Annotated in this window: 54 protein-coding genes and 5 tRNA genes (2 of these 59 cut by a window edge); 39 read left to right on the plus strand and 20 right to left on the minus strand. The window is 55.4% G+C overall.

Annotated features, from left to right (window positions below; translation table 11 throughout):
- The 3 genes from glnS to chiQ all read left to right on the plus strand — a co-directional run.
- Positions 1–725 carry the final stretch of a glutamine--tRNA ligase gene (gene glnS / locus ACJ69_RS02000; protein ID WP_029740147.1) on the plus strand. Its footprint begins 943 nt before the window's first position, so the window shows 725 of its 1,668 coding nt (coding positions 944–1,668); the start codon falls outside the window, past its left edge; its stop codon occupies positions 723–725.
- A gap of 446 nt (positions 726–1,171) precedes the next feature.
- Positions 1,172–2,569: a chitoporin ChiP gene (gene chiP / locus ACJ69_RS02005; protein ID WP_054829873.1), complete on the plus strand. Its 1,398-nt coding sequence runs from the start codon at positions 1,172–1,174 to the stop codon at positions 2,567–2,569.
- 47 nt (positions 2,570–2,616) lie between these two features.
- Positions 2,617–2,943: a ChiQ/YbfN family lipoprotein gene (chiQ, locus tag ACJ69_RS02010; RefSeq protein ID WP_032661388.1), complete on the plus strand. Its 327-nt coding sequence runs from the start codon at positions 2,617–2,619 to the stop codon at positions 2,941–2,943.
- 90 nt (positions 2,944–3,033) lie between these two features.
- Here the strand turns inward: chiQ and fur are convergent, their stop codons facing one another.
- The 4 genes from fur to ybfF form a co-directional block, all read right to left on the minus strand.
- Complete coding sequence (fur, locus tag ACJ69_RS02015) at positions 3,034–3,480, minus strand: ferric iron uptake transcriptional regulator (protein WP_023310771.1); 447 nt, start codon at positions 3,478–3,480, stop codon at positions 3,034–3,036.
- A gap of 291 nt (positions 3,481–3,771) precedes the next feature.
- Entirely contained in the window at positions 3,772–4,302 is a 531-nt protein-coding gene (gene fldA, locus ACJ69_RS02020; RefSeq protein ID WP_029741184.1) for a flavodoxin FldA, read from the minus strand.
- A 155-nt stretch (positions 4,303–4,457) separates the two neighbouring features.
- Positions 4,458–4,745, minus strand: coding sequence for a LexA regulated protein (gene ybfE / locus ACJ69_RS02025; protein ID WP_023334913.1), 288 nt, complete (start codon positions 4,743–4,745; stop codon positions 4,458–4,460).
- A gap of 128 nt (positions 4,746–4,873) precedes the next feature.
- The gene (gene ybfF / locus ACJ69_RS02030) at positions 4,874–5,647 is read right to left on the minus strand and encodes an esterase (RefSeq protein ID WP_059346349.1); all 774 of its coding nucleotides are present in this window, start codon (positions 5,645–5,647) and stop codon (positions 4,874–4,876) included.
- A 183-nt stretch (positions 5,648–5,830) separates the two neighbouring features.
- On the opposite strand from ybfF, the gene seqA reads away from it, so the two are divergent.
- Together seqA and pgm are read left to right on the plus strand one after the other, a co-directional pair.
- The gene (gene seqA, locus ACJ69_RS02035) at positions 5,831–6,379 is read left to right on the plus strand and encodes a replication initiation negative regulator SeqA (protein ID WP_029741182.1); all 549 of its coding nucleotides are present in this window, start codon (positions 5,831–5,833) and stop codon (positions 6,377–6,379) included.
- 24 nt (positions 6,380–6,403) lie between these two features.
- Positions 6,404–8,044 (plus strand): phosphoglucomutase (alpha-D-glucose-1,6-bisphosphate-dependent), encoded by a 1,641-nt coding sequence (pgm, locus tag ACJ69_RS02040; protein WP_059346350.1) that lies wholly within the window; start codon positions 6,404–6,406, stop codon positions 8,042–8,044.
- Positions 8,045–8,146: 102 nt separating this feature from the next.
- Here pgm and potE read toward each other — a convergent pair whose 3' ends face one another.
- From potE to kdpF, 9 genes are all read right to left on the minus strand, one after another.
- Positions 8,147–9,460 (minus strand): putrescine-ornithine antiporter, encoded by a 1,314-nt coding sequence (gene potE / locus ACJ69_RS02045; protein ID WP_014831099.1) that lies wholly within the window; start codon positions 9,458–9,460, stop codon positions 8,147–8,149.
- Positions 9,457–11,655, minus strand: a complete 2,199-nt coding sequence (speF, locus tag ACJ69_RS02050) for an ornithine decarboxylase SpeF (RefSeq protein WP_032661123.1) — start codon at positions 11,653–11,655, stop codon at positions 9,457–9,459. The genes potE and speF overlap by 4 nt, the downstream gene beginning before the upstream one ends.
- A 254-nt stretch (positions 11,656–11,909) precedes the next feature.
- On the minus strand, positions 11,910–12,014 hold the full coding sequence (speFL, locus tag ACJ69_RS25110; RefSeq protein ID WP_153251215.1) for a leader peptide SpeFL: 105 nt from the start codon (positions 12,012–12,014) through the stop codon (positions 11,910–11,912).
- A gap of 279 nt (positions 12,015–12,293) precedes the next feature.
- The gene (kdpE, locus tag ACJ69_RS02055) at positions 12,294–12,971 is read right to left on the minus strand and encodes a two-component system response regulator KdpE (protein ID WP_008501074.1); all 678 of its coding nucleotides are present in this window, start codon (positions 12,969–12,971) and stop codon (positions 12,294–12,296) included.
- Positions 12,968–15,655, minus strand: a complete 2,688-nt coding sequence (gene kdpD / locus ACJ69_RS02060) for a two-component system sensor histidine kinase KdpD (RefSeq protein ID WP_059346351.1) — start codon at positions 15,653–15,655, stop codon at positions 12,968–12,970. Before kdpD ends, kdpE begins: the two co-directional genes overlap by 4 nt.
- Positions 15,656–16,231, minus strand: coding sequence for a potassium-transporting ATPase subunit KdpC (kdpC, locus tag ACJ69_RS02065; protein ID WP_059346352.1), 576 nt, complete (start codon positions 16,229–16,231; stop codon positions 15,656–15,658). It lies immediately after the preceding gene.
- A gap of 12 nt (positions 16,232–16,243) precedes the next feature.
- Positions 16,244–18,292, minus strand: coding sequence for a potassium-transporting ATPase subunit KdpB (gene kdpB / locus ACJ69_RS02070; RefSeq protein WP_059346353.1), 2,049 nt, complete (start codon positions 18,290–18,292; stop codon positions 16,244–16,246).
- An 18-nt stretch (positions 18,293–18,310) separates the two neighbouring features.
- Positions 18,311–19,990 (minus strand): potassium-transporting ATPase subunit KdpA, encoded by a 1,680-nt coding sequence (gene kdpA, locus ACJ69_RS02075; RefSeq protein ID WP_059346354.1) that lies wholly within the window; start codon positions 19,988–19,990, stop codon positions 18,311–18,313.
- Entirely contained in the window at positions 19,990–20,079 is a 90-nt protein-coding gene (gene kdpF / locus ACJ69_RS23750) for a K(+)-transporting ATPase subunit F (protein WP_014069365.1), read from the minus strand. The genes kdpA and kdpF overlap by 1 nt, the downstream gene beginning before the upstream one ends.
- Positions 20,080–20,388: 309 nt before the next feature.
- Between kdpF and ACJ69_RS02085 the strand changes: the two genes are divergently transcribed.
- The 7 genes from ACJ69_RS02085 to nei all read left to right on the plus strand — a co-directional run bounded on the left by ACJ69_RS02085 (position 20,389) and on the right by nei (position 26,286).
- Positions 20,389–20,595 carry a YbfA family protein gene (locus ACJ69_RS02085; RefSeq protein WP_023310781.1) on the plus strand — a complete coding sequence of 69 codons (207 nt, stop codon included), beginning with the start codon at positions 20,389–20,391 and terminating at the stop codon, positions 20,593–20,595.
- A 389-nt stretch (positions 20,596–20,984) separates the two neighbouring features.
- Positions 20,985–22,397 (plus strand): deoxyribodipyrimidine photo-lyase, encoded by a 1,413-nt coding sequence (phrB, locus tag ACJ69_RS02090; protein WP_059346355.1) that lies wholly within the window; start codon positions 20,985–20,987, stop codon positions 22,395–22,397.
- 10 nt (positions 22,398–22,407) lie between these two features.
- Entirely contained in the window at positions 22,408–23,151 is a 744-nt protein-coding gene (locus ACJ69_RS02095) for a type 2 GTP cyclohydrolase I (RefSeq protein WP_023310783.1), read from the plus strand.
- A 14-nt stretch (positions 23,152–23,165) separates the two neighbouring features.
- Positions 23,166–23,822: a 5-oxoprolinase subunit PxpB gene (gene pxpB / locus ACJ69_RS02100; RefSeq protein ID WP_054829871.1), complete on the plus strand. Its 657-nt coding sequence runs from the start codon at positions 23,166–23,168 to the stop codon at positions 23,820–23,822.
- The gene (gene pxpC / locus ACJ69_RS02105; RefSeq protein WP_047648380.1) at positions 23,816–24,748 is read left to right on the plus strand and encodes a 5-oxoprolinase subunit PxpC; all 933 of its coding nucleotides are present in this window, start codon (positions 23,816–23,818) and stop codon (positions 24,746–24,748) included. The genes pxpB and pxpC overlap by 7 nt, the downstream gene beginning before the upstream one ends.
- A complete protein-coding gene (gene pxpA, locus ACJ69_RS02110) occupies positions 24,735–25,475 on the plus strand; it encodes a 5-oxoprolinase subunit PxpA (RefSeq protein ID WP_059346356.1) in 741 nt (246 codons plus the stop codon). The genes pxpC and pxpA overlap by 14 nt, the downstream gene beginning before the upstream one ends.
- 19 nt (positions 25,476–25,494) lie before the next feature.
- Positions 25,495–26,286: an endonuclease VIII gene (nei, locus tag ACJ69_RS02115; RefSeq protein ID WP_054829870.1), complete on the plus strand. Its 792-nt coding sequence runs from the start codon at positions 25,495–25,497 to the stop codon at positions 26,284–26,286.
- Between the two features lie 99 nt (positions 26,287–26,385).
- Here nei and ACJ69_RS02120 read toward each other — a convergent pair whose 3' ends face one another.
- Entirely contained in the window at positions 26,386–27,669 is a 1,284-nt protein-coding gene (locus tag ACJ69_RS02120) for a citrate synthase (RefSeq protein WP_023334930.1), read from the minus strand.
- A 639-nt stretch (positions 27,670–28,308) separates the two neighbouring features.
- Here ACJ69_RS02120 and sdhC point away from each other — a divergent pair.
- The 26 genes from sdhC (at position 28,309) to pnuC (ending at position 50,334) form a co-directional block, all read left to right on the plus strand.
- Positions 28,309–28,713 (plus strand): succinate dehydrogenase cytochrome b556 subunit, encoded by a 405-nt coding sequence (gene sdhC / locus ACJ69_RS02125; RefSeq protein ID WP_020684965.1) that lies wholly within the window; start codon positions 28,309–28,311, stop codon positions 28,711–28,713.
- Positions 28,707–29,054 (plus strand): succinate dehydrogenase membrane anchor subunit, encoded by a 348-nt coding sequence (gene sdhD, locus ACJ69_RS02130; RefSeq protein ID WP_054829869.1) that lies wholly within the window; start codon positions 28,707–28,709, stop codon positions 29,052–29,054. Before sdhC ends, sdhD begins: the two co-directional genes overlap by 7 nt.
- The gene (gene sdhA / locus ACJ69_RS02135; RefSeq protein WP_014883036.1) at positions 29,054–30,820 is read left to right on the plus strand and encodes a succinate dehydrogenase flavoprotein subunit; all 1,767 of its coding nucleotides are present in this window, start codon (positions 29,054–29,056) and stop codon (positions 30,818–30,820) included. Before sdhD ends, sdhA begins: the two co-directional genes overlap by 1 nt.
- A 15-nt stretch (positions 30,821–30,835) precedes the next feature.
- A complete protein-coding gene (sdhB, locus tag ACJ69_RS02140) occupies positions 30,836–31,552 on the plus strand; it encodes a succinate dehydrogenase iron-sulfur subunit SdhB (protein WP_008501090.1) in 717 nt (238 codons plus the stop codon).
- Positions 31,553–31,771: 219 nt separating this feature from the next.
- The gene (gene sucA, locus ACJ69_RS02145) at positions 31,772–34,579 is read left to right on the plus strand and encodes a 2-oxoglutarate dehydrogenase E1 component (protein ID WP_029741595.1); all 2,808 of its coding nucleotides are present in this window, start codon (positions 31,772–31,774) and stop codon (positions 34,577–34,579) included.
- A 14-nt stretch (positions 34,580–34,593) separates the two neighbouring features.
- On the plus strand, positions 34,594–35,814 hold the full coding sequence (gene odhB, locus ACJ69_RS02150; RefSeq protein ID WP_008501093.1) for a 2-oxoglutarate dehydrogenase complex dihydrolipoyllysine-residue succinyltransferase: 1,221 nt from the start codon (positions 34,594–34,596) through the stop codon (positions 35,812–35,814).
- 83 nt (positions 35,815–35,897) lie between these two features.
- Positions 35,898–37,064: an ADP-forming succinate--CoA ligase subunit beta gene (gene sucC / locus ACJ69_RS02155; RefSeq protein ID WP_023310791.1), complete on the plus strand. Its 1,167-nt coding sequence runs from the start codon at positions 35,898–35,900 to the stop codon at positions 37,062–37,064.
- Positions 37,064–37,933: a succinate--CoA ligase subunit alpha gene (sucD, locus tag ACJ69_RS02160; protein ID WP_048962393.1), complete on the plus strand. Its 870-nt coding sequence runs from the start codon at positions 37,064–37,066 to the stop codon at positions 37,931–37,933. Before sucC ends, sucD begins: the two co-directional genes overlap by 1 nt.
- Before the next feature lie 732 nt (positions 37,934–38,665).
- Positions 38,666–40,234, plus strand: a complete 1,569-nt coding sequence (gene cydA, locus ACJ69_RS02165; protein ID WP_029741599.1) for a cytochrome ubiquinol oxidase subunit I — start codon at positions 38,666–38,668, stop codon at positions 40,232–40,234.
- A 15-nt stretch (positions 40,235–40,249) separates the two neighbouring features.
- Positions 40,250–41,389 (plus strand): cytochrome d ubiquinol oxidase subunit II, encoded by a 1,140-nt coding sequence (gene cydB, locus ACJ69_RS02170; protein ID WP_023334940.1) that lies wholly within the window; start codon positions 40,250–40,252, stop codon positions 41,387–41,389.
- A gap of 14 nt (positions 41,390–41,403) precedes the next feature.
- On the plus strand, positions 41,404–41,517 hold the full coding sequence (gene cydX / locus ACJ69_RS02175; protein ID WP_003858598.1) for a cytochrome bd-I oxidase subunit CydX: 114 nt from the start codon (positions 41,404–41,406) through the stop codon (positions 41,515–41,517).
- A complete protein-coding gene (gene ybgE / locus ACJ69_RS02180) occupies positions 41,517–41,807 on the plus strand; it encodes a cyd operon protein YbgE (RefSeq protein ID WP_010428735.1) in 291 nt (96 codons plus the stop codon). Before cydX ends, ybgE begins: the two co-directional genes overlap by 1 nt.
- Before the next feature lie 148 nt (positions 41,808–41,955).
- Positions 41,956–42,360, plus strand: coding sequence for a tol-pal system-associated acyl-CoA thioesterase (ybgC, locus tag ACJ69_RS02185; RefSeq protein ID WP_003858593.1), 405 nt, complete (start codon positions 41,956–41,958; stop codon positions 42,358–42,360).
- Positions 42,357–43,049 (plus strand): Tol-Pal system protein TolQ, encoded by a 693-nt coding sequence (tolQ, locus tag ACJ69_RS02190; protein WP_008501101.1) that lies wholly within the window; start codon positions 42,357–42,359, stop codon positions 43,047–43,049. Before ybgC ends, tolQ begins: the two co-directional genes overlap by 4 nt.
- Before the next feature lie 3 nt (positions 43,050–43,052).
- Positions 43,053–43,481, plus strand: a complete 429-nt coding sequence (tolR, locus tag ACJ69_RS02195) for a colicin uptake protein TolR (protein ID WP_003858589.1) — start codon at positions 43,053–43,055, stop codon at positions 43,479–43,481.
- A 28-nt stretch (positions 43,482–43,509) separates the two neighbouring features.
- Positions 43,510–44,796: a cell envelope integrity protein TolA gene (gene tolA, locus ACJ69_RS02200; protein ID WP_029740419.1), complete on the plus strand. Its 1,287-nt coding sequence runs from the start codon at positions 43,510–43,512 to the stop codon at positions 44,794–44,796.
- Positions 44,797–44,930: 134 nt separating this feature from the next.
- Complete coding sequence (tolB, locus tag ACJ69_RS02205) at positions 44,931–46,223, plus strand: Tol-Pal system beta propeller repeat protein TolB (RefSeq protein WP_008501103.1); 1,293 nt, start codon at positions 44,931–44,933, stop codon at positions 46,221–46,223.
- Between the two features lie 35 nt (positions 46,224–46,258).
- A complete protein-coding gene (gene pal, locus ACJ69_RS02210; RefSeq protein ID WP_003858578.1) occupies positions 46,259–46,780 on the plus strand; it encodes a peptidoglycan-associated lipoprotein Pal in 522 nt (173 codons plus the stop codon).
- A gap of 9 nt (positions 46,781–46,789) precedes the next feature.
- A complete protein-coding gene (cpoB, locus tag ACJ69_RS02215) occupies positions 46,790–47,584 on the plus strand; it encodes a cell division protein CpoB (protein WP_048976319.1) in 795 nt (264 codons plus the stop codon).
- Between the two features lie 161 nt (positions 47,585–47,745).
- Positions 47,746–47,821 (plus strand) — tRNA-Lys (locus tag ACJ69_RS02220).
- Between the two features lie 126 nt (positions 47,822–47,947).
- A tRNA-Val gene (locus ACJ69_RS02230) sits at positions 47,948–48,023 on the plus strand.
- Positions 48,024–48,026: 3 nt separating this feature from the next.
- Positions 48,027–48,102, plus strand: a tRNA-Lys gene (locus ACJ69_RS02235).
- Positions 48,103–48,143: 41 nt separating this feature from the next.
- Positions 48,144–48,219: transfer RNA gene (locus ACJ69_RS02240), tRNA-Lys, on the plus strand.
- A gap of 31 nt (positions 48,220–48,250) precedes the next feature.
- Positions 48,251–48,326 (plus strand) — tRNA-Lys (locus ACJ69_RS02245).
- Positions 48,327–48,548: 222 nt separating this feature from the next.
- Positions 48,549–49,592 (plus strand): quinolinate synthase NadA, encoded by a 1,044-nt coding sequence (gene nadA / locus ACJ69_RS02250; protein ID WP_059346357.1) that lies wholly within the window; start codon positions 48,549–48,551, stop codon positions 49,590–49,592.
- A 22-nt stretch (positions 49,593–49,614) separates the two neighbouring features.
- Entirely contained in the window at positions 49,615–50,334 is a 720-nt protein-coding gene (gene pnuC / locus ACJ69_RS02255) for a nicotinamide riboside transporter PnuC (protein WP_059346358.1), read from the plus strand.
- Here pnuC and zitB read toward each other — a convergent pair.
- Positions 50,331–51,269, minus strand: coding sequence for a CDF family zinc transporter ZitB (gene zitB, locus ACJ69_RS02260; RefSeq protein ID WP_029739548.1), 939 nt, complete (start codon positions 51,267–51,269; stop codon positions 50,331–50,333). The two genes, pnuC and zitB, sit on opposite strands and share 4 nt — an antisense overlap.
- 105 nt (positions 51,270–51,374) lie before the next feature.
- A complete protein-coding gene (locus ACJ69_RS02265; RefSeq protein ID WP_024908789.1) occupies positions 51,375–51,755 on the minus strand; it encodes a protein YbgS in 381 nt (126 codons plus the stop codon).
- 304 nt (positions 51,756–52,059) lie between these two features.
- Between ACJ69_RS02265 and aroG the strand changes: the two genes are divergently transcribed.
- Entirely contained in the window at positions 52,060–53,112 is a 1,053-nt protein-coding gene (aroG, locus tag ACJ69_RS02270) for a 3-deoxy-7-phosphoheptulonate synthase AroG (protein WP_024908788.1), read from the plus strand.
- A 61-nt stretch (positions 53,113–53,173) separates the two neighbouring features.
- On the opposite strand, the gene gpmA is transcribed toward aroG, so the two are convergent.
- From gpmA to galT, 4 genes are all read right to left on the minus strand, one after another.
- Positions 53,174–53,926: a 2,3-diphosphoglycerate-dependent phosphoglycerate mutase gene (gene gpmA / locus ACJ69_RS02275; RefSeq protein WP_023310804.1), complete on the minus strand. Its 753-nt coding sequence runs from the start codon at positions 53,924–53,926 to the stop codon at positions 53,174–53,176.
- A 206-nt stretch (positions 53,927–54,132) separates the two neighbouring features.
- Positions 54,133–55,173: a galactose-1-epimerase gene (galM, locus tag ACJ69_RS02280; RefSeq protein ID WP_054830224.1), complete on the minus strand. Its 1,041-nt coding sequence runs from the start codon at positions 55,171–55,173 to the stop codon at positions 54,133–54,135.
- Positions 55,167–56,315 carry a galactokinase gene (gene galK, locus ACJ69_RS02285; protein WP_029739550.1) on the minus strand — a complete coding sequence of 383 codons (1,149 nt, stop codon included), beginning with the start codon at positions 56,313–56,315 and terminating at the stop codon, positions 55,167–55,169. The genes galM and galK overlap by 7 nt, the downstream gene beginning before the upstream one ends.
- Positions 56,316–56,320: 5 nt before the next feature.
- Positions 56,321–57,105: the 3' portion of a galactose-1-phosphate uridylyltransferase gene (gene galT / locus ACJ69_RS02290; protein ID WP_059346359.1), read on the minus strand. 262 nt of this gene lie beyond the right edge of the window; the window shows 785 of its 1,047 coding nt (coding positions 263–1,047); the start codon falls outside the window, past its right edge; the stop codon is at positions 56,321–56,323.

Here is a 57,105-nt window from a genome sequence, read left to right on the forward strand (position 1 = left end):
GCGTGACCAAGCAGGACAACACCATCGAGATGGCCTCCCTTGAATCCTGCATTCGTGAAGATCTCAACGAAAACGCCCCGCGCGCGATGGCCGTTATCGACCCGGTGAAGCTGGTTATCGAAAACTATCCGCAGGGTGAAAGCGAGCTGGTCTCCATGCCTAACCATCCGAACAAACCGGAAATGGGTAGCCGTGACGTGCCGTTCAGCGGTGACATCTGGATTGACCGCGCTGACTTCCGCGAAGAAGCCAACAAGCAGTACAAGCGTCTGGTGCTGGGTAAAGAAGTGCGTCTGCGTAATGCCTACGTCATCAAAGCCGAACGCGTAGAGAAAGATGCGGAAGGGAATATCACCACCATTTTCTGTTCTTACGATGCAGAGACTCTGAGCAAAGATCCTGCTGACGGCCGTAAAGTGAAAGGCGTGATTCACTGGGTGAGCGCTTCCCACGCGCTGCCGGTAGAAATCCGTCTGTACGACCGTCTGTTCAGCGTGCCTAACCCAGGTGCTGCGGAAGATTTCCTGGCGACCATCAACCCGGAATCTCTGGTAATCAAGCAGGGTTATGCGGAGCCTTCTCTGAAAGCCGCTGAAGCGGGCAAAGCGTTCCAGTTTGAACGTGAAGGCTACTTCTGCCTGGACAGCCGTTACAGCACGGCGGAAAAACCGGTATTTAACCGTACCGTAGGCCTGCGTGATACCTGGACGAAGATCGGCGAATAATATTGCTGGTCTGGTCAATGAGAGACAAACGCCGCATTATGCGGCGTTTTTTTATTTAACGATCAGGGCATTAAGCCAGGGCTTAAAGAGGCGCCATGAAAATATCAGGTCAATGAGGTGCTACTTATTTTTTAAAAAAAAGTTTGTGTCATTACGAAAATCAAAAAGGTGATAAAAAAAGAAAGAGAACCCACGTCTAGCCACTGAAATACCTGATTATTCCCCGTCATTGCTCGCCTCTCTGCAAATGTTACAAATCACTACCAATTATGTGCACTTCGTCATAATCCTGACTTTTGTCCGCTAAAAAGCATTGATAATTCGTGTCGCGAAAAATAACCTAAAGACGGTAGTTAATTCGAGGGTATTTAAAACTACCCCTGACCATTTGGTCTTTTTTATTTACGCCGTTTCAGGCGTTTTAATTCGTCAAAGAGGAATAATCTATGCGTACGTTCAGTGGCAAACGTAGTGCGCTGGCGCTGGCTATTGCCGGTGTAACAGCAATGTCGGGCCTGGTGGTGACACCAGAGGCGAAAGCGGCAGGCTTCATCGACGATTCTACCCTCACGGGCGGTATTTATTACTGGCAGCGTGAACGTGACCGTAAAGACGTCACCGAAGACAAATACAAAACCAACCTTTCTCACTCCACCTGGAACGCCAACCTGGACTTCCAGTCAGGCTATGCCGCGGATATGTTCGGTCTGGATATTGCTGCGTTTACCGCGATTGAAATGGCGGAAAACGGCGACAGCGCGCACCCGAACGAAATTGCCTTCTCCTCCAGCAATAAAGCCTATAAAGAAGACTGGTCCGGGGATAAGAGCGGTATCAGCCTTTACAAAGCCGCTGCAAAATTTAAATACGGTCCGGTTTGGGCGCGCGGCGGTTATATTCAGCCAACTGGCCAGACTCTGTTAGCACCGCACTGGAGCTTTATGCCGGGTACCTATCAGGGTGCAGAAGCCGGGGCGAACTTTGACTACGGTGATGCGGGCGCGTTGAGCTTCTCCTATATGTGGACCAACGAGTACAAAGCGCCGTGGCACATCGAAATGGACAAGTTCTACCAGAACGATAAAAAAACCAAAGTCGATTACCTGCACTCGCTGGGCGCGAAGTACGACTTCAAAAACGATCTGGTGCTTGAAGCGGCATTCGGTCAGGCACAGGGCTATATCGATCAGTATTTTGCCAAGGCCAGCTATAAATTCGATGTCGTGGGTAGCCCGCTGAGCACCAGCTACCAGTTCTACGGTACGCGCGACAAGGTCAGCAACGGTGGCGTCAACGACATTTATGACGGCACCGCGTGGCTGCAGGCGTTAACCTTCGGCTACAAGGTTGGTCAGGTTGATTTGCGTCTGGAAGGCACATGGGTGAAGGCGGAAGGGCAGCAGGGCTACTTCCTGCAGCGTATGACCCCGACCTACGCCTCCTCCAACGGTCGTCTTGATATCTGGTGGGATAACCGTTCTGACTTCAACGCCGACGGCGAGAAAGCGGTCTTCTTCGGCGCAATGTATGATCTGAAAAACTGGAACCTGCCTGGCTGGGCAGTGGGCGCTTCTTACGCTTACGCCTGGGACGCAAAACCTGCCGATATGGCCACGCCGGATGCATACTACGATCCCAACTATCGCCTGAAAGAGTCTTCCTACAGCCTCGATGCTATCTATACCCTGCAGGATGGCCGCGCGAAAGGCACGATGTTCAAACTGCACTTCACCCAGTATGACAACCACTCTGATATCCCGAGCTATGCGGGCGGTTACGGCAACATCTTCCAGGATGAACGTGACGTGAAATTCATGGTTATCGCCCCATTCACCATCTTCTGATGAACGCACCGGCGGGCTGAGTCCCGCCGGTATGGAGACTGCACATGATGAAAAAAATCGTAATCGTCGCGCTGCTGGCATCAGGGCTGGTGGCGTGCGCTCAGACGCAGGCGCCGAAAGAGGACACCCGTCTGAAGGAGGCGTATAGCGCCTGCATTAACACTGCGGAAGGATCGCCGGAGAAGATTGAAGCCTGTCAGAGCGTGCTGAACGTGCTGAAGAAAGAGAAAGCGCACGAGCAGTTCGCGACCCAGGAGAACGTCCGCGTCATGGATTACCAGGCCTGTATCCAGGCGCGTAAAACCGGTAACGATCAGGAAGTGGCGAAGCGTTGCGATAAGATCTGGAACGAGATACGCAATAACAATAAATAAGTGCTTTACGCCCGGTAAGCGCTGCGCTTACCGGGCTTTTTTAGGCAAAAAAAAGCCAACCTTGCGGCTGGCTCAGAGTATGAATACTGATTATTTCGCGTCGTGCGCGTGGTCGTCTTCGCGGCAGTCGCCTTCAGCGCAGTGACCGTAAAGGTACAGGCTGTGGTTGGTCAGGCGGATGCCATGACGCGCCGCGATTTCACGCTGGCGTGATTCAATGGAATCATCGCTGAATTCAATGACCTTGCCGCAATCGAGGCAGATCAGGTGATCGTGGTGCTGCTGCTGGGTCAGTTCGAAAACAGATTTACCGCCTTCGAAATTATGACGGGTAACAATGCCCGCGTCATCAAACTGGTTCAGCACGCGATAGACGGTAGCCAGCCCAATCTCTTCACCCATGTCAATAAGACGTTTATAAAGGTCTTCCGCACTGACATGGTGATTGTCTGGACCCTGAAGCACTTCAAGGATTTTTAACCGAGGAAGCGTTACTTTCAGGCCAGCCTTCTTTAATGCGGTATTGTTGTCAGTCATGCGGAATCTGTCCTGTTGCTAAACGATTCACTTCTGTAGGAAGTGACAGAAAATGCACCCGGGATAATGCGTCTCATTATAGAACTGCCATGGCTAAATGAAAACTGCAAGTCTCAGGCAAAATATGCTTATAAAAATGGGGTATCACCAACAAACTTGCTCAATGGAAAACCACATTTTATCAGGGAGACATTGTACAGGTCTGGGCGAAAAAGTTAAAAGATTGTAGCGATTAATTTAATCGGTTTGACCTGGAGCACGGGCGCAGCCGCCGCTGCGCCGTGATAAAAATCAGGCGTTCAGAATATCGTCCAGGTGCAGTTCCTCACGGATCTGCTTAACCCATTTCTCTACGCGCTCTGCAGTCAGCTCTGGCTGACGGTCTTCGTCGATGGCCAGACCCACGAAATGATTGTCATCGGCCAGGCCTTTAGACGCTTCAAAGTGGTAACCGGCGGTCGGCCAGTGGCCTACGATAACCGCGCCATTCGGCTCAATGATATCGCGGATGGTGCCCAGCGCGTCACAGAAGTATTCAGCGTAGTCTTCCTGATCGCCACAGCCAAACAGGGCGACCAGCTTACCGTTGAAGTCCACTTCTTCCAGCGTCGGGAAGAAATCATCCCAGTCGCACTGGGCTTCACCGTAGTACCAGGTTGGGATACCCAGCAGCAGAATGTCATAGCCTTCCAGATCTTCTTTGCTGCTCTTGGCGATGTCATGCACATCAGCAACGTCTTTACCGAGCTGTTTTTGAATGTTTTTTGCGATATTTTCGGTATTGCCGGTATCACTGCCAAAGAAAATGCCGATGATTGCCATGAGTAAAATAACCTCTTGAAACTTAATAGTATGGTGGCGCAATTCGGCCACGGATAAGGGCAATAATAGCAGAACTGGCAACCCTGCGGAAACAGCTATCGCGCAGGACTGCACTCTGTGCTACATGAAAAGGGCGATAAAGGGGATTTTCAGACTTATGCCTGGCTGCGTAACGTCTCAAGCTGGGCGATCAACATCTCTTCAATGAGCTCGCTGCGGCTGATATTTCGCGCGTCAGCCAGCTCGTTCAGCGCATCGACGGCGTCGGCGTTAAGCTTCAGTTCGACACGCTTAAGCCCACGATTTTTATCGCGTTTAAGCTGGTTGCGTTTATTGATACGCAGCTGTTCATCACGCGAAAGCGGATTCGTCTTGGGTCGTCCCGGGCGACGCTCATTCGCGAACAGATCTAGTGTCGTACGGTCCGTTTGTTCTTTGGCCATGATTCTGAGACTTCGGGGGAAACACGCCGCCCTGCTAATGCCCGGGCGATAAGCGCGCCATCATACATCACCAAAAACGGCACGCCAACGACTGGAAGCCCGCAGCCTTCCAGTCGCTTTCTTTTTAATCAATTTGCAGTATCAGCGAGATAGCGGCGAATGGCGCGCAGCACAGCGTCCGGTTTTTCCGCATGCACCCAGTGCCCGGCACCGGCAATCACGTGGGCGCGAGCCTGCGGGAATTGGGTCAGCAGCGTGTCGCGGTACGCGTCGGTAACGTAAGGCGAGTTGCCGCCGCGAATAAAGAGGGTAGGGTGTGGCCAGGCCGGGACGGTTTCCCAGCCGACGATGTTGTTGTACTGCTCCCAGAGCACCGGCACGTTAAAACGCCATTGCCCGTCAACAAACGACTTCAGCAGGAACTGGACGACGCCTTCTTCATTAAGATGCTCACGCATGACGGCAGCCGCCTGTTGGCGCGTCGCGACACCCGCTTCTGTGACCGCATTAATGGCGGCAAAAATCTCGTCGTGACGACGGACGTCGTAATCCACGGGCGCGACGTCAATCACCACCAGGCCGCTAATACGCTCCGGGGCCAGTGCCGTCAGGGCCATCACCGCTTTTCCACCCATTGAATGCCCGATGAGGGTCACCTTTTGCAGATCGTGGGCATCCAGCGTATCCAGCAGATCCTGCGCCATCGCCGCGTAGGTCATCTCGTCGGAACGCCCGGAAAGACCGTGATTGCGCATATCGACCTGCAAAATATCGTGGTCGGTAACCAGATCGCGCGCCAGCACGCCCAGGTTATCCAGGCTGCCAAAAAGCCCGTGAACCAGTACGATGGGAGAATTATTGTTCGGCGATTGTGCAGTTTGCGCTCGGGTATTCAATTTCATGGCAAAGTTCTTTTTTTACGTATGTCAGGTTAGGGTATCATGTTGACCATTCTGCCGCCCGGCTGCAAGGTTCCAGTTTAATCTGACTTTTGCTGCCAACCTGGTTTGACGCTATCCGCTGTTGGGATTTGACCTTATAATCCCAATGACTTGTATTCAGATAAGATATCGCACTGGATTAAGATGAAAACAATCGAAGTTGATGACGAACTCTATCAGTATATTGCCAGCCAGACGCGGCATATCGGGGAGAGCGCGTCCGACATTTTACGGCGCATGCTTAAAATTTCCGCCGCTTCACAGCCTGCTACCCCAGCCACCAAAGATGTCGTGTCTCAGCCGAGCGTTGTTGCACAAGCAAAACCTGCCGTGACGCCGGCAAAAGATAAAGTGCGCGCGATGCGCGAGCTGCTGCTCTCCGATGAATACGCGGAGCAGAAAAAGGCGGTAAACCGCTTTATGCTGGTGCTGTCTACACTTTACTCACTGGATAACAAAGCGTTTGCTGAAGCGACCGAGTCGCTTCACGGCCGTACTCGCGTCTATTTCGCGGGAGACGAGCAGACGCTGCTGCAAAATGGCAATCAAACCAAACCCAAACATGTTCCTGGCACCCCGTACTGGGTGATCACCAATACCAATACGGGCCGCAAGTGCAGCATGATTGAACACATCATGCAGTCCATGCAGTTCCCGGCGGAATTGATTGAAAAGGTTTGCGGTACAATTTAACCCTTGCATCAGAAGGACCCGGTAATGGCAAATCACAGCCGTGCAGGCCAACCTGCACAACAAAGCGATTTGATTAACGTCGCTCAGCTGACCGCGCAGTATTATGTGCTGAAACCGGTCGTGGGCAACGCAGAACACGCAGTGAAGTTTGGTACATCCGGTCACCGCGGCAGCGCGGCGCGCCACAGCTTTAACGAACCGCACATTCTGGCTATTGCTCAGGCCATCGCGGAAGAGCGCGCTAAAAACGGCGTTACCGGTCCGTGCTACGTGGGGAAAGATACCCATGCCCTGTCTGAACCGGCGTTCATCTCTGTGGTGGAAGTGCTGGCGGCAAACGGCGTCGACGTGATTGTTCAGGAGAACAACGGCTTCACCCCAACGCCTGCGGTCTCTAACGCCATCCTGGTGCACAACAAAAAAGGTGGCGCGCTGGCTGACGGTATCGTTATCACGCCATCCCACAACCCGCCGGAAGACGGTGGTATCAAATACAACCCGCCTAACGGTGGCCCGGCCGACACCAACGTCACCAAAGTAGTGGAAGATCGTGCGAACGCGCTGCTGGCTGATGGTCTGAAAGGCGTGAAGCGCATTTCTCTGGATGCTGCCATGGCGTCCGATCACGTGAAAGAGCAGGATCTGGTTCAGCCGTTCGTGGAAGGGCTGGCGGATATCGTCAATATGGTGGCCATCCAGAAAGCCGGCCTGAAGCTGGGCGTGGATCCGCTGGGCGGCTCCGGTATCGAATACTGGAAACGTATCGCCGAGCATTACAAGCTGGATCTGACCATCGTGAACGATCACGTCGATCAGACCTTCCGCTTTATGCACCTGGACAAAGACGGTGCGATCCGTATGGACTGCTCCTCCGAGTGCGCGATGGCGGGCCTGCTGGCGCTGCGTGATAAATTCGATCTGGCGTTTGCTAACGACCCGGATTATGACCGTCACGGTATCGTCACCCCTGCCGGGCTGATGAACCCGAACCACTATCTGGCCGTCGCGATTAACTACCTGTTCCAGCACCGCCCGCAGTGGGGCAAAGAGGTGGCCGTCGGTAAAACGCTGGTTTCCTCCGCGATGATCGATCGCGTGGTCGAGGCGCTGGGCCGCAAGCTGGTGGAAGTGCCGGTGGGCTTCAAATGGTTCGTTGACGGTCTGCACGACGGCAGCTTCGGCTTCGGCGGTGAAGAGAGCGCGGGGGCATCTTTCCTGCGTTTCGACGGCACGCCATGGTCAACCGATAAAGACGGCATCATCATGTGCCTGCTGGCGGCGGAGATCACCGCGGTCACCGGTAAGAACCCGCAGGAACACTACAACGACCTGGCGGCACGCTTTGGTGCGCCAAGCTATAACCGTATTCAGGCTAGCGCGACGTCAGCCCAGAAAGCGGCCCTGTCCAAGCTCTCTCCGGAGATGGTCAGCGCAAGCACCCTGGCGGGCGATCCGATCACTGCTCGTCTGACGGCTGCACCGGGCAACGGCGCATCCATTGGTGGTCTGAAAGTGATGACCGAGAACGGCTGGTTCGCCGCGCGTCCGTCCGGTACGGAAGATGCGTACAAAATCTATTGCGAAAGCTTCCTCGGCGCTGAGCACCGTCAGCAGATTGAGAAAGAAGCGGTAGAGATTGTCAGCGAAGTGCTGAAAAACGCGTAAGTGCGGTTTGGTGCGGGCTGGTGCCCTCACCCCGCCCCTCTCCCACAGGAGAGGGGGAAAACACTAAAAACGGCAACCCATGGGTTGCCGTTTTGCTTTTACTTAACTGTGCTTGTTCTTCAATTCAAACCGCGGTGACACCAGACCGTACAGCGTCCAGCCCATAAAGGTCACCATCGCGCCATACAGCATCGCTTCCTGGCCGGATGAGTAGAGCGCATAGAAGCTGTAGATTGCCCCGATCAGCGCCACGATATTGGCCGCACGCGCTTTGCGTGGATCCACCTTCGCCACCTTCTGGATGATCACCAGCGCTGCCATCGACAGAATATACGGAATGATGTTCGTCACCACCGCCAGGTTGACCAGCACGTTGAACTGGCTGTTCAGCGACGGGCTAATGGTCATCAGCGACAATCCGCTCTGGAAGATGACAATTGCCAGCATCCCCTGCACCGGCGCATCCGCTTTGGTCACGCGGGAGAAGATTTTTGGGAAGTAACCTTCATCAGCCGAGGATTTAAACACCTGTGCGATGGTGAACTGCCAGCCGAGGAGTGAACCGCAGCAGGACATGACCATCAGACCCATGATCACTTTCCCGACCTCAGGCGTGAACATCTGCGCGAAGGCCAGCCCGAACGGCGCCGTGGAGTTAGCCAGATCCATATTCGGTACGATGCCCGCAATCACGTTAGTCGAGACGATATAGATCACCGCCGCGCCCAGTGTGCCGCCGAGAACCGCAATCGGCACGTTCTTTTCCGGATTCTCTACCACTTCCGCGTTCGCGCAGGCGGATTCCAGACCCAGGAAGGCCCACAGCGTCATGGCGATGGATGACCCAACAGCGGTAAAGAACGGCACATGGTGCGGGTTCCAGGAGTTGGCGTAGAGCGTCGGGCTAAACCAGAACCAGCCGATGATGCACAGGCCGACAACCGGTATAATCACGCCCCAGACGGTGATGCTGGAGAGCTGTCCGGTGATACGCGCGCCGCCAAAGTTAGCGACGGTGCAGATCCACAGCACCCCGATGGTCGCCAGCCCAATTTGTACCGGGCTGAGCGTCGCGCCAAACAGCTCCGTTCCGTAACCCACTGCGGAGATGGCAATCGCCACGTTGGCGATCAGCAGCGACACGCCGTAGGTATAGTTGGCCATAAAGTTGCCCGACTTGCCAAAGGCGTATTCGGCATAGCCCCCCATGCCCCCTGACTTACGGCTGAACATCCCGCACTTGGCGAACGCCCACGCCAGCGCCATTGAACCGACTGCCGTCACCAGCCAGGAGATGATAGAGATGGTACCCACCTCTGCCAGTTTGGTGGGCAGCATGATAATCCCGGATCCCATCATGTTCACCATGGTGAGGATGGTCAGCTGCACCACGCCCATCTTATTGGACTTACTCATAATTTCTCTCCTTTCAGCAGCGCGGGCTGAGCGGCGGGTTGTTTGATGACGTTACAGCGAACCTGTTTGCGACCCTCACACTCCTCGACGTACACACCCTGCAGCTCCGGCGCGAAGCCCGGCAGCAGGTTGATGCCTTCTTCCAGCGCGGCAAAGTAGCGCAGCACCGAACCGCCCCAGACTTCCCCAGGAACCACGCACAGCACTCCCGGTGGATAAGGGAGCGCGCCTTCGGCGGCGATACGGCCTTCCGCGTCGCGCAGTGAGACCAGTTCAACCTCACCGCGCAGATAGGCGTAGTTGGCGTCCTGCGGGTTCATCATCACGCGCGGGAAGTGAGACTTGCGGAACATCTCTTTCTGCAGCTGCTTCACGTTGTGGCGGGCGTACAGGTCGTGCATTTCCTGGCAGATCTGGCGCAGGGTGTAATCCGCGTAACGCTCCGGATGCTGTTTATAGAGAGAAGGCAGGACGTCTTTCAGCGGAACATCGCTCTCGAGCAGTTTTTCGAAGCGCACCAGCTGCGCCACCAGCTGCTGCAGTTTGCCCATATCTTCCGCAGGCGTGAGCAGGAACAGGATCGAGTTGAGATCGCATTTCTCCGGCACGATGCCGTTTTCACGCAGGAAGTTGGCAAGGATAGTGGCGGGCACGCCGAAGTCGTCATACTCCCCGGTGCGGGCGTTGATGCCCGGCGTGGTCAGCAGGAGCTTGCACGGGTCGATAAAATACTGATGCTCAGCGTAGCCTTCAAAAGCGTGCCAGTTTTCACCCGGTACGAAGTGGAAGAAGCGCAGATCGGTCGCAATTTCCGCGGTGTCCCAGCTTTCCCACGGGCGGCCATCTACCGTTTCCGGCACGAAGGGGCGCAGATACCGGCAGTTCTCCAGGATCAGCTTGCGTGCTTCGATACCGTTCACCACGCAGTCCATCCACATGTTGCGGCCGCTCTGGCCCTCATGCATACGGGCGTTAATGTCCAGCGCAGCGAACAGCGGATAAAACGGGCTGGTGGAGGCGTGCATCATAAAGGCATTATTCAGCCGCTTATGCGGGACATAGCGCTGTTGCCCTTTGATATGGCTGTCTTTCTTATGGATTTGCGAGGTCTGCGAGAAGCCGGCCTGCTGTTTATGCACGGACTGGGTGACCAGGATCCCCGGATCGTTTTCGTTCAGCTCCAGCAGCAGCGGAGAGCAGTCGGCCATCATCGGAATAAACTGCTCATAACCCACCCAGGCCGAGTCAAACAGGATGTAATCACACAGGTGTCCAATCTTATCAACCACCTGACGGGCGTTATAGATGGTGCCATCGTAGGTGCCCAGCTGGATCACCGCCAGACGGAACGGACGCGCATCGCGTGCACGGCCCGGCGCCACCTCTGCCACCAGCTCGCGCAGATAACTTTCTTCAAAGCAGTGGGCGTCAATGCCGCCAATAAAGCCGTACGGGTTGCGCGCGGTTTCCAGATAGACCGGCGTTGCACCGGCCTGGAGGAGGGCACCGTGATGGTTAGATTTGTGGTTGTTACGGTCGAACAGCACCAGGTCGCCCGGGGTGAGCAGGGCGTTAAGCACCACTTTGTTGGATGATGAGGTGCCATTCAGCACGAAGTAGGTCTTATCGGCGTTAAAGACCTTTGCCGCATGCTGCTGGGCGATGCATGGCGCGCCTTCGTGGATCAGCAGATCGCCCATCGCCACGTCGGCGTTACACAGGTCGGAGCGGAAAAGCGTCTCACCAAAGAAATCGACAAACTGATTACCGGCAGGATGACGGCGGAAGAACTGGCCACCCTGATGCCCCGGGCAGTCAAACGCGCTGTTGCCCTGCTTCACATAGTCGACCAGCGCGCGGAAAAACGGCGGGCGCAGCTGGGTTTCATACTTCTGGGCTGCCGCTTCCAGCTGGCGTCCATAAAAGTCGTTGCTGGTGTCTGAATACTCAAATACGCCATGAATGCGCGATAAATAGTCTGCCGGGATGAACTCTTCTTTGTGCGTCGCGACAAAAACAGGAATGCCAAAACCGGTGGCTTCTATTTCGTCCAGGATACCGCTGGCAATATCCGTGACCGCCAGAACAATGGCGGCAACATCAATATAATCAGAGGCTCGGACATCCACCAGTTCACGCTGGGTAGTAAAGCAATCCGGACATGCACGGCTGGCTGCGATTTTTAAACTTTTCATCTTTCTCTCTTTATTTTAGGTAATAAGCGTCCCTCGATTTCCTGCAAGAAAGAAATCGATAATTTACCGGAAAAAAAGCAAAGGGTGGCCGCTGATTAAAATCAGTGAATTGCTTTTTTGATGATTGAAATTCAGTCCGCCCGGTGCGGATGAGTCTGAATTAAAATGAATGAGCGCACGAGTTCACAGGCAGTAGCCTGTAAAATAAGGTGTTTCAGGATAACCTGTAAGCGGGTGCGCCAGAAGTCGAAGGACTACCGGGCATTAAAGAGATGAAAGTCAAAGCAGTGTCGGTGGGCAAACATCATGATATGTGTTGTCCGCCTTATATGGGGCATTAAGCGATTGTTGTTTTCCATGTTTCATTTTCCTTTCAGTAATTGAAAGCATGGTCATTTTATCCAGGAAAAGGCGATTAACCGTGAGATAGATCACCGTTAACCGATCAAATCAGAAATAAATATTCGTTTTGGATGAATACCGCAGATCAAAATTCTGATTTGTTGGTGTTGCGTTAACAGATTGTGTTATCAATGTTTTAAATGAGCAAAAATAGCCCGTAAAAATAATGTATGGGTTATTTATGAAATATTGTCTGAGGTATTTAGATTTTATTTAAAAATAAAATGAATAGTTATTCAAAGCATAAACCGATAACCGATACCGGTTTCAGTTAATAAATGGCGAGGGCGAGCGGGGTCAACTTCGAGTTTCTGACGAAGATGTCCCATATATATGCGTAAATAATGACTATGTTCTACAGCGTTGGGTCCCCACACCTGACTTAACAGCTGGCGTTGGGTGAGTACCTTGCCGTGGTTGTTGAGCAGCACGGCGAGCAGGCGAAATTCTATTGGCGTCAGATGGATTTCTTCTTCACCGCGCACAATGCGTCGCGCGGCCAGGTCAACCCGGATATCTCCAAACGTGTAGGTTGGGTCAGCGGGCGTGGTTGCGCTGTGGCGGCGCAGCGCCACGCGAAGGCGAGCCTGTAGCTCGCCGATACCAAAAGGTTTAATCAGATAGTCATCCGCACCGGCATCCAGCGCCGCGATTTTATCCGTCTCTTCAGTACGCGCGGAGAGCACGAGGATCGGCATCTGGCTCCACTGACGAACTTCCCGGATAAAATCGATACCGTCGCCGTCCGGCAGGCCAAGATCGAGGATCACCAGGTCCGGCTTGCGGGTGGCGGCTTCAATTAAACCCCGCTGAAGCGTACCCGCATCATGAACGCGCAGACCGTCCCCTTCCAGCGCAGCGCGCAGAAAACGGCTAATGGCGATCTCATCTTCAACAATCAGAACGTTGATCACAAATCCTCTGGTAATTCATTAAGTTCTGGCGGGGTTTCCAGAGGAAGTGTAACACAAAACCGCGCGCCGCCTTCGGGACGATTCTCTGCGGAAATAGACCCACCGTGGACGTCAATGATCGCCTGGCAAATGGCCAGCCCCAGCCCGACGCCCGGAATGGCCGACTCCTTATTGCCGCGCGCGAATTTTTCGAAAATAGCCAACTCCTGCCCGCTTGGAATGCCGGGTCCTGTATCCCAGACGTCAAGGTGAAGCGTGCCATCGTCCACCGTCGCATCCACGCCAATTTGCGCGCTGGCGCCCGCATATTTGCCGGCATTTTCCAGCAGGTTGATCAGCACCCGTTCAAACAGCGGGCCATCAACGTGAATTAAGGTCAGGGGCTCGGGCATGTTCAGCGCGATATGTCGCCCGCCCAGGCCGGGTTCGAGCATTTTCAGGGCGCTGCCCACCACCTCTTCAAGCGTGAGCCACTCTTTTTTGAGGTTAAAACCGCCTGACTGGATACGCGCCATATCGAGCAGGTTATTCACCAGGCGCGTGGTATTCAGCACATGCTGGCGGATCTCGCTGGCCTGTAGAGCGTGTTTAGAGCCTTCCGCCGCCAGGTCCAGCGTCAGAATTTCTGACTGACCAAACAGGACGGTGAGCGGGGTTCGCAGATCGTGAGAGAGCGCCGCCAGCAGCGAGTTACGAATGCTTTCCCGCTCGCTCGCCAGCCGGGCCTGCTCTTCGCTGGCGGTGAGGGCCAGCCGCTCCAGCGCGCTGGCAACCAGCAGCGTAAAGGTCTCCAGCAGCCGCTGCTGTTCGGGGATCATCAGCTGGCGCAGGTTTGAGGGCTCAACAATCACCAGACCCTGATTTTTATCGGCGCTGCGCAGCGGCAGAATTTGATAGGGCACGCCGGGCAGGGTGTCGGTCCCTGCACCCGCAGGTAGTCCTTTATCAAAGCTCCAGCGCGCGATGGCTTCGTCCCAGGGCGTCATGCCTGAGGCCGACGTCAGCGGTCGCAGCTTGCCGTGTTCGTCCGGGAGCAAAATCAGGTTGCTGGCATGAAAGGTCGAGCGAATAAACTGCTCGCTGGTCTGCACAATATCCAGCGGCGTGCGTCCCACCGCCAGCGATTTCGACATCTCATAGAGATGGCGCGTGCGCTGCTCGCGATAGCGGGCAATACGCGCCTGATAGCGCACGCCCGCCGTCAGATTCCCGATTACCAGCCCGACGGTGAGCATCACCGCAAAGGTGAGGATGTACTGCACATCCGACACGGCGAGCGTCCCGCGGGGGGCAATAAAGAACAGATCGAAGCTGATGACGTTGATGACCGTCGCCAGTACCGACGGCCAGCGACCGTAAAAGAGCGCCACCACCACTACGCCAAGCAGGTAGATCATCACCAGGTTGGCGGCATCAAACGCGATCAGCCACTGGCTGGCAATCACGGTAATCAGGGCGCAGAGCACGACGGCGACAAGACAGCCGCGCAGCTGAATGCGCCATTTATCGCTGAAGGCACGGCTGTCCGGCGCGCGGCTGGGTAACGGCGTGGGCTTATCATCCAGCGCCACGATCACCAGATCCAGATCCGGTGCGCGGTGGGCCAGCTTGTCGGCAAACGATTCGCGGCTAAACCAGCGGCGATGCTGGCGACGGCCAATCACGATTTTCCCCAGATTGTGCTCACGGGCGTAACGCAAAATGGCTTTATCTTCCTGTGGGTCGGAAAGGGTGGCGGTTTCGGCACCCAGCTCCTGCGCCAGGCGAAGCGAACTCAATATCGCGCGACGCTGGTTTTCGGGCAGAGCGTGCAGCTGCGGCGTTTCGACATACACCGCATGCCAGACGCTGCCAAATTTAGCCGCCAGGCGCGCGGCGGTGCGGACAAGCTTTTCATTGCCGCTGCCGTGGCCTACGCACAGCAGGATGGCATCTCGCGTATGCCAGACACGCTCCTGGCCCTGCAGGTCACGCCAGGCGCGCATCTGATCGTCGACGCGATCGGCAGTACGACGCAGGGCCAGCTCGCGCAGGGCAATCAGGTTACCTTTACGGAAGAAATGTTCGATGGCGCGCTCGGCCTGTCCGGCAATATAGACTTTGCCTTCATGCAGGCGCTGGCGCAAATCATCGGGGGGCAGGTCAACCAGCACCACTTCATCGGCGGAATCAAAGAACGGATCGGGCACCGTCTCGCGCACCTGAATGCCGGTGACGCCGCTCACCACGTCGTTCAGGCTTTCAAGATGCTGAACGTTAACCGTCGTGAAAACATCGATGCCGGCTTCGAGTAGTTCTTCTACATCCTGCCAGCGTTTTGGATGGCGTGAGCCTGGCGCATTGCTGTGCGCCAGTTCGTCCATCAGGATAAGGGCGGGACGGCGGGCGAGGGCGGCATCGAGATCGAATTCGGTGACTAACCGACCGCGGTGGCTGATGCGGCGGGGCGGCTGGGTGGCCAGCCCCTTCAGCAGCGATGCGGTCTCTTTGCGTCCGTGGGTTTCTACCACGCCAATCAAAATATCAAGCCCCTGCGCCCGAAGCCGCTGGGCTTCCGTCAGCATGGCGAAGGTTTTCCCGACGCCTGCGCAGGCGCCAAAGAAAATTTTCAGTTTGCCGCGATGGGCTTCGGCCGTCTGTTCAAGCAGCCTGTCCGGATCCGGGCGCATGGGCTCGTCGGTCATTTAGTTTTTCCTTAGCGCGTCCAGCGCCAGATTCAGCTCAACAATATTCACCACGGGCATGCCGATAAAGCTGACCAGCGGCTTTTGCGTGTGCTCTGCAACCAGCTGGCTAACCTGTTCGATGGTCAGCTGACGGGCCGCGGCGACGCGCGGGATTTGCCATGCCGCTGCTGCCGGCGTCAGGCTGTAGTCCAGCCCGCTGGCCGAGGCGGTCACCAGCTCTACGGGCACCTCACGGCTGGCCTGCGGATTAGCGGCGCGCAGGGCTGCCACGCGCTCAGCAACGGCTTTGTCCAGCTCGGGGTTGCTGCCCGCCAGGTTACTGCCGCCGGATGCCATCGGATTATACGGGCTTTCGGCAGTGGCGGAAGGGCGTCCCTGGAAGTAACGGGCATCCGTAAAGTTCTGACCAATCAGGCGTGAACCGCGGTTTTCACCGTTTTGCATAATCAGCGAGCCGTTGGCCCGATCCTTAAACCACCACTGGCCCAGCGCGGTGGTCACCAGCGGGTACAGCCCGCCGGTAATAAGAGACAGCAGAATAAACAGAAGTATAGCGGGGCGTAACATCGTCATTTGAATCACCTTTTAAACCAGGCCGAACAGCGTCAACAGCAGGTCGATAACCTTGATACCGATGAAGGGCACCACCAGCCCGCCCAGGCCGTAAATCCACAGGTTGCGGCGCAGCATGGCGGCGGCCGTGAGCGGCTTATAGCTCACGCCTTTCAGCGCCAGCGGGATCAAGAAGACAATAATCAGGGCGTTAAAGATTACTGCGCTCAGAATGGCCGATGCCGGAGAGTGCAGGTGCATCACGTTCAACGCGTTTAATTGCGGGTAGGTCGCAGCAAACGCCGCCGGAATGATGGCAAAATATTTCGCCACGTCGTTGGCGATACTGAACGTGGTCAGCGACCCGCGCGTCATCAGCATCTGCTTACCAATGTGCACCACTTCAATCAGCTTGGTCGGGTTAGAGTCGAGGTCGACCATGTTGCCCGCCTCTTTTGCCGCCTGGGTACCGGAGTTCATTGCCACCGCCACGTCGGCCTGCGCCAGGGCAGGGGCATCGTTGGTACCGTCACCCGTCATCGCCACCAGGCGGCCTTCCGCCTGATACTGACGAATCAGCGCCAGTTTCGCTTCCGGTGTGGCTTCAGAAAGAAAATCATCCACGCCCGCTTCGGCGGCAATCGCCGCGGCGGTAAGACGGTTATCCCCGGTGATCATCACCGTTTTGATCCCCATTTTCCGCAGCTGGGCAAAGCGCTCCTTGATGCCGCCTTTGACGATATCCTTCAGGGCAATCACCCCCAGCACGTGTGCGCCTTCGGCCACCACCAGCGGCGTCGCCCCCTGACGGGCCACGCTTTCGACCAGGCTGTCCACTTCCGGTGGGAAGTGGCCGTTGTTGGCCTCAATGTGGCGACGGATGGCGTCAACAGAGCCTTTACGGATCATGCGATCCTGAATGTTAATGCCGCTCATGCGGGTTTGCGCCGTGAAGGGCACGAAAGTGGCGTGCAGGCTCTGAACGTCGCGCTGGCGCAGGTTAAAGCGCTGCTTGGCGAGGATCACGATACTGCGTCCTTCCGGGGTTTCATCGGCAAGCGAAGAGAGCTGTGCGGCATCTGCAAGCGCTTTTTCATCCACGCCCGGGGCGGGTAGAAAATCTGACGCCTGGCGGTTACCGAGGGTAATAGTCCCGGTTTTATCCAGCAGTAAGACATCCACGTCACCGGCGGCTTCCACCGCGCGCCCGCTGGTGGCGATGACGTTGGCACCGAGCATACGGCTCATGCCGGCCACGCCGATGGCTGACAGCAGGCCACCAATGGTGGTTGGGATCAGGCAGACCAGCAGCGCCACCAGCACCGTGATGGTGACCGCGGTGCCGCCATAGGCGGAGAACGGCCACAGCGTCGCGGTTGCCAGCAGGAAGACGATGGTCAGAGCCACCAGCAGGATGGTCAGGGCAATCTCGTTCGGCGTTTTACGACGCTGGGCGCCTTCCACCATGGCGATCATCCGGTCGAGGAAGGTTTCCCCCGGGTTAACGCTACACTGGATCACCAGCCAGTCGGAGAGAATGCGCGTCCCGCCCGTCACGGAGGCGAAATCGCCGCCGGATTCACGGATAACCGGTGCGGATTCTCCGGTAATGGCGCTTTCATCCACCGAGGCGCCCCCTTCGATAACTTCACCGTCGCAAGGGATAATGTCCCCGGCCTCTACCAGCACCACATCGCCTTTACGCAGTTCATCCGCCGGAACGTGGTCCATCTGCGCGCCGTATTTCGGCTCACGTAGCTTGCGCGCGAAGGCGGTTTTTTTCACCCCTTTCAGGCTGTTGGCCTGGGCTTTACTCCGGCCTTCCGCCAGCGCTTCCGCAAAGTTGGCGAACAGCACGGTAAACCACAGCCACAGGCTGATGGCGCCGGTAAACATCGCATTCCCCGGCATGTGGCCCGTTCCCATGGCAATTGCCAGGGCGGTGGTCAGCACGCTTCCCGCCCAGACGATAAACATCACCGGGTTGTGCCACTGCACGCGCGGGCTCAGCTTTTTCACCGCATCCATGAGCGCCTGGCGAACTAATGACGGTTCGAACAGGGCCAGTTGTTTACGACTCATGACAATTTCTCCGCAAAATCAGCGTAAAGAGAGGTATTCCGCGACCGGGCCTAACGCGAGGGCGGGGATAAAGGTCAGGGCGCCGACCAGTAACACGGTGCCCGTCAGCAGGCCGATAAACAGCGCGCCGTGGGTCGGTAATGTCCCGGTGGTGGTCGGTTGGATTTTTTTATTCACCAGCGATCCGGCAATCGCTAACACCGGCACAATGATCCCAAAGCGACCCACAAACATGCAGAACGCCAGCAGGCAGTTCCAGAACGGTGAGTTGGCGCTTAGGCCCGCAAAGGCGCTGCCGTTGTTGTTGGCGGCAGAAGAGACGGCATACAGCACTTCGCTAAAACCGTGAATGCCGGGGTTAAAGATGCCGCTGCGTCCGGCCTCGGTCATCAGCGCCAGCGCAGTGCCGAGCAGCACAAGCGCAGGGGTGACCAGAATTGCCAGCGCGGTTAATTTCATCTCGCGAACGTCGATTTTTTTACCAAGGTATTCCGGGGTGCGGCCAATCATCAAACCGGCAATAAACACCGCCAGCAGCACGAACAGCAGCATGCCGTAAAGACCCGAGCCCACGCCGCCAAAGACGACTTCGCCAATCTGCATCAGCCACATCGGGATCATGCCACCCAGCGCCGTAAAGGAATCGTGCATGGCGTTGACCGCCCCGCACGAGGCCGCCGTGGTGACCACCGCATACAGGCTGCTGGCGAGAATGCCAAAGCGGCTCTCTTTACCTTCCATGTTAATATTGCTGTTGGCCCCCAGCTGCATGAAATGGCTGTTGCCGTTCCATTCAGCCCACATCACCAGCGCCACGCAGACCACAAAGATAAGCGACATCGTCCAGAGCAGGGTGCGGCCCTGACGGCGATCGTTGACCACGTCACCAAAGGCAAAGCAGAGCGCGGCGGGGATCAGGAAAATCGCCAGCATCTGCACAAAATTGGTCAATGCGGTAGGGTTTTCAAACGGATGCGACGAGTTGGCGTTGAAGAAGCCACCCCCGTTCGTCCCGAGCATTTTGATGGCTTCCTGTGACGCCACTGGCCCCATCGGCAGGAGCTGTTTTGTGCCTTCCAGCGAGGTATAAGGCGCGTAAGGCATCAGGTTTTGCAGGGTGCCCTGCTGAATAAAGAACAGCGCGATCAGCAGCGCAATCGGCAGCAGGATCCACAGCGTAATGCGCGTCAGATCCACCCACGCGTTACCCAGGGTATTGATTTTCTGACGCGCAAACGCACGCGTCAGCGCGAAGATCACCGCGATACCGCTGGCGGCCGAGAGGAAGTTTTGCACGGTTAACCCGACCATCTGGCTGAAATAGCTCAGCGTGGTTTCACCGGCGTAGGACTGCCAGTTGGTGTTAGTGACAAAGCTCACCGCCGTGTTCAGCGCAAGATGCCAGGACAGGCCCGGTAACTGTTGCGGATTCAGCGGCAGGATGCCCTGCAACATCAGCATCGCAAAAAGCGCAATGAGCCCAACGATATTCAGCAGCAAAATGGCGATCAGATACTGACGCCAGCTCATCTCCCGATCGTCTATTCCCAGTACGCGCCAGATCCCTTTTTCAACGCTTCCCGTGCCGGGCAGGGGGACGTTGTTGATTAATCGTGCCAGTCCCGATCCCAGTGGCCTTGCCAGAATGAACAGTACCACTAAGAAGCTGGCAATAAGCAGAAACGCCTGAGCAGCCATCAGAAGGCCTCCGCATTTATCAGGGCATAGACCAGATAACCCAATAACAGGAACACCAGCACGATGCCGGCAATAAGACCTGCACTCACAATCCACCTCCGGGTGACTTTCGTTGTTGTACTAACGGTAGGATTTCCGGCGCAAAGATTTCGCAAAAATGGGGAGGGCGGGTGTAAAAAAAGTATAAAAATGGCAAAGCCCACAATTTAACTATTGATAAGTAAATCGTTAACTTTTTTGTAACTTAATTACGGAGTGAATGTAAATATTCACGAAATGGGCAAAAATAAGTGGTCGGATGAGTAGTAAAATTACAAACAAAGCGATATTATTTTAGCCAGGTCACAGATTTTGAATTTTCCGGATGACGTTTCCGGCCAACTATAGGGGAGAAAAATATGGATCTTTATAAAGAGTATCCGGCTCATATCGTGTTCTTGCGCCGCGCTTTCGCCGTAGTGGCTGGCGTGCTGGCTCTGCCGGTGATGCTGTTCTGGAAAGATCGTGCACGTTTTTACAGCTATCTGCACCGCGTCTGGGCGAAAACCAGCGAGAAGCCGGTGTGGATGGATCAGGCCGAGAAAGCGACCTGCGATTTCTACTGATACGAAGACTACACATAGCAATAAAAAAACCGCCACATTACGTTGGCGGTTTTTTTTTCCCTCGGTATTCGCGCTCCGTTGGGTGGCTTCAGGCCTTCGTCAGAGGTTACAGGCATATATTTAGCCCTCTTTCTTGCCGGGTGACGCTGCGCTTACCCGGCCTACACAGTGCAAAGATATCAAGTTTTGCATGTTTCATTGTAGGCCCGTGCAAGCGTAGCGCCGCCGGGCGAAACGCACATCAAGCACTTTGTTAGCACTCTGTAAGGCCGCCCTGGCGGCCTTTTTTATTTCATCCCGTCTACACTTCATGGCAAAGTAGTTCAATGCATGCTTTTTCCTTTTACGGCATGCCCTTATGGACATAATGGACAATAGCCTGGAGTTTTATGCCCACCCATCTGGTTTGGTTTCGCGCGGACCTGCGCGTACATGACAACATCGCACTCGCGGCGGCCTGTCGCGACAAAGACGCTAACGTACTGGCTCTGTTTATGGCCACGCCCGAGCAGTGGCGGCAGCACGATATGGCTCCCCGCCAGGCGGCCTTGCTGCGTGCGTATCTGACCGACCTGCAGCACTCGCTCGCCGGAAAAGGCATACCGCTTCTCTATAAAGAGGTGGGTGATTTTGCCGCACAGCTGCAGACGGTGCAGGAGATCTGTAAGCAGCACAAGGTCACGCATCTTTTTTACAACTATCAGTACGAATTCAACGAGCAGCAGCGCGACCGTCAGCTGGAGAAGATGCTGGAAGGGGTGGTCTGCGAAGGGTTTGATGACAGCGTGATGCTGGCACCGGGCAGCGTGATGACCGGCAACCACGAAATGTATAAAGTTTTTACGCCGTTCAAAAATGCCTTTATCAAACGTCTGAAAGAGGCGCTGCCGGAGTGCGTTGCCGCGCCTGCCGTGCGAGGCGAAACCATAAAAGAGCTGCCTGAGCTGACGTTTGATTACCCTCAGCAGCCGTTTGATGAAACGCTGTTCCCCGCCGACGAGAAAGCGGCTATCGCCCAACTGCGCCAGTTCTGCAAGCAGGACGCAGCCAGTTACGACGCGCGTCGGGATTTTCCCGCCATCGAGGGCACCAGCCGCCTGTCGGCCTGTCTGGCGCTGGGCGCGATATCACCGCGCCAGTGTTTACATCGTCTGCTGGCGGAGCAGCCGCAGGCGCTGGAGGGCGGCGCAGGGTCCGTCTGGCTGAATGAACTTATCTGGCGCGAGTTCTACCGCCATCTGATGACCTTTCATCCTGGTTTGTGTAAGCATCGGCCCTTCATTGGCTGGACCGATAATGTAAAGTGGCAATCGAATGATAAGCAGCTGAAAGCCTGGCAAAGCGGGCAGACGGGCTATCCGATAGTCGATGCCGCCATGCGGCAGCTTAATGAGACGGGGTGGATGCACAACCGCCTGCGGATGATTACCGCCAGCTTTCTAGTGAAGGATCTGCTTATCGACTGGCGTATCGGAGAGCGCTATTTTATCTCTCAGCTGATCGATGGCGATCTCGCGGCGAATAACGGCGGCTGGCAGTGGGCGGCCTCTACCGGCACCGATGCCGCGCCTTATTTCCGGATTTTCAATCCGACCACGCAGGGACAAAAATTTGATGCGGACGGCGAGTTTATCCGCCGCTGGGTTCCTGAACTTAACGCTATACCTGCTAAAGCGATCCACGAACCGTGGGCATGGGCGGATAAACAGCGTGTAAAGCTGGATTACCCTCGTCCGATTGTCGACCATAAACAGGCGCGCGTCGCCACGCTGGCGGCGTACGAAGCTGCCCGCAAAGCATAAGAGAGTGATGATGAAAAACAGCGAACTGGAAAGCCTGATTAACGAAAAACTGAACAGTACCTCCTTCAGCGATTACGGCCCTAACGGGCTCCAGGTCGAAGGTCGTGAGACGGTGCAAAAAATTATCACCGGCGTGACGGCAAGCCAGGCGCTGCTGGACGAGGCTGTTCGTCAGAATGCCGACGCGGTGATTGTCCATCACGGTTACTTCTGGAAAAACGAATCGCCGATTATTCGCGGGATGAAGCGCAATCGCCTGAAAACGCTGCTGGCAAATGACATCAACCTGTACGGCTACCATCTGCCGCTGGATGCGCACCCGGAGCTCGGCAACAACGTCCAGCTGGCGCAGCTACTGGGCATTACCGTGATGGGCGAAATTGAGCCTCTGGTGCCGTGGGGCGAGCTGGCGATGCCGGTACCAGGACTGGAGCTGGCATCGTGGATTGAAGCGCGCCTGGGCCGTCGTCCGCTGTGGAGCGGTGATACCGGTCCGGATACGGTGAAGCGTGTCGCATGGTGTACCGGTGGCGGTCAGGGCTTTATCGACAGCGCCGCGCGTTTCGGCGTCGATGCTTTTATCACCGGCGAGGTTTCCGAGCAAACCATTCATTCGGCGCGTGAACAGGGGCTGCATTTTTACGCGGCTGGCCATCACGCCACCGAGCGCGGCGGCATTCGCGCCCTCAGCGAGTGGCTGACGGAAAATACCGATCTGGATGTGACCTTTATTGATATTCCTAACCCAGCCTGACGAGAGGTAGTTAAGTGCAGCGAGCGCGTTGTTATCTTCTGGGTGAAACCGCAGTGGTTCTGGAGCTTGAACCACCGGTGACGCTTGCCACGCAAAAGCGTATCTGGCGGCTGACCCAGCGTCTGGCCGACATGCCTGAAGTGGTTGAGACCATTCCGGGTATGAATAACATAACCGTCGTGCTGCGTAGCCCGCATACCCTTGCGCTGGATGCCATTGAACGTTTGCAGCGCTGGTGGGAAGAGAGCGAGGCGCTGGAACCGGAGTCGCGCGCCATTCAGATCCCGGTTGTTTATGGCGGTACGGGTGGGCCGGATCTTGGCGTGGTGGCAGATCACTGCGGATTAACAGAAAAGCAGGTTGTTGAGCTGCACAGCTCGATTGACTACGTGGTCTGGTTCCTGGGGTTTCAGCCCGGATTCCCGTATCTGGGCGGACTATCTCCCCGGCTGCATACGCCACGCCGTGCCGAGCCGCGCGTGAGCGTGCCGGCGGGTACGGTGGCTATCGGCGGCGAGCAGACCGGCGTTTATCCGCTGACATCGCCTGGCGGCTGGCAGCTTATTGGGCATACCGCTATACCGTTATTTGAACCCGGGCTGGAGACGCCAATACTCCTGCGTCCCGGGGATACCCTTCGCTTTATCCCGCAGAAGGAGGGGGTATGTTAACGCTTATTCGCGCCGGGCTTTACACCTCCGTACAGGATGCCGGCCGCTTTGGTCTGCGCCAGTCGGGCGTGAGCTACTGCGGTGCGCTTGACCGTCCTTCGCTGGAGATTGCCAACCTGCTTGTGGGCAACCCAGGCAGCACGGCGGCGCTAGAAATTACGCTGGGTCAGTGTGTGATTGAGTTTGGTCAGGAAACCTGGTTTGCCTTAACCGGCGCAGGGTGTGAGGCGACGCTGGATGGCAAAGCGGTGTGGACCGGCTGGCGGCTGCGGGCGAAAGCCGGGCAGCGCCTGACGCTCAAACGTCCGCTGCACGGCGTGCGTAGCTATCTCGCGGTGGCGGGCGGCATTGACGTGCCGGAGGTGCTGGGCTCATCCAGTACCGATCAGAAGGCCGGGATCGGCGGTCACGAAGGACGTTTGTTGCGCGACGGCGATCGGCTGGCAATCAAACCCTCCGCGCGCCATTTCTCGACCACGCAGGGCGTAAAACAGCTGCTGTGGGGAAACCAGATCCGCGCCTTACCGGGGCCGGAATATCATGAGTTTGACGAGGCGTCTAAAGAGTCCTTCTGGCGTGCGCCGTGGAAGATCAGCCCGCAGAGTAACCGCATGGGCTACCGCCTTCAGGGGCAGCCGCTGACCCGCACGACGGACCGGGAACTGCTCTCCCACGGTTTATTGCCGGGGGTTATTCAGGTGCCGGGAAACGGTCAGCCCATCGTATTAATGAACGATGCGCAAACTACCGGCGGCTATCCGCGCATTGCCTGCATCATTGAAGCGGATCGCTACCATCTGGCGCAAATTCCCCTCGGCCAGCCGATTCACTTCGTGCAGTGTTCGCTGGAGGAGGCGCTTAAGGCGCGGCAGGATCAGCAGCGTTATCTGGAGCAGCTGGCGTGGAGGCTTGATGGTAAAGATTGATTTGAACGCCGATCTGGGGGAGGGCAGCCGCGCTGATGCGGAACTGATGACCCTGGTCACCTCGGTCAACATCGCCTGCGGCTTTCACGCGGGCGATGCGCAAACCATGCTGGAGAGCGTACGTAATGCCATTAAAAACGGAGTCGCGATAGGCGCTCATCCGAGCTTCCCCGACCGGGAAAACTTTGGCCGCACGGCGATGGATCTGCCGCCTGAGACGGTCTACGCGCAGGTGCTCTACCAGATCGGCGCGCTGGAGGCGATGGTGCGCGCCCAGAACGGCGTGATGCGCCACGTGAAGCCGCACGGCATGCTCTACAACCAGGCGGCGAAAGATACGGATCTGGCGGACGCCATTGCCCGCGCGGTGCGGGACTGTAATCCGCAGCTGATTCTGGTAGGCCTTGCTGGCAGCGAGCTTATTCGTGCCGGAGAACGGCTGGGCCTGACCACCCGTCAGGAAGTGTTTGCCGATCGGGGATACCTGCCGGACGGCAGCTTGGTTCCACGTACGCAGGCCGGGGCGCTGATTACCGATGAAGCTAAAGCGCTGGCGCAGACGCTGGAGATGGTGCGCACCGGGCGGGTGACCGCCGTGGACGGAACATTGGCGAACGTGCAGGCCGATACGGTGTGTTTACACGGCGACGGCGAGCATGCGCTCCAGTTCGCGCGCCGCTTGCGGGCAGCGTTTTCTGAAGAGGGTATCCTCGTCAGCGCCGAATAATGACGATAAGGACACAAAAATGCCTGAAGGTCCGGAGATCCGCCGCGCGGCGGATAGCCTGGAGGCGGCGATAAAGGGCAAACCCCTGACGGATGTCTGGTTTGCTTTTCCTCAGCTAAAACCGTTTGAATCACAGCTGGTGAGCCAGACGGTGACCCATATAGAAACGCGCGGCAAGGCCTTGCTCACGCACTTTTCCCATAACCTGACGTTATATAGCCATAACCAGCTTTACGGCGTCTGGCGGGTGGTGGAGGCGGACGAGCAGCCGCAAACCACCCGCGTGCTGCGCGTCAGGCTGCAAACGGCGGATAAGGCGATCCTGCTCTACAGCGCGTCGGATATCGAAATGTTAACGCCGGAGCAGCTGCTGACGCACCCGTTTCTACAGCGGGTCGGGCCGGACGTGCTGGACATGCGCCTGACGGCGAGCGACGTTAAGGCCCGGTTGCTATCCCCAAAATTTCGTAACCGACAGTTTTCCGGTCTGTTCCTCGACCAGGCCTTTCTGGCCGGGCTGGGTAACTACCTGCGGGTAGAAATCCTCTGGGAAGTCGGGCTGGCGGCGCAGCATAAAGCGTCTCAGCTGAATGATGAACATCTGGAGGCGCTATCCCACGCGCTGCTGGATATTCCGCGACTGTCGTACAACACGCGCGGCGTGGTGGATGAGAACACGCATCACGGGGCGCTGTTCCGCTTTAAGGTGTTTCATCGGGCGGGGAAAAAGTGCGAGCGGTGCGGCGGGATTATCGACAGGATTATGCTCTCTTCCAGACCTTTTTACTGGTGTCCACACTGCCAGCAATAAAAGTAAAACGGTAACCCATGGGTTACCGTTTTTAAGGTTTTCCCCCTCTCTCTGTGGGAGAGGGCCGGGGTGAGGGCATCAGGCCGCACCCAACTCCTGTTAGCGCTTAATATCAGACTTAAAATCACGCTGCTCGTAGCCGGTATACAGCTGACGAGGACGGGCGATTTTCATGCCTTCGCTGTGCATTTCGTTCCAGTGCGCAATCCAGCCTACGGTACGGGCCATAGCGAAGATCACGGTGAACATGGAAGACGGAATGCCCATCGCTTTCAGAATAATGCCAGAGTAGAAATCGACGTTCGGGTAGAGTTTCTTCTCGATGAAGTACGGGTCGTTCAGCGCGATGTGTTCCAGCTCCATCGCCACTTCCAGCAGATCATCTTTGGTACCCAGCTCTTTCAGCACTTCGTGGCAGGTCTCACGCATGACGGTAGCGCGCGGGTCGTAGTTTTTGTAAACACGGTGACCGAAGCCCATCAGGCGGAAGGAGTCATTCTTGTCTTTCGCGCGACGCACGAACTCAGGAATGTGCTCAACGGTGCTGATCTCTTCCAGCATCTTCAGTGCCGCTTCGTTCGCGCCGCCGTGCGCCGGTCCCCACAGGGAGGCGATGCCCGCAGCGATACAGGCGAACGGGTTCGCGCCTGAAGAGCCCGCGGTACGGACGGTAGAGGTAGAGGCGTTCTGTTCGTGGTCAGCGTGCAGGATCAGAATACGGTCCATTGCGCGTTCCAGCACCGGGTTCACTTCGTACTCTTCGCACGGCGTGGAGAACATCATGCGCAGGAAGTTACCCGCGTAGGAGAGGTCGTTGCGCGGATACACAAACGGCTGGCCGATAGAGTATTTGTAGCACATCGCCGCCATGGTAGGCATTTTGGACAGCAGGCGGAACGCCGCGATATCACGGTGACGCGGATTATTCACGTCAAGGGAGTCGTGGTAGAACGCCGCCAGCGCACCGGTAATCCCGCACATCACCGCCATTGGGTGAGAGTCACGGCGGAACGCATGGAACAGACGGGTAATCTGCTCATGGATCATGGTGTGACGGGTCACGGTGGTTTTGAATTCATCGTACTGTGCCTGCGTCGGTTTTTCGCCGTTCAGCAGGATGTAGCACACTTCCAGATAGTTGGATTCGGTGGCTAACTGATCGATGGGGAAGCCGCGATGGAGCAGGATACCTTCGTCACCGTCAATGTAGGTGATTTTGGATTCGCAAGATGCGGTAGAGGTAAATCCAGGGTCAAAGGTGAATACACCTTTAGAACCCAGCGTACGGATATCAATAACATCCTGACCGAGCGTGCCTTTTAGCACATCCAGTTCAATAGCAGTGTCACCATTTAGGGTGAGCGTTGCCTTTGTATCAGCCATTTACGGTCTCCTTAGCGCCTTATGCTTAAGACTGCGCTTTACCGGATTTGCTTTCAGCTGTTAATCACCGTTACCAGATTGTTATTTGGCTTACCGCTCAGCTCACGAGGACAAACCAGGGTACAGAGCTATGGCGCCTTGCAGGTAAACGAATGAAATATCAGTGAAACAACAGCAAATCAGCGTTTTTGCAGTCCGAATTATTCAAACCTGTATATCACTAATAACTGTCCTGATAACTTCGGTCAATACCATCACACTGTTACATAACTATTTGTCAGGTGAAAGAGAGACCTCATAACTTTTGCGCATTATATGCCTTTTCTGATGACGTTTGTAACAATATTGTTTAACATTTGTCAAATCAGATGATTAAAAATTAAAAAGATGTTGTTATCGTGACCCTGATCACTGTTCCAGAGAAAACCCGACAAACTGTATGTAGGTTAATTGTAATGATTTTGTGAACGGCCTATACTGCCGCCAGGTCTCCGGAACACCCTGCAATCCCGAGCCACCCAGCGTTGTAACGTGTCGTTTAAGCATCTGGAAGCAGTGTTTTGCATGACGCGCAGTTATAGAAAAGGAACGCTGCTTGACCCGCATCGCAGTCCGGAGGAAGGAAACAATAAGAACAGCATGTGGGCGTTATTCATGATAAGAAATGTGAAAAAACAAAGACCTGTCAATCTGGATCTCAAAACGATCCGGTTCCCTGTAACAGCAATAGCGTCCATTCTGCACCGTGTTTCTGGTGTGATTACGTTTGTGGCGGTCGGTATTTTACTGTGGTTACTGGGCACCAGCCTCTCTTCCCCTGAAGGATTCCTCCAGGCCTCTGCCATCATGAACAGCTTCTTCGTGAAATTCATCATGTGGGGCATTCTGACCGCGCTGGCGTACCACGTCGTTGTGGGTGTTCGCCATATGCTGATGGACTTTGGCTACCTGGAAGAGACTTTCGAAGCCGGGAAACGCTCCGCTAACATTTCATTTGTGATTACAGTCGTGCTCTCACTTCTCGCAGGAGTTCTCGTATGGTAAGCAACGCCTCCGCATTAGGACGCAACGGCGTACATGACTTCATTCTGGTCCGTGCTACCGCCATCGTTCTCACTCTTTACATCATCTATATGATCGGTTTCTTCGCGACCAGCGGCACGCCGACGTGGGAAATCTGGAGTGGGTTCTTCGGATCCGCCTTCACCAAAGTGTTCACACTGCTGGCTCTGTTCTCCATCCTTATTCATGCGTGGATTGGCATGTGGCAGGTGTTGACCGATTACGTTAAACCGCTGGCGATTCGCCTCCCACTGCAGCTGGCCATTGTTGTTGCACTGGTGGTTTACGTTATTTATGGATTCGTTGTGGTGTGGGGTGTGTAATGAAACTGCCAGTCAGAGAATTTGATGCTGTTGTAATTGGTGCCGGTGGCGCAGGTATGCGTGCCGCACTGCAAATTTCCCAGAGCGGCCAGACCTGTGCGCTGCTCTCTAAAGTTTTCCCGACCCGTTCCCACACTGTGTCTGCGCAGGGCGGTATCACCGTTGCGCTGGGTAACTCCCATGAAGATAACTGGGAATGGCACATGTACGACACGGTAAAAGGTTCCGACTACATCGGCGACCAGGATGCCATCGAATATATGTGTAAAACCGGCCCGGAAGCGATTCTGGAGCTGGACCACATGGGTCTGCCGTTCTCCCGTCTGGAAAATGGCACTATCTATCAGCGTCCGTTTGGCGGCCAGTCGAAAAACTTCGGCGGCGAGCAGGCGGCACGCACCGCGGCGGCGGCTGACCGTACCGGTCACGCGCTGCTGCACACCCTGTACCAGCAGAACCTGAAAAACCACACCACCATCTTCTCCGAGTGGTACGCGCTGGATCTGGTGAAAAATGCCGATGGCGCAGTCGTCGGCTGTACCGCGCTGTGCATTGAAACCGGTGAAGTGGTTTACTTCAAAGCCCGCGCTACCGTGCTGGCTACCGGCGGCGCAGGCCGTATCTATCAGTCCACCACCAACGCCCACATCAACACCGGTGACGGTGTCGGTATGGCTATCCGCGCTGGCGTGCCGGTGCAGGATATGGAGATGTGGCAGTTCCACCCAACCGGTATCGCCGGCGCGGGCGTTCTGGTAACAGAAGGCTGCCGAGGTGAAGGTGGCTACCTGCTGAACAAACACGGCGAGCGCTTCATGGAGCGTTATGCCCCGAATGCGAAAGACCTGGCGGGTCGTGACGTGGTGGCGCGTTCCATCATGATCGAAATCCGTGAAGGCCGCGGCTGTGACGGCCCATGGGGGCCACACGCCAAGCTGAAGCTCGACCACCTGGGTAAAGAAGTTCTGGAGTCCCGTCTGCCGGGCATCCTGGAACTGTCCCGCACCTTCGCACACGTCGACCCGGTGAAAGAGCCGATTCCGGTTATCCCAACCTGCCACTACATGATGGGCGGTATTCCAACCAAAGTGACCGGTCAGGCGCTGACCGTGAACGAGCAGGGCGAAGACGTGGTTATTCCTGGCCTGTTCGCGGTAGGCGAAATTGCCTGCGTATCCGTACACGGTGCAAACCGTCTGGGCGGCAACTCTCTACTGGACCTGGTGGTGTTTGGTCGTGCAGTGGGTCTGCATCTGCAGGAGTCCATTGCCGAGCAGGGCGCGCTGCGTGACGCGACTGACGACGAAATTGATGCCTCTCTTGAGCGCCTCAACCGCTGGAACGGTAACCGCAATGGCGAAGATCCGGTGGAAATCCGTAAAGCGCTGCAGGAATGTATGCAGCACAACTTCTCGGTATTCCGCGAAGGCGACGCGATGGCCAAAGGTCTTGAGCAGCTGAAAGCGATCCGCGAGCGTCTGAAAAATGCCCGTCTGGACGACACCTCCAGCGAGTTCAACACCCAGCGCGTCGAGTGCCTGGAGCTGGATAACCTGATGGAAACCGCGTTCGCGACGGCGATGTCGGCAAACTTCCGTACCGAAAGCCGTGGCGCGCATAGCCGCTTCGACTTCCCGGATCGTGATGACGAAAACTGGCTGTGCCATTCCCTGTATCTGCCAGAGTCGGAATCCATGACGCGTCGTAGCGTCAATATGGAACCGAAACTGCGTCCGGCGTTCCCGCCGAAGATTCGTACTTACTAATGCGGAGACAGGATAATGAAACTCGAATTCTCAGTTTATCGTTATAACCCGGATGTTGATGACGCTCCGCGTATGCAGGACTACACCCTGGAAGCGGAAGAAGGTCGCGACATGATGCTGCTGGATGCCTTAATCCAGCTGAAAGAAAAAGATCCTACGCTGTCGTTCCGCCGCTCCTGTCGTGAAGGGGTTTGTGGCTCTGACGGTGTGAACATGAACGGCAAAAATGGCCTGGCCTGCATCACGCCAATTTCAGCGCTGCAGCGTCCTGGTCAGAAAATTGTTATCCGTCCTCTGCCAGGCCTGCCGGTCGTGCGTGATTTGGTGGTAGACATGGGGCAATTCTATGCACAATATGAGAAGATTAAGCCTTACTTATTGAATAATGGGCAAAATCCACCTGCTCGCGAGCACTTACAGTCTCCTGAGCAGCGTGAAAAACTCGATGGGTTGTACGAGTGTATTCTCTGCGCATGCTGTTCAACGTCCTGCCCGTCGTTCTGGTGGAACCCGGACAAGTTTATCGGCCCGGCCGGTCTGCTGGCTGCCTATCGCTTCCTGATCGATAGCCGCGACACCGAAACCGACAGCCGTCTGGAAGGACTGAGTGACGCTTTCAGCGTATTCCGCTGCCATAGCATCATGAACTGCGTCAGTGTGTGTCCGAAGGGGCTGAACCCGACGCGCGCCATCGGCCATATTAAGTCGATGCTGCTGCAGCGCAGTGCGTAAGTAGTGAGAGGGGAGCGGTGTTCCCCTCACCCTAACCCTCTCCCTAAGGGAGAGGGAATAGAGTGCAGAAACCTTTAAAAACTGCCCTGAAGTCTAGACAGTTTCTAAAGGTTCCTTCGCGGGCCACAAAGAGCTCGCAGGTGAACCCCGGCACGTACACGTGGTGTGCGTGGTAGTTTCTACGGCGAAAGTAAGCATAAAAATGCTTAAGGGATCACGATGCAGAACGGCGCAATGAAAGCCTGGCTGGACTCTTCTTTCCTTTCTGGTGCGAACCAGAGCTGGATTGAACAGCTCTATGAAGACTTCTTAACCGATCCTGACTCAGTGGACGCAAACTGGCGTTCCATGTTCCAGCAGTTGCCTGGCACAGGGGTCAAACCGGATCAATTCCATTCCAAAACACGTGATTATTTCCGTCGTCTGGCGAAGGATGCCTCACGTTACTCTTCTGCGATTTCCGACCCTGACACCAATGCGAAGCAGGTCAAAGTCCTGCAGCTTATCAACGCTTATCGCTTCCGCGGTCACCAGCATGCGAATCTCGATCCGCTGGGACTGTGGAAACAAGACCGTGTGGCCGATCTCGATCCGGCGTATCACGATCTGACCGAGGCCGATTTCCAGGAAAGCTTTAACGTAGGTTCCTTTGCCATCGGCAAAGACACGATGAAGCTGGGCGATCTGATTGACGCGCTCAAGCAAACCTACTGCGGCTCCATCGGCGCGGAATACATGCACATTACCTCTACCGAAGAGAAACGCTGGATCCAGCAGCGCATCGAATCCGTAGCGGGCCACGCGACCTTCTCGGCTGACGAGAAAAAACGCTTCCTGAACGAACTGACCGCAGCGGAAGGGCTTGAGCGCTATCTGGGCGCGAAATTCCCGGGCGCAAAACGCTTCTCGCTGGAAGGCGGCGACGCGCTGGTGCCGATGCTGAAAGAGCTGATTCGTCACGCAGGCAAGAGCGGCACCCGTGAAGTGGTTCTGGGCATGGCGCACCGTGGTCGTCTGAACGTGCTGGTCAACGTGCTGGGTAAAAAACCGCAGGACCTGTTCGACGAGTTCGCGGGCAAACATAAAGAACACCTCGGCACCGGCGACGTGAAGTACCACATGGGCTTCTCGTCGGATATCGAAACCGAAGGCGGTCTGGTTCACCTGGCGCTGGCGTTTAACCCGTCACACCTGGAAATCGTTAGCCCGGTGGTTATCGGTTCCGTGCGTGCGCGTCTGGATCGTCTGGACGAGCCGAGCAGCAATAAAGTTCTGCCAATCACCATCCACGGTGATGCGGCGGTTACAGGGCAGGGCGTGGTTCAGGAAACCCTGAACATGTCGAAAGCGCGTGGTTACGAAGTGGGCGGTACCGTTCGCATCGTGATCAACAACCAGGTGGGCTTTACCACCTCTAACCCGCTTGACGCGCGTTCTACCCCGTACTGCACCGACATCGGTAAGATGGTGCAGGCGCCGATCTTCCACGTTAACGCGGATGACCCGGAAGCCGTTGCTTTCGTTACCCGGCTGGCGCTGGATTTCCGTAATACCTTTAAACGCGATGTGTTCATTGACCTCTTCTGCTACCGCCGTCACGGCCACAACGAAGCGGACGAGCCAAGTGCAACCCAGCCGTTGATGTACCAGAAAATCAAAAAACACCCGACCCCGCGCAAAATCTATGCTGACAAGCTGGAGAGCGACAAAGTGACGACGCTGGAAGATGCGACCGAAATGGTCAACCTCTACCGCGACGCGCTGGATGCGGGTGAATGCGTGGTCAAAGAGCTGCGCCCGATGAACATGCACTCCTTTACCTGGTCGCCGTACCTCAACCACGAGTGGGATGAGAGCTACCCGAACAAGGTTGAGATGAAGCGCCTGCAGGAGCTGGCTAAACGCATCAGCACCGTACCGGACGCTATCGAGATGCAGTCTCGTGTGCAGAAAATCTACGCTGACCGTCAGTCCATGGCGGCAGGCGAGAAGCTGTTCGACTGGGGCGGCGCGGAAACGCTGGCCTACGCAACGCTGGTTGACGAAGGTATTCCTGTTCGTCTGTCCGGTGAAGATGCGGGTCGTGGGACCTTCTTCCACCGTCACGCGGTTGTTCACAACCAGTCCAACGGTTCAACCTACACCCCGCTGCAGCACGTGCACAACGGTCAGGGCCAGTTCAAGGTTTGGGACTCCGTGCTGTCTGAAGAAGCGGTTCTGGCCTTCGAATACGGTTACGCCACCGCTGAACCGCGCACCCTGACCATCTGGGAAGCGCAGTTCGGTGACTTCGCCAACGGTGCGCAGGTGGTGATCGACCAGTTCATCTCCTCCGGCGAGCAGAAGTGGGGCCGTATGTGTGGCCTGGTAATGCTGCTGCCGCACGGTTATGAAGGTCAGGGTCCGGAGCACTCCTCCGCGCGTCTGGAACGTTATCTGCAGCTTTGCGCCGAGCAGAACATGCAGGTCTGCGTACCGTCCACCCCGGCTCAGGTCTACCACATGCTGCGTCGTCAGGCGCTGCGCGGTATGCGCCGTCCGCTGGTGGTGATGTCGCCGAAATCCCTGCTGCGTCACCCGCTGGCGGTGTCGAGCCTGGAAGAACTGGCGAACGGAACCTTCCTGCCAGCCATCGGTGAAATTGACGAGTTGGATCCGCAGGGCGTGAAGCGCGTGGTGATGTGTTCTGGTAAGGTTTATTACGACCTGCTGGAACAGCGCCGCAAGAACGATCAGAAAGATGTCGCCATCGTGCGTATCGAACAGCTTTATCCGTTCCCGCATCAGGCGATGCAGGAAGTGCTGAAACAATATGCTCACGTACATGATTTTGTCTGGTGCCAGGAAGAGCCGCTTAACCAGGGCGCATGGTACTGCAGCCAGCATCATTTCCGTGAAGTGATTCCATTTGGGTCAGCCCTGCGCTATGCAGGTCGCCCGGCCTCCGCCTCTCCGGCGGTAGGGTATATGTCCGTTCACCAGAAGCAGCAACAAGATCTGGTCAATGACGCGCTGAACGTCGATTAATTAAAGGATACAAAATGAGTAGCGTAGATATTCTTGTTCCCGACCTGCCTGAATCCGTAGCAGATGCGACCGTCGCTACCTGGCACAAAAAACCAGGCGATGCCGTTAAGCGCGATGAAGTGCTGGTAGAAATCGAAACTGACAAAGTGGTACTGGAAGTACCGGCTTCGGCGGATGGCGTTCTGGACGCGGTGCTGGAAGATGAAGGTACTACCGTAACCTCTCGTCAGATCCTGGGTCGCCTGCGTGAAGGCAACAGCGCGGGCAAAGAGTCCAGCGCGAAATCTGAAGAGAAAGCCTCTACGCCGGCTCAGCGCCAGCAGGCTTCGCTGGAAGAACAGTCTAACGACGCCCTCAGCCCGGCGATCCGTCGCCTGCTGGCTGAGCACAGCCTTGACCCGGCAGCCATCAAAGGCACCGGTGTGGGCGGTCGTCTGACCCGTGAAGACATCGACAAGCACCTGGCGAAAGCGCCTGCTCAGGCAGAAGCGAAAGCCCCTGCGGCAGCACCAGCAGCACAGCCTGCACTGGGCGCCCGCAGCGAAAAACGCGTGCCGATGACTCGCCTGCGCAAGCGCGTGGCCGAACGTCTGCTGGAAGCGAAAAACTCCACCGCGATGCTGACCACCTTCAACGAAGTGAACATGAAGCCAATCATGGACCTGCGCAAGCAGTACGGTGACGCGTTTGAAAAACGTCACGGTATCCGTCTGGGCTTTATGTCCTTCTACGTAAAAGCGGTAGTTGAAGCGCTGAAACGCTACCCGGAAGTGAACGCGTCTATTGACGGTGATGACGTGGTTTACCACAACTATTTCGACGTCAGCATGGCGGTTTCTACTCCACGCGGCCTGGTAACGCCGGTTCTGCGTGATGTGGATACCCTGGGTATGGCTGATATCGAGAAAAACATTAAAGAGCTGGCTGTTAAAGGCCGCGACGGCAAGCTGACCGTAGACGACCTGACCGGCGGTAACTTCACCATTACCAACGGCGGCGTATTCGGCTCGCTGATGTCTACCCCGATCATTAACCCGCCGCAGAGCGCGATCCTGGGTATGCATGCCATTAAAGATCGCCCTATGGCGGTAGACGGTAAAGTTGAGATCCTGCCAATGATGTACCTGGCGCTCTCTTACGATCACCGCCTGATCGACGGCCGCGAGTCCGTGGGCTTCCTGGTCGCGATTAAAGAGCTGCTGGAAGATCCAACCCGTCTGCTGCTGGACGTCTAGTTTTGCAGTCTTGCCCGGCGGCGTATGGCTGCCGGGCCAATAAAAGCACGACCTAACGATTACCTGAAGGATGGATAGAACACATGAACTTACATGAATATCAGGCCAAACAGCTGTTTGCCCGGTATGGCTTACCGGCTCCGGTGGGTTATGCCTGTACTACCCCGCGTGAAGCAGAAGAAGCCGCATCTAAAATCGGTTCCGGCCCTTGGGTAGTTAAGTGTCAGGTTCACGCTGGTGGCCGTGGTAAAGCGGGCGGTGTGAAGGTTGTTAAGAGCAAAGAAGAGATTCGTGCGTTTGCTGAACATTGGCTCGGCAAGCGTCTGGTAACCTACCAGACAGATGCGAACGGCCAGCCGGTTAACCAGATCCTGGTTGAAGCGGCGACCGACATCGCGAAAGAACTGTACCTGGGCGCGGTTGTTGACCGTAGCTCCCGTCGCGTGGTGTTCATGGCGTCTACCGAAGGCGGCGTGGAAATCGAAAAAGTGGCGGAAGAAACCCCGCATCTGATCCACAAAGTGGCAATCGATCCGCTGGCGGGCCCGATGCCTTACCAGGGGCGCGAGCTGGCGTTCAAACTGGGACTGGAAGGCAAGCTGGTTCAGCAGTTCACTAAGATCTTCATGGGTCTGGCGAACATCTTCCTTGAGCGCGACCTGGCGCTGATCGAGATCAACCCGCTGGTGATCACCACCCAGGGCGACCTGATCTGCCTCGACGGCAAGCTGGGCGCTGACGGCAACGCGCTGTTCCGCCAGTCCGATCTGCGCGAAATGCGCGATCAGTCTCAGGAAGACCCGCGTGAAGCGCAGGCTGCACAGTGGGAGCTGAACTACGTGGCGCTGGACGGCAACATCGGCTGTATGGTTAACGGTGCGGGCCTGGCAATGGGCACCATGGACATCGTTAAGCTGCACGGCGGTGAGCCAGCAAACTTCCTCGACGTAGGCGGTGGCGCAACCAAAGAGCGCGTAACCGAAGCGTTCAAAATCATCCTCTCTGACGACAACGTGAAGGCCGTTCTGGTTAACATCTTCGGCGGCATCGTCCGTTGCGACCTGATCGCCGACGGTATCATCGGTGCGGTAGAAGAAGTGGGTGTTAACGTTCCGGTTGTTGTGCGTCTGGAAGGTAACAACGCTGAACTCGGCGCGAAAAAACTGGCTGACAGCGGCCTGAATATTATTGCAGCGAAAAGTCTGACGGATGCAGCTCAGCAGGTTGTTGCCGCAGTGGAGGGAAAATAATGTCAGTTTTAATTAATAAAGATACCAAGGTTATCTGCCAGGGCTTCACCGGTAGCCAGGGGACTTTCCACTCCGAACAGGCGATTGCCTACGGCACACAGATGGTTGGCGGCGTAACGCCAGGTAAAGGCGGCACCACGCACCTGGGCCTGCAGGTGTTCAACACCGTGCGTGAAGCCGTAGAAGCGACGGGCGCAACCGCGACCGTGATCTACGTTCCGGCTCCGTTCTGCAAAGACTCCATTCTGGAAGCGATCGACGCAGGCATCAAACTGATCATCACTATTACTGAAGGCATCCCGACCCTGGATATGCTGACCGTGAAGGTGAAGCTGGATGAAGCAGGCGTGCGCATGATCGGCCCGAACTGCCCTGGCGTTATCACCCCGGGCGAGTGCAAAATCGGCATCATGCCGGGCCACATTCACAAGCCGGGTAAAGTGGGCATCGTGTCCCGTTCCGGTACGCTGACCTATGAAGCCGTTAAGCAGACCACCGACTACGGCTTCGGCCAGTCCACCTGCGTGGGCATCGGCGGTGACCCGATCCCGGGCTCTAACTTCATCGACATCCTGAAGCTGTTCCAGGAAGATCCACAGACCGAAGCGATCGTAATGATCGGTGAGATCGGCGGTAGCGCGGAAGAAGAAGCCGCTGCTTACATCAAAGAGCACGTGACCAAGCCAGTTGTCGGTTACATCGCGGGTGTGACTGCGCCGAAAGGCAAGCGTATGGGTCACGCAGGCGCGATCATCGCCGGTGGTAAAGGTACGGCTGATGAGAAATTCGCAGCGCTGGAAGCCGCAGGCGTGAAAACCGTTCGCAGCCTGGCGGATATCGGCGAAGCACTGAAATCCATCATTAAGTAAGTCCTCTCTGCTCCCCGAAAGGGGGGCGTTGAAGTATAAAAATGTCCGTTTCGACATGGTTGGCCGCTGTAAAGCGGCCTTTTTTATTGCCTGCCGAGCGTCATGCAATAGTCACTGAATGGTGTTAATTAGAGAGGGGGATAAAAGTAAAATAATTGTTATTTATTTACCTTAAAGAGAGCGGATGGAAAAAAACGAAAAACGCACTAAAATTTATGTCCTGAATAAATTAGGCATTCGGGCTTCTGAGTTAATAAAAATCACTTCTGTTTATATTCATCAATCGACTTGATAACCTTAATTGTATTTTATATACATATCTTTAACATGGTTTTTACTATGTTCACCGCATCAAAACACATTTAACACAACGGATTGTTTTTGATTTAAATCAATGTTTAATCCTTGGAAAAACCCATCAAAAGGCGGTAAATTGTCCCCGATCAAAATGGCCGAAAAGTGGTAATTTTGCTATAAATTGATCGCCGTCGAAAAACGTAAATGTGATTCAATAAAAACCTGTTTATTGTAAGGGTTTTGCAGCGTATTATATTTGCGGGATCAATTTGAGTTTTTTATTAACGTATTTGTAACCTCACGTCATCGTTTTTATCCTCCTTCAGGGTAATAACGACGACAAGGATGCGAATAATTTGTATTGGGGCATGCGTGTGGATCTCTCTCTGACGGGGTTCACTCTCGGAGTCTTCATGCGATGAGCAAGGAGTCATGATGTTAGATATAGTCGAACTGTCGCGCTTACAGTTTGCCTTGACCGCGATGTACCACTTCCTGTTTGTGCCACTGACGCTCGGTATGGCGTTCCTGCTGGCCATTATGGAAACGGTATACGTTCTCTCCGGCAAACAGATTTATAAAGATATGACCAAGTTCTGGGGCAAGTTGTTTGGTATCAACTTCGCGCTGGGCGTGGCAACCGGTTTGACCATGGAGTTCCAGTTCGGGACTAACTGGTCTTACTATTCCCACTATGTCGGGGATATCTTCGGTGCGCCGCTGGCCATTGAAGGTCTGATGGCATTCTTCCTCGAATCCACCTTTGTAGGTCTGTTCTTCTTCGGTTGGGACCGTCTGGGTAAAGTCCAGCATATGGCGGTGACCTGGCTGGTGGCATTAGGTTCGAACCTGTCCGCGCTGTGGATTCTGGTGGCGAACGGCTGGATGCAGAACCCTATCGCGTCTGATTTCAACTTCGAAACCATGCGTATGGAGATGGTCAGCTTTGCCGAGCTGGTCCTGAACCCGGTTGCGCAGGTTAAATTCGTTCACACCGTTGCTTCTGGCTACGTGTGCGGCGCGATGTTTATCCTGGGTATCAGCTCTTACTACATGCTGCGCGGTCGTGACTTCGCGTTTGCTAAGCGCTCCTTTGCTATCGCTGCAAGCTTCGGTATGGCTGCAATCCTCTCTGTTATCGTTCTGGGTGATGAATCCGGTTACGAAATGGGTGACGTGCAGAAAACCAAACTGGCCGCCATCGAAGCCGAATGGGAAACCCAACCGGCGCCTGCTGCCTTTACGCTGTTCGGTATTCCCGATCAGGACGCGCAGGAAAACCGCTTCGCTATTCAGATCCCTTACGCGCTGGGTATCATCGCCACCCGTTCTGTTGATAAGCAGGTGACCGGTCTGAAAGAGCTGATGGTTCAGCACGAAGAGCGTATCCGTAACGGTATGAAAGCCTACTCGCTGCTGGAACAGCTGCGTGCCGGTTCTACCGACCAGGCCGTTCGCGACCAGTTCAACGACGTGAAGAAAGATCTGGGTTACGGTCTGCTCCTGAAACGCTATACCCCGAACGTTTCTGATGCGACAGAAGCACAGATCCAGATGGCCACCAAAGACTCGATTCCACGCGTTGCGCCTCTGTACTTCGCATTCCGTATCATGGTGGGCTGCGGCATCATCATGCTGCTGATCATTGCGGCGTCCTTCTGGTCCGTGATTCGCAACCGCATCGGCGAGAAAAAATGGCTGCTGCGCACTGCGCTGTACGGTATTCCACTGCCGTGGATCGCTATCGAATCCGGCTGGTTTGTTGCGGAGTATGGCCGTCAGCCATGGGCGATTGGTGAGGTACTGCCAACGGCGGTAGCGAACTCTTCCCTGACAGCGGGCGACCTGATCTTCTCCATGCTGCTGATTTGTGGTCTGTACACCCTGTTCCTGGTGGCTGAACTGTTCCTGATGTTCAAGTTCGCGCGCCTTGGCCCAAGCAGCCTGAAAACCGGTCGCTATCACTACGAGCAGTCCACTGCGACTACTCAGCCGGCACGCTAAGACAGGAGTCATCAAATGATCGATTATGAAGTATTGCGTTTTATCTGGTGGCTGTTGATCGGCGTTCTGCTGATCGGTTTTGCCGTCACGGATGGTTTCGACATGGGGGTGGGGATGCTCACCCGTTTCCTCGGTCGTAATGACACCGAGCGTCGAATCATGATCAACTCCATCGCCCCTCACTGGGACGGTAACCAGGTGTGGCTGATCACCGCAGGCGGCGCGCTGTTCGCTGCCTGGCCGATGGTCTACGCGGCTGCGTTCTCCGGCTTCTACGTGGCGATGATTCTGGTGCTGGCCTCTTTATTCTTCCGTCCGGTCGGTTTCGACTACCGTTCCAAGATTGAAGACACCCGTTGGCGCAACATGTGGGACTGGGGCATCTTCATCGGTAGCTTCGTTCCACCGCTGGTGATCGGCGTGGCGTTCGGTAACCTGCTGCAGGGCGTACCGTTCCACCTGGACGAATACATGCGTCTTTACTACACCGGTAACTTCTTCCAGCTGCTGAATCCGTTTGGTCTGCTGGCCGGCGTGGTGAGCGTGGCGATGATCATCACTCAGGGCGCAACCTATCTGCAGATGCGTACGGTTGGTGAACTGCACCTGCGTTCTCGCGCGACGGCTCAGGTCGCTGCGCTGGTCACACTGGTTTGCTTTGCACTGGCCGGCGTATGGGTGGTGTACGGCATCGATGGCTACGTGGTGACGTCTGCAATCAACCATACTGCGCCGTCTAATCCGCTGACCAAAGAAGTGGCGCGTCAGGCAGGTGCATGGCTGGTGAACTTTAACAATACCCCTGCGCTGTGGGCTATCCCGGCTCTGGGCGTATTGCTGCCGCTGCTGACCGTGTTGACGTCTCGTCTGGAGAAAGGCGCTCTGGCGTTCGTGTTCTCATCACTGACCCTTGCGTGCATCATCCTGACATCGGGTATCGCGATGTTCCCATTCGTCATGCCATCCAGCACCATGCTGAATGCTAGCCTGACCATGTGGGACGCAACGTCCAGTCATATGACGCTGAACCTGATGACGTATGTTGCTTGCGTGTTCGTTCCGATTGTTCTGGCCTACACCATCTGGTGTTACTGGAAAATGTTCGGTCGCATCACTAAAGAACATATCGAAAGCAACACCCACTCTATGTACTAAGTAAGGAGCTGAATATGTGGTATTTCGCATGGATTTTAGGGACGCTTCTTGCCTGTGCATTTGGTGTCATCACTGCCCTGGCGCTTGAGCACGTCGAAGCGACCAAAGCGGGTGAAGAAAAACACTGATGAATATTATCGCGACGCTTTACGCGGTAATGGATAAGCGCCCGTTACGGGCGCTTTCTCTAGTGATGGCATTACTGCTGGCAGGTTGTATCTTCTGGGACCCTTCGCGCTTTGCAGCGAAAACCAGCGAGCTTGAAATCTGGCACGGCTTCCTCATTATGTGGGCGGTGTGTGCAGGTGTGATCCACGGCGTGGGCTTTCGTCCGAAAGCCGTTCACTGGCAGGGAATTTTTTGCCCGCTGATTGCCGATCTGGTGCTTCTCGCCGGTTTGATTTTCTTCTTCTTCTGAATAAGAAATGTCCGTTAACGTTATGGGCTTACCCGAGCCCATAAAAATTTACTCTCCGTTTACTTTCTCCCATTCCCAACCCTCTTTCCCGCGCGTATAGTAGCGAAGTTTAAAAGCATTAACTTTTGTTGCATTACCGGGATGTAAAGTGAATACAACGCTGTTTCGATGGCCGGTTCGTGTCTATTACGAAGATACCGATGCCGGTGGTGTGGTTTACCACGCCAGCTACGTTGCTTTTTATGAACGGGCACGCACAGAGATGCTGCGCCATCATCACTTTAGTCAACAGGTGCTGTTGGCTGAGCGAGTTGCCTTCGTGGTACGCAAGATGACGCTTGAGTATTTTGCGCCTGCCAGACTCGACGATATGCTCGAAGTCCAAACTGAAATTACATCAATGCGCGGGACCTCACTGGTTTTCACGCAGCGGATAGTCAACGCAGAGAATACCGTACTGAACTCAGCTGAAGTACTGATTGTTTGTGTTGATCCAACCATAATGAAGCCTCGTGCGCTTCCTAAGTCTATTGTCGCGGAGTTTAAGCAGTGACTGACATGAATATCCTTGATTTGTTCCTGAAGGCAAGCCTTCTGGTTAAACTTATCATGTTGATTTTGATTGGTTTTTCAATCGCATCCTGGGCCATCATCATCCAGAGAACGCGTATCCTCAATGCCGCTGGCCGTGAAGCTGAAGCGTTTGAAGATAAGTTCTGGTCGGGTATTGAGCTTTCTCGTCTGTATCAGGAAAGCCAGGGGCGCCGTGAAAACCTTACAGGCTCCGAGCAGATTTTTTATAGCGGTTTCAAAGAGTTTGCCCGTCTGCATCGAGCAAACAATCATGCGCCGGAAGCGGTTGTAGAAGGTGCCTCGCGTGCGATGCGCATTTCTATGAACCGCGAGCTGGAAAATCTCGAAACCCATATTCCATTCCTCGGCACTGTCGGTTCCATCAGCCCGTATATCGGCCTGTTTGGTACCGTGTGGGGGATTATGCACGCCTTTATCGCGCTGGGCGCGGTGAAGCAGGCGACGTTGCAGATGGTTGCACCGGGTATCGCTGAAGCACTGATTGCGACCGCTATCGGTCTGTTTGCGGCAATTCCTGCGGTTATGGCTTACAACCGTCTGAACCAGCGCGTGAACAAACTGGAACTGAACTACGACAACTTTATGGAAGAGTTCACTGCGATTCTGCACCGTCAGGCGTTTACCAGCACCGAGAGCAACAAGGGGTAAACCATGGCCAGATCGCGTGGACGAGGTCGTCGCGAGCTCAAGTCCGAAATCAATATCGTTCCACTGCTGGACGTCCTGCTGGTACTGCTGCTGATCTTCATGGCGACAGCGCCAATCATTACCCAGAGCGTGGAAGTGGATCTGCCGGATGCGACAGAATCACAGGCGGTGAGCACCAATGACGATCCTCCGGTAATCATTGAGGTTTCCGGCGTAGGGCAATACAGCGTCGTGGTCGAGAAAGATCGTATGGATCAGCTGCCGCCTGAGCAGGTGATTGCTGAAGCGCAGCGTCGCCTGGAGTCAAATCCGAAAACGGTCTTCTTAATCGGTGGCGCGAAAGACGTACCCTACGATGAAATTATTAAAGCGCTGAACTTGCTACATAGTGCGGGTGTTAAGTCAGTTGGCTTAATGACCCAACCTATTTGATCATCCGCGTAGTTTTTGGGAACCGATAGTGTCAAAGGCAACCGAACAGAACGACAAGCTTAAGCGAGCGATAATCGTCTCCGCAGTGCTGCACGTGATTCTCTTTGCAGCGCTGATCTGGAGTTCGTTCGACGAGCATATTGATGCATCAGCCGGCGGCGGTGGAGGGTCTTCCATTGACGCCGTGATGGTGGATCCCGGTGCGGTAGTACAGAACTATAATCGCGAACAACAGCAGAAGGCGAGTGCTAAACGGGCTGAAGAGCAGCGTGAAAAACAGTCGCAACAGCAGGCGGAAGAACTGCGTGAAAAGCAGGCCGCAGAGCAGGAGCGTCTGAAGCAGCTTGAGAAAGAGCGTTTGCAGGCGCAGGAAGCTGCGAAAGAGCAGGCGGAACAGCAGAAGCAAGCCGAAGAGGCCGCGAAGAAAGCACAGGAACAGCAAAAGCAGGCGGAAGAGGCGGCAGCAAAAGCCGCAGCGGACGCGAAAGCACAGGCTGATGCCCAGGCAAAATTAGCGGCAGAAGCGGCGAAGAAAGCCGCTGCTGATGCTCAGAAGAAAGCTGAAGCGGAAGCCGCGAAGAAAGCCGCTGCCGATGCTCAGAAGAAAGCTGAAGCGGAAGCCGCGAAGAAAGCCGCTGCTGATGCTCAGAAGAAAGCCGAAGCGGAAGCCGCGAAAAAAGCCGCTCAGGAAGCAGAGAAGAAAGCTGCTGCCGAGGCCGCGAAGAAAGCGGCTGCTGCTGAGAAAGCGGCTGCAGAAAAAGCTGCCGCTGCTGAAAAAGCCGCTGCCGATAAAAAAGCTGCAGCTGAGAAGGCTGCCGCCGATAAGAAAGCTGCAGCTGAGAAGGCCGCTGCCGATAAGAAAGCTGCTGCTGATAAAGCGGCTGCCAAAAAGGCCGCTGCCGCTGAAAAAGCAGCTGCTGCCGCAGGGGTTGACGATCTGCTGGGCGATTTGAGCTCAGGTAAGAATGCACCGAAAACGGGCGGTGGGGCGAAAGGAAACAACGCAGCGCCGACGGGAAGTGGTAACACTAAGAGTAACGGTGCGACAGGGGCTGAAATCAACGGTTATGCCGCGCAGATTAAATCCGCTATTGAAAGCCGATTCTATGATGCGTCTTCCTATACCGGTAAAACGTGTACGTTGCGTATAAAACTGGCTCCGGACGGCATGCTGCTGGATATTAAGTCTGAAGGTGGCGACCCGGCTTTATGTACTGCGGCCCTTGCTGCAGCGCGTCAGGCGAAGATGCCTAAACCGCCGTCTCAGGCAGTTTATGAAGTCTTCAAAAATGCGCCGCTGGACTTCAAACCTTAAGTTACATTTTCCCCGTGCAAACGGGGAAAAATAGACCAGGTTTAGTCACAGGGTTCTGGTAGTTTTGTCTATTTGAGTTTGTTAACATTCTGCTAAATTATCGTGGGTAAGGTTACCCGGATAAGGGAGATATGATGAAGCAGGCATTACGTGTAGCATTTAGTTTTTTAATGCTGTGGGCAGCAGTACTGCACGCAGAAGTACGTATCGAGATCACCCAGGGGGTGGACTCGGCACGCCCAATCGGTGTTGTTCCGTTCCAGTGGGCCGGTCCTGGCGCTGCACCTGAAGATGCCGGCGGCATCGTGGCGGCTGACCTGCGTAACAGCGGTAAATTCAATCCGTTAGATCGTTCTCGTCTGCCTCAGCAGCCGGGTAGCGCGCAGGAAGTACAGCCTGCAGCATGGTCTGCACTGGGTATTGATGCCGTGGTTGTGGGTCAGGTTACGCCTAACCCGGACGGCTCTTACAACGTGGCCTGGCAGCTGGTGGATACCGGCGGTGCACCGGGTACCGTTCTGGCACAGAACTCTTACAAGGTCACTAAGCAGTACCTGCGCTACGCGGCACACGCTGCCAGCGATGCGGTATTTGAAAAACTGACCGGCATTAAAGGGGCGTTCCGTACCCGTATTGCTTATGTGGTACAGACCAACGGTGGTCAGTTCCCGTATGAGCTGCGTGTATCTGACTACGACGGCTACAACCAGTTCCTGGTGAAACGTTCTTCTCAGCCGCTGATGTCTCCAGCCTGGTCTCCAGACGGTTCTAAACTGGCCTATGTAACCTTCGAAAGCGGTCGTTCAGCGCTGGTTATCCAGACGCTGGCAAACGGTGCTGTTCGTCAGGTGGCCTCTTTCCCACGTCACAACGGTGCGCCTTCCTTCTCTCCGGACGGGTCTAAACTGGCGTTTGCGCTGTCAAAAACCGGTAGCCTGAACCTGTACGTGATGGACATTGGCTCTGGCCAGATTCGTCAGGTGACCGACGGTCGCAGCAACAACACCGAACCTTCGTGGTTCCCGGACAGTCAAAACCTGGCGTTTACCTCTGACCAGGCTGGCCGTCCACAAATCTACAAAGTCAACATCAACGGCGGTGCTCCGCAGCGTATTACCTGGGAAGGTTCTCAGAACCAGAACTCAGACGTGAGCAGCGACGGTAAATTTATGGTAATGGTGAGCTCCAACGGTGGGCAGCAGCACATTGCCAAACAGGATCTGGTAGCGGGTGGCGTTCAAGTTCTGTCGTCAACGTTCCTGGATGAAACGCCGAGTCTGGCACCTAACGGCACGATGGTAATCTACAGCTCTTCTCAGGGGATGGGATCTGTGCTGAATCTGGTTTCTACAGATGGGCGTTTCAAAGCGCGTATTCCGGCAACTGATGGACAGGTAAAATCACCTGCCTGGTCGCCGTATCTGTAAATAATAATTAATTGATTACTAAAGGAATCATAGAAATGCAACTGAACAAAGTGCTGAAGGGGCTGATGATCGCTCTGCCTGTAATGGCAATCGCAGCGTGTTCTTCTAACAAGAACGCCAGCAATGACCAGAGCGGCGAAGGCATGATGGGTGCCGGCACCGGTATGGACGCGAACGGCAATGGCAACATGTCTTCTGAAGAGCAAGCGCGTCTTCAGATGCAGCAGCTGCAGCAGAACAACATCGTTTACTTCGATCTGGATAAATACGACATCCGTTCTGACTTCGCTGCGATGCTGGATGCTCACGCTAACTTCCTGCGTAGCAACCCATCTTACAAAGTCACCGTAGAAGGTCACGCGGACGAACGTGGTACTCCAGAGTACAACATCTCCCTGGGTGAACGTCGTGCTAACGCTGTTAAAATGTACCTGCAGGGTAAAGGCGTTTCTGCTGACCAGATCTCCATCGTTTCTTACGGTAAAGAAAAACCTGCAGTACTGGGTCACGACGAAGCGGCTTACTCCAAAAACCGTCGTGCCGTACTGGTTTACTAAGAGAATTGCATGAGCAGCAACTTCAGACATCATCTGTTGAGTCTGTCGTTACTGGTTGGAATAGCGGCCCCCTGGGCCGCTTTTGCTCAGGCACCAATCAGTAGTGTCGGCTCAGGCTCGGTAGAAGACCGGGTCACTCAACTCGAGCGTATTTCTAACGCTCACAGCCAGCTTTTAACCCAACTCCAGCAACAACTTTCTGATAACCAAAACGATATTGACTCTCTCCGCGGCCAGATTCAGGAAAGCCAGTATCAGTTGAACCAGGTTGTGGAACGTCAGAAGCAGATTTTGCTGCAGATAGATAGCCTGAGCAGCGGTGGTGCAGCAGCACAAGCACAGCCAGCCGCGGGCGATCAGACCGGTGCGGCGACATCAGCTCCGGCTGCGGATGCTTCTGCTGCAACAGGTGCGCCTGTACAGAGCGGTGACGCGAATACGGACTACAACGCGGCCATTGCCCTGGTGCAGGATCAATCTCGTCAGGATGACGCGCTTGCTGCGTTTCAGAACTTTGTTAAGAAATACCCTGATTCCACTTATCAGCCAAATGCGAATTACTGGCTTGGTCAGCTGAATTACAACAAGGGTAAAAAGGACGATGCGGCGTTTTATTTTGCCTCAGTGGTGAAAAATTACCCGAAATCGCCAAAAGCGCCTGATGCGATGTACAAAGTAGGCGTCATCATGCAGGACAAAGGCGACACTGCGAAAGCCAAAGCGGTTTACCAGCAGGTAGTCTCCAAATTCCCAGGTACCGAAGGTGCCAAGCAGGCGCAAAAACGTCTGAATTCGATGGGATGATTATCGCATGACCAGAAATCGCGTTATTTCTGGTCGTGCAGCATGATTCGTAAGCAGTTAAGTGATCTTCATCGAAATTTTTGTTGCGCTGAATTCTTAAATCAGTAATATATGCCGCCGTTGCCACGGGATATCAAACAACGTGAAAACAGCGTAAAAGTGGGTCGTTAGCTCAGTTGGTAGAGCAGTTGACTTTTAATCAATTGGTCGCAGGTTCGAATCCTGCACGACCCACCACTAAGTCAGGTGGAAGTAGTAGTAAAACGTGAAGGATAACGTTGCGTCAGCAACGGCCCGTAGGGCGAGGCGAAGCCGAGTCATCCTGCACGACCCACCACTTAACGCACACCAGCAGTACAGAGTGGGTGATTAGCTCAGTTGGTAGAGCATCTCCTTTACACGGAGGGGGTCGGCGGTTCGAGCCCGTCATCACCCACCACTCGGGTCGTTAGCTCAGTTGGTAGAGCAGTTGACTTTTAATCAATTGGTCGCAGGTTCGAATCCTGCACGACCCACCAATTTTATTGGTTCCGAGTGATAATTCAGGCAACACCCAAAAGGGTCGTTAGCTCAGTTGGTAGAGCAGTTGACTTTTAATCAATTGGTCGCAGGTTCGAATCCTGCACGACCCACCAGCCTGAATAAATTAGAAGTACATCCCGCAAGGGGTCGTTAGCTCAGTTGGTAGAGCAGTTGACTTTTAATCAATTGGTCGCAGGTTCGAATCCTGCACGACCCACCAGTGTAGAAAGGCGCCCTAAAGGCGCCTTTTTGCTATCTGCCGTCTGTGCAGGTCGGGCAAGGCGAAGCCGCCGGCCGACAAATGCTATCCGCACCTATTTCCGGTGACTTTTCCTCTCATATTCGCTATCTTGTTTAGTATACGAAACACAATTGCCACGCGTTTTGCTATGTCATGCAAAAGAAAGGCAATATTGTTAAGCCCGTAAAACGAGAAGCCATAATGAGTGTGATGTTTGATCCTGAAGCCGCAATCTATCCGTTTCCGCCAAAGCCTGTCCCGCTGAGCCAGGACGAAAAGCAATTCTACCATGAGAAGATCAAACGTCTTCTCAAAGAACGAGATGCGGTGATGGTGGCCCATTATTACACCGACCCGGAAATTCAGCAGCTGGCGGAAGAGACCGGGGGCTGTATTTCTGACTCACTGGAGATGGCACGCTTTGGTGCAAAACATCCTGCTTCCACGCTGCTGGTTGCTGGAGTGCGTTTTATGGGCGAAACGGCAAAGATCCTGAGCCCTGAAAAAACCATTCTGATGCCGACGCTTAATGCAGAGTGTTCTCTGGATCTCGGCTGCCCGATTGACGAATTCACGGCCTTCTGTGACGCCCATCCTGACCGGACCGTGGTGGTTTACGCCAACACCTCTGCGGCGGTAAAAGCGCGGGCAGACTGGGTTGTAACCTCCAGCATCGCCGTTGAGCTGATTGAACATCTGGATAGCCTGGGCGAGAAAATTATCTGGGCGCCTGACCGCCATCTTGGAAATTATGTCCAGAAGCAGACGGGAGCTGACGTTCTCTGCTGGCAGGGTGCCTGCATTGTGCACGACGAATTCAAAACCCAGGCGCTGGCGCGCATGAAGGCACTTTATCCTGACGCCGCGATCCTCGTTCACCCTGAATCACCGCAGTCGATAGTCGACATGGCGGATGCCGTGGGCTCAACCAGCCAGCTTATCAACGCGGCCAGAACGCTGCCTAACAGGCAGCTCATCGTGGCAACCGATCGCGGTATCTTCTACAAGATGCAGCAGGCCGTGCCGGAGAAAGAGCTCCTTGAAGCGCCAACGGCAGGCGAGGGCGCAACGTGCCGCAGCTGTGCGCATTGCCCGTGGATGGCGATGAACGGCCTGAAGGCCATTGCCGAAGGGCTCGAGACGGGCGGTGCAGCACATGAAATCCATGTGGATGCTGCCCTGCGTGAAGGTGCGTTAATTCCGCTTAACCGCATGCTGGATTTTGCGGCTACACTACGTACTTAATTCAAAACGCCCCGGGGAAAAGATGGATTTTTTTAGCACGCAGAACATTCTGGTTCATATACCGATTGGTGCAGGTGGCTATGACCTGTCATGGATTGAGGCCGTCGGCACGCTGGCGGGGTTACTCTGTATCTGGCTGGCAAGCCTGGAGAAGATCAGCAACTACGCGTTCGGGCTGATTAACGTTACGCTGTTTGCGATTATCTTCTTCCAGATCCAGCTGTACGCCAGCCTGCTTTTGCAGCTGTTCTTCTTCGCCGCCAATATCTACGGCTGGTACGCGTGGTCGCGTCAGAACAGCCAGCAGGAGGCAGAGCTGCAGATCCGCTGGCTGCCCTTGCCGAAAGCCATCGCCTGGTTTGTCGCCTGTCTGGTCGCCATTGGTTTAATGACCGTCTATATCAACCCGGTGTTTGCGTTCCTGACCCGCGTTGCCGTTTCGGTCATGTCCGGTTTCGGCCTGAACGTGACGATGCCTGTCCTCCAGCCGGATGCTTTCCCGTTCTGGGATTCCTGCATGATGGTGCTGTCGATTGCGGCGATGATCCTGATGACCCGTAAATACGTTGAGAACTGGCTGCTGTGGGTCATCATCAATGTGATCAGCGTGGCGATCTTCGCCCTGCAGGGCGTCTATGCGATGTCGCTGGAATATCTGCTGCTGACCTTCATTGCGCTGAACGGCAGCCGGATGTGGATTAAGAGCGCGCGTGAGCGAGGTTCTCACGCGCTTTCCAGCTAGTGGTGATGCTGATGTGAATGTCCGGACTGCGCCTCGTTAAGGTGGCAGTCCGGCCCGTTACAGGGCTGATACTCCATCTGGATGGTGACGTGGCCAATTTCGTAGTGATGTTCAAGAAAATGCTGGATGCGTTCAAGCAGCGCATCGTGGTCGTGAGGCGGGATCACCTGGACGTGCAGCGTCATGACCGGTTTTTCCCCCACCAGCCAGACGTGCACGTGATGAACATTGCGGACTTCCGGGACTGAACGGCGCAGGTTGCGCTTCAGCTCGTCAATATCCATCGATGCCGGTGCCCCTTCAAGCAGTTCATTCACGCTCTCCTTCAGCAGCCGCCAGGCGCTGCGCAAGACCAGACACGACACCAGCACGGACAGAATCGGATCGACAGGCGTCCAGCCGGTGTAGAGGATCACCAGCGCGGCGACAATCGCCCCGACTGAGCCGAGCAAATCACCCAGAACATGCAGAGCCGCAGCGCGTACGTTGAGGTTCTTTTCCCCGCTGCCGCGGTGCAAAATCCAGAAGGCCAGGATATTTGCCAGCAGCCCCGCCACGGCAATCACCATCATTGTCGCCCCGGCGATCGGCTGCGGGTGCCGGAAACGCTGTACGGCCTCCCAGACGATAAGAACGGTAATGACCACCAGCGCAATGGCGTTAACAAACGCGGCCAGGGTTGTCAGCCTCAGCCAGCCGAAGGTATGGCGCGCATTGGGAGGACGACGCGCAAACTGCACCGCCAGCAGGGCGAAGAGCAGCGCTGCGGCATCGGTCAGCATGTGCCCGGCATCAGCCAGTAGCGCCAGAGAGCCGGAGATCAGGCCGCCAATGACCTCGATAACCATAAACGTTGCCGTGACGCCAAAGGCCAGCATCAGTCGTTTAGCGTTGTCGTTGCCGGGAGTGTGTGAGTGGGAATGGGAGTGCGCCATGTCTGCTTTCCTGATGTGTTATTGTTTTTAGTGTAGCGTTTTTAATAGGTTACTCCAAAAAGAAAGGAGAGCCAGAGCTCTCCTTTTTCTTTCCGAGCACCCCCGTTACTGGGTGGTGCCATCGGTTTTAGTATTCGCGTCGTTTCCTACTTTGTCATTAGGGTCAGGGCATTTGCCGTCCTTGCACATTGAGTTCTTATGAACCTCGTCCGAACTCATATTGTCATGATTCATGGTGCCGGAACCGCTGCCGTTGGGATGCAGCATGGTGCCGCCGGTGTTGGTATTACCGGTATTGATCTGGTTGTTGTCGACATTATTCGGGGCGATATTCTGTTTCGCATCAGGTGCGGGCTGGCCTGCTGCCGCAGCGGCATTCGCATCACCGTTGCTGTCTGATGTGCCCGTTTCCGCGGCCAGGACGCTGCCGCTGGCCAGAGTGAGTGTGGCGGTCAGGAAGAGGGTTGCCAGTTTTGTCATTTTCATCATGGTGCTCCTGTTCTTGTCGTTACGCTGGATAACATTCTCCAACAGTGCATCTTTTTCTGAGGCGAAAGATTCCGCCTTACGGACTTACGTCAGTAGGGAATCGCGTTTAAACGTATAAAATTGGTTGTTACAGTTAAAAAGCTTAGGTTAGATCTCATATTTCGCTATTTTGTGGCGATTTTTAGGCGAATTCCAGGAATTATCTGCGTGAAGTGTAAAACCGTGTTTACACTTCCTGGTCGACAAGATAGATTGAAAGGATTGCTTTCATTACTAAAGATATGGCAGAGCTGGAAAGAAAATGAATTATCAGAACGACGATTTACGCATTAAAGAGATCAATGAGTTATTACCTCCTGTAGCGCTCCTTGAGAAATTCCCCGCCACTGAAAATGCCGCAAATACGGTTTCTCATGCTCGTAAAGCGATCCATAAGATCCTGAAAGGTAATGACGATCGTCTTCTGGTGGTGATTGGCCCGTGCTCCATTCACGATCCTGCAGCTGCGAAAGAGTACGCTGCCCGTCTGCTCACCCTCCGTGAAGAGCTAAAAGACGAGCTTGAAATAGTGATGCGCGTCTATTTTGAAAAACCGCGCACCACCGTGGGCTGGAAAGGGCTGATTAACGATCCGCATATGGATAACAGCTTCCAGATCAACGACGGTCTGCGCATTGCGCGCAAGCTGCTGCTGGAGATCAACGACAGCGGCCTGCCAGCGGCCGGTGAATTCCTCGACATGATTACGCCGCAATACCTGGCAGACCTGATGAGCTGGGGCGCAATTGGTGCCCGCACAACCGAATCTCAGGTGCACCGCGAGCTGGCGTCCGGTCTCTCTTGCCCGGTGGGTTTCAAAAACGGCACTGACGGCACCATTAAGGTGGCTATCGACGCCATCAACGCAGCGGGTGCGCCGCACTGCTTCCTGTCCGTAACCAAATGGGGCCATTCCGCCATCGTTAACACCAGCGGGAACGGTGATTGCCATATCATTCTGCGCGGCGGCAAAGAGCCAAACTACAGTGCGAAACACGTGGCAGAAGTGAAGGTCGGGCTGGAAAAAGCCGGGCTGCCACCGCAGGTGATGATCGATTTCAGCCATGCCAACTCCAGCAAGCAGTTTAAAAAGCAGATGGAAGTTGGGGCAGACGTCTGCCAGCAGATTGCCGGCGGTGAGAAGGCGGTGATTGGGGTGATGATCGAAAGCCATCTGGTTGAAGGGAACCAGAACCTGGAAGGCAGCGAACCGCTGGTGTATGGCAAAAGCGTCACCGATGCCTGCATTGGCTGGGACGATACCGATACCATCCTGCGTCAGCTGGCGAATGCGGTAAAAGCGCGTCGCGGCTAAAATATCTGGCACAAATAAAAAAGCGCGGAAGGCTCCGCGCTTTTTTTATGCCTTGCGAAAATTACTTCGCTTTACCCTGGTTCGCTACAGCCGCTGCTTTCGCCGCGATCTCTTCTGCGTTACCCAGATAGTAGTGTTTGATTGGCTTGAAGTTTTCGTCGAACTCATACACCAGCGGTACGCCAGTTGGGATGTTCAGTTCGAGGATTTCGTCTTCACCCATGTTGTCCAGGTACTTCACCAGCGCACGCAGGGAGTTACCGTGAGCCGCGATGATCACGCGCTCGCCGCTTTTCAGGCGTGGCAGAATGGTTTCGTTCCAGTAAGGCACAACGCGGTCGATGGTCAGCGCCAGGCTTTCGGTGGTTGGCAGCTCAGCGTCGGTCAGCTTCGCGTAACGCGGGTCGTGGCCCGGGTAGCGCTCGTCATCTTTGGTCAGCTCTGGTGGGGTGATTGCGAAGCCGCGACGCCACTGTTTAACCTGCTCGTCGCCATATTTCTCAGCGGTTTCCGCTTTGTTCAGACCCTGCAGCGCACCGTAGTGACGTTCGTTCAGTTTCCAGGACTTCTCAACCGGCAGCCAGGCCTGATCCAGTTCGTCCAGCACGTTCCACAGGGTGTGGATGGCACGTTTCAGCACAGAGGTGTAAGCAAAATCAAAGCTGAAGCCTTCTTCCTTCAGCAGTTTACCTGCTGCTTTTGCTTCGCTTACGCCTTTCTCAGACAGATCAACGTCGTACCAACCGGTAAAGCGGTTTTCGTTGTTCCACTGGCTTTCGCCGTGACGCACCAGGACCAGCTTAGTTATAGCCATCTCTTACTCCTCAAGCATTTTTAGAATGATAACAATTCTCATTATATTGCCGTGGCCGTGCCACCAGCAACGCTTAACCCTAACCATAGCGAAAATAGTCTCTGAGTGTAAGATGCTTGTGAATCCAGGGTTATGATTTTGTCTGCGATCGGCGCTATTTTCAGCAAGGCGCGCAGAAAAAAGCCCTCCTGAGGGAGGGCTGGATATTAATGCGGAATAAAATGATATTCCGTCACGCTCACGTACTCTTCACCTGGGCGCAGCACGCAGTCCGGCTGTGGCCATTCCGGATGGTTCGGGCTGTCCGGCAGGAACTCGCTCTCCAGCGCCAGGCCTTGCCAGTCGCTGTACTCATCGTGTTCGCGCGCCGTCGTGCCGCCGAGGTAGTTGCCTGAGTAAAACTGCAGGGCAGGGGCGGTGGTATAAACCGTCATCTGCAGTTTCTCATCCGCAGACCAGACCTGCGCGGCAGGCTGTTTCACATCGCCTTTGGCCTGCAGCAGGATAGCGTGATCGTAGCCTTTCACCTTGCGCTGATCGTCATCACTCATGAAATCCTGGGCGATGGTCTTAGCGCTGCGGAAGTCAAAGCTGGTGCCGCTCACGTCTTTGAGGCCCTGATGCGGAATGCCCATCTCGTCAACCGGCAGATACGCATCCGCCAGGATCTGCAGCTTGTGGTTGCGAACGTCGCACTGGCTACCGTCCAGGTTGAAATATGCGTGATTGGTCAGGTTGACCGGACACGGCTTATCGACCGTCGCACGGTATTCGATGGCGATACGGTTGTCGTCGGTCAGCGTAAAGCGCGCGGACGCGACAAGGTTCCCCGGGAAGCCCTGATCGCCATCAGGCGAATCCAGCGAGAACAGCACTTCGCCATCGTTTTGACGGACAATCTTCCAGCGGTGTTTATCGAATCCGTCCGGACCGCCGTGCAGCTGGTTCTCACCCTGGCTTGGAAGCAGGGTGTACTGCACGCCGTCGAGTTCAAAACGGCTCTTCGCGATGCGGTTAGCATAGCGACCAACGGACGCGCCCAGATAGGCGGACTGATTGATGTACTGCTCAGGCGAGGCGCAGCCGAGCAGAGTCTCGCGCACGCTGCCGTCCGGCATCGGTACGCGGGCAGAAAGAAGGGTTGCCCCCCAGTCCATCACCGTAACGACCATCCCCGCGCTGTTGCGCAGGGTTAACAGGCGATACGGCAGACCATCCGGTGCAAGGGTAGGTGTTTCGTTTAGCACTGTCCGGCTCCTTGTGATGCTTTACAAACATAGAAGGTTTCTTTGATGCCCGTTTTTGCTTCGTACTGCTTCGCCACGGCATCCTGTACGGCAGGGACCAGCTCTTCTGGCACCAGCGCAACGATGCAGCCGCCAAAACCGCCGCCCGTCATGCGCACGCCGCCTTTGTCGCCGATGGTGGCCTTAACGATGTCCACCAGGGTGTCGATCTGCGGAACGGTGATTTCAAAATCATCGCGCATGGAGGCGTGAGATTCCGCCATCAGCTCACCCATGCGTTTCAGGTCACCTTTCGCCAGCGCGGACGCGGCTTCAACGGTACGGGCATTTTCCGTCAGCACGTGACGAACGCGTTTGGCGACAACCGGATCCAGCTCGTGCGCCACTTTGTTAAATTCATTGAGCGTTACGTCGCGCAGGGCAGGCTGCTGGAAGAAGCGGGCGCCGGTTTCGCACTGCTGGCGGCGGGTGTTGTATTCGCTGCCCACCAGCGTGCGCTTAAAGTTGCTGTTGACGATCACCACAGCCGCGCCTTTTGGCAGGGGAACGGCTTTGGTTCCCAGCGAGCGGCAGTCAATTAACAGGGCATGCTCTTTTTTGCCCAGCGCGGAGATCAGCTGGTCCATAATGCCGCAGTTACAGCCCACGAACTGGTTTTCTGCTTCCTGACCGTTCAGGGCGATTTGTGCGCCGTCCAGCGGCAGATGATAAAGCTGCTGGAACACGGTACCTACGGCGACTTCCAGAGACGCAGAGGAGCTTAAGCCCGCACCCTGCGGCACGTTGCCGCTGATAACTAAATCCGCACCGCCAAAGTTCTTGTTGCGCTTCTGAAGGTGTTTCACCACGCCGCGCACGTAGTTAGACCACTGCTGGCTGTCGTGTGTCACAATGGGGGCATCGAGGGAAAACTCGTCCGTCTCATTACCGTAATCCGCCGCAATCACGCGTACTTTACGGTCGTCGCGCTTCGCGCAGCTGATGACGGTCTGGTAATCGATGGCGCACGGCAGCACGAAACCGTCGTTATAGTCGGTGTGTTCACCGATCAGGTTAACGCGGCCTGGCGCCTGGATAACGTGGGTGGCAGGGTAGCCAAATTTCTCAGCAAACAGGGATTGGGTTTTATCTTTCAGACTCATTTTTTTTAGACTCCTGATTCGCGATAGTGGACGTCGCTAACGGCTCGCAGACGTTCTGCCGCCTGTTCCGCCGTCAGGTCACGCTGGGTTTCCGCCAGCATTTCATAGCCCACCATAAATTTACGTACCGTCGCAGAGCGCAGCAGCGGCGGATAGAAATGGGCGTGCAGCTGCCAGTGTTGATTCTCTTCGCCGTTAAACGGGGCGCCGTGCCAGCCCATGGAGTACGGGAAGGAGCACTGGAACAGGTTGTCGTAACGGCTGGTGAGCTTTTTCAGCGCCAGGGCAAGGTCGTCGCGCTGCGCGTCGCTAAGATCGGTGATGCGCTGCACGTGCGCTTTCGGCAGCAGCAGCGTTTCAAACGGCCAGGCGGCCCAGTAAGGGACGACGGCCAGCCAGTGTTCAGTTTCCACCACGGTGCGGCTGCCGTCGGCCAGCTCGCGCTGGGTGTAATCCACCAGCATCGGCGAACCGTTTTCCGCGTAATACGTTTTCTGCAGACGGTCTTCACGCTCGGCTTCGTTAGGCAGGAAGCTGTTCGCCCAGACCTGGCCGTGCGGGTGCGGGTTTGAACAGCCCATCGCCGCGCCTTTGTTTTCGAACACCTGCACCCACGGATAGCGCTGCCCAAGCTCTGCGGTTTGCGCCTGCCAGGTGCTGACGACCTCTTTCAGCGCGTCCACGCTCAGCTCCGGCAGCGTTTTGCTGTGATCGGGCGAAAAGCAGATCACGCGGCTGGTTCCGCGCGCGCTTTCGCAGCGCATCAGCGGATCGTGGCTTTCCGGCGCGT

The organism is Enterobacter asburiae, from assembly GCF_001521715.1.
GTDB lineage: Bacteria > Pseudomonadota > Gammaproteobacteria > Enterobacterales > Enterobacteriaceae > Enterobacter > Enterobacter asburiae.

Excerpts from the sequence above, each read along its gene's own strand:
- chiP (WP_054829873.1), top strand. The coding sequence starts at position 1,172 with ATGCGTACGTTCAGTGGCAAACGTAGTGCGCTGGCGCTGGCTATTGCC.
- ybfE (WP_023334913.1), bottom strand. The coding sequence starts at position 4,745 with ATGGCCAAAGAACAAACGGACCGTACGACACTAGATCTGTTCGCGAAT.
- sdhD (WP_054829869.1), top strand. The coding sequence starts at position 28,707 with ATGGTAAGCAACGCCTCCGCATTAGGACGCAACGGCGTACATGACTTC.
- cydX (WP_003858598.1), top strand. The coding sequence starts at position 41,404 with ATGTGGTATTTCGCATGGATTTTAGGGACGCTTCTTGCCTGTGCATTT.
- gpmA (WP_023310804.1), bottom strand. The coding sequence starts at position 53,926 with ATGGCTATAACTAAGCTGGTCCTGGTGCGTCACGGCGAAAGCCAGTGG.
- pxpC (WP_047648380.1), top strand. The coding sequence starts at position 23,816 with ATGTTAACGCTTATTCGCGCCGGGCTTTACACCTCCGTACAGGATGCC.
- pxpA (WP_059346356.1), top strand. The coding sequence starts at position 24,735 with ATGGTAAAGATTGATTTGAACGCCGATCTGGGGGAGGGCAGCCGCGCT.
- cydA (WP_029741599.1), top strand. The coding sequence starts at position 38,666 with ATGTTAGATATAGTCGAACTGTCGCGCTTACAGTTTGCCTTGACCGCG.
- kdpD (WP_059346351.1), bottom strand. The coding sequence starts at position 15,655 with ATGACCGACGAGCCCATGCGCCCGGATCCGGACAGGCTGCTTGAACAG.
- seqA (WP_029741182.1), top strand. The coding sequence starts at position 5,831 with ATGAAAACAATCGAAGTTGATGACGAACTCTATCAGTATATTGCCAGC.
- sdhA (WP_014883036.1), top strand. The coding sequence starts at position 29,054 with ATGAAACTGCCAGTCAGAGAATTTGATGCTGTTGTAATTGGTGCCGGT.
- sdhC (WP_020684965.1), top strand. The coding sequence starts at position 28,309 with ATGTGGGCGTTATTCATGATAAGAAATGTGAAAAAACAAAGACCTGTC.
- tolR (WP_003858589.1), top strand. The coding sequence starts at position 43,053 with ATGGCCAGATCGCGTGGACGAGGTCGTCGCGAGCTCAAGTCCGAAATC.
- sucA (WP_029741595.1), top strand. The coding sequence starts at position 31,772 with ATGCAGAACGGCGCAATGAAAGCCTGGCTGGACTCTTCTTTCCTTTCT.
- cydB (WP_023334940.1), top strand. The coding sequence starts at position 40,250 with ATGATCGATTATGAAGTATTGCGTTTTATCTGGTGGCTGTTGATCGGC.
- cpoB (WP_048976319.1), top strand. The coding sequence starts at position 46,790 with ATGAGCAGCAACTTCAGACATCATCTGTTGAGTCTGTCGTTACTGGTT.
- ACJ69_RS02095 (WP_023310783.1), top strand. The coding sequence starts at position 22,408 with ATGAAAAACAGCGAACTGGAAAGCCTGATTAACGAAAAACTGAACAGT.
- pal (WP_003858578.1), top strand. The coding sequence starts at position 46,259 with ATGCAACTGAACAAAGTGCTGAAGGGGCTGATGATCGCTCTGCCTGTA.
- potE (WP_014831099.1), bottom strand. The coding sequence starts at position 9,460 with ATGAGTAAGTCCAATAAGATGGGCGTGGTGCAGCTGACCATCCTCACC.
- fur (WP_023310771.1), bottom strand. The coding sequence starts at position 3,480 with ATGACTGACAACAATACCGCATTAAAGAAGGCTGGCCTGAAAGTAACG.
- speF (WP_032661123.1), bottom strand. The coding sequence starts at position 11,655 with ATGAAAAGTTTAAAAATCGCAGCCAGCCGTGCATGTCCGGATTGCTTT.
- sucD (WP_048962393.1), top strand. The coding sequence starts at position 37,064 with ATGTCAGTTTTAATTAATAAAGATACCAAGGTTATCTGCCAGGGCTTC.
- speFL (WP_153251215.1), bottom strand. The coding sequence starts at position 12,014 with ATGGAAAACAACAATCGCTTAATGCCCCATATAAGGCGGACAACACAT.
- sucC (WP_023310791.1), top strand. The coding sequence starts at position 35,898 with ATGAACTTACATGAATATCAGGCCAAACAGCTGTTTGCCCGGTATGGC.
- ybgE (WP_010428735.1), top strand. The coding sequence starts at position 41,517 with ATGAATATTATCGCGACGCTTTACGCGGTAATGGATAAGCGCCCGTTA.
- ybfF (WP_059346349.1), bottom strand. The coding sequence starts at position 5,647 with ATGAAATTGAATACCCGAGCGCAAACTGCACAATCGCCGAACAATAAT.
- nadA (WP_059346357.1), top strand. The coding sequence starts at position 48,549 with ATGAGTGTGATGTTTGATCCTGAAGCCGCAATCTATCCGTTTCCGCCA.
- galK (WP_029739550.1), bottom strand. The coding sequence starts at position 56,315 with ATGAGTCTGAAAGATAAAACCCAATCCCTGTTTGCTGAGAAATTTGGC.
- kdpC (WP_059346352.1), bottom strand. The coding sequence starts at position 16,231 with ATGACGATGTTACGCCCCGCTATACTTCTGTTTATTCTGCTGTCTCTT.
- kdpB (WP_059346353.1), bottom strand. The coding sequence starts at position 18,292 with ATGAGTCGTAAACAACTGGCCCTGTTCGAACCGTCATTAGTTCGCCAG.
- fldA (WP_029741184.1), bottom strand. The coding sequence starts at position 4,302 with ATGGCAATCATCGGCATTTTCTTTGGCAGTGATACCGGCAATACCGAA.
- phrB (WP_059346355.1), top strand. The coding sequence starts at position 20,985 with ATGCCCACCCATCTGGTTTGGTTTCGCGCGGACCTGCGCGTACATGAC.
- tolB (WP_008501103.1), top strand. The coding sequence starts at position 44,931 with ATGAAGCAGGCATTACGTGTAGCATTTAGTTTTTTAATGCTGTGGGCA.
- sdhB (WP_008501090.1), top strand. The coding sequence starts at position 30,836 with ATGAAACTCGAATTCTCAGTTTATCGTTATAACCCGGATGTTGATGAC.
- aroG (WP_024908788.1), top strand. The coding sequence starts at position 52,060 with ATGAATTATCAGAACGACGATTTACGCATTAAAGAGATCAATGAGTTA.
- pnuC (WP_059346358.1), top strand. The coding sequence starts at position 49,615 with ATGGATTTTTTTAGCACGCAGAACATTCTGGTTCATATACCGATTGGT.
- ACJ69_RS02085 (WP_023310781.1), top strand. The coding sequence starts at position 20,389 with ATGGATCTTTATAAAGAGTATCCGGCTCATATCGTGTTCTTGCGCCGC.
- chiQ (WP_032661388.1), top strand. The coding sequence starts at position 2,617 with ATGAAAAAAATCGTAATCGTCGCGCTGCTGGCATCAGGGCTGGTGGCG.
- odhB (WP_008501093.1), top strand. The coding sequence starts at position 34,594 with ATGAGTAGCGTAGATATTCTTGTTCCCGACCTGCCTGAATCCGTAGCA.
- ACJ69_RS02120 (WP_023334930.1), bottom strand. The coding sequence starts at position 27,669 with ATGGCTGATACAAAGGCAACGCTCACCCTAAATGGTGACACTGCTATT.
- ACJ69_RS02265 (WP_024908789.1), bottom strand. The coding sequence starts at position 51,755 with ATGAAAATGACAAAACTGGCAACCCTCTTCCTGACCGCCACACTCACT.
- kdpA (WP_059346354.1), bottom strand. The coding sequence starts at position 19,990 with ATGGCTGCTCAGGCGTTTCTGCTTATTGCCAGCTTCTTAGTGGTACTG.
- zitB (WP_029739548.1), bottom strand. The coding sequence starts at position 51,269 with ATGGCGCACTCCCATTCCCACTCACACACTCCCGGCAACGACAACGCT.
- pgm (WP_059346350.1), top strand. The coding sequence starts at position 6,404 with ATGGCAAATCACAGCCGTGCAGGCCAACCTGCACAACAAAGCGATTTG.
- nei (WP_054829870.1), top strand. The coding sequence starts at position 25,495 with ATGCCTGAAGGTCCGGAGATCCGCCGCGCGGCGGATAGCCTGGAGGCG.